The organism is Proteus sp. TJ1640 (assembly GCF_003144445.1).
GTDB lineage: Bacteria > Pseudomonadota > Gammaproteobacteria > Enterobacterales > Enterobacteriaceae > Proteus > Proteus penneri.
The window spans coordinates 173,014-230,684 of the sequence record NZ_PENY01000006.1 but is presented as its reverse complement, the minus strand read 5'-3'; the positions used below and the strand labels follow the sequence as shown (position 1 = coordinate 230,684).

Annotated in this window: 49 protein-coding genes (2 of these 49 only partly in view); 24 read left to right on the top strand and 25 right to left on the bottom strand. The window is 39.2% G+C overall.

Features of this window, described 5'->3' with window-relative positions:
• The 9 genes from DK861_RS02610 to DK861_RS02570 all read left to right on the top strand — a co-directional run.
• Positions 1 to 412 carry the 3' portion of an N-acetylneuraminate epimerase gene (locus DK861_RS02610; protein WP_109399174.1) on the top strand. Its footprint begins 746 nt before the window's first position, so the window shows 412 of its 1,158 coding nt (coding positions 747-1,158); its start codon lies off the left edge, out of view; it ends in the stop codon at positions 410 to 412.
• 81 nt (positions 413 to 493) lie between these two features.
• On the top strand, positions 494 to 1,189 hold the full coding sequence (locus tag DK861_RS02605) for an oligogalacturonate-specific porin KdgM family protein (protein ID WP_006534451.1): 696 nt from the start codon (positions 494 to 496) through the stop codon (positions 1,187 to 1,189).
• A gap of 200 nt (positions 1,190 to 1,389) precedes the next feature.
• Positions 1,390 to 2,088: an N-acetylmannosamine-6-phosphate 2-epimerase gene (locus DK861_RS02600; protein ID WP_072064997.1), complete on the top strand. Its 699-nt coding sequence runs from the start codon at positions 1,390 to 1,392 to the stop codon at positions 2,086 to 2,088.
• Positions 2,085 to 2,954, top strand: coding sequence for an N-acetylmannosamine kinase (locus tag DK861_RS02595; RefSeq protein ID WP_109399173.1), 870 nt, complete (start codon positions 2,085 to 2,087; stop codon positions 2,952 to 2,954). The genes DK861_RS02600 and DK861_RS02595 overlap by 4 nt, the downstream gene beginning before the upstream one ends.
• A gap of 51 nt (positions 2,955 to 3,005) precedes the next feature.
• The gene (locus tag DK861_RS02590) at positions 3,006 to 4,496 is read left to right on the top strand and encodes a sodium:solute symporter (RefSeq protein ID WP_006534456.1); all 1,491 of its coding nucleotides are present in this window, start codon (positions 3,006 to 3,008) and stop codon (positions 4,494 to 4,496) included.
• A gap of 13 nt (positions 4,497 to 4,509) precedes the next feature.
• The gene (gene nanQ / locus DK861_RS02585; RefSeq protein WP_109399172.1) at positions 4,510 to 4,983 is read left to right on the top strand and encodes an N-acetylneuraminate anomerase; all 474 of its coding nucleotides are present in this window, start codon (positions 4,510 to 4,512) and stop codon (positions 4,981 to 4,983) included.
• Positions 4,984 to 5,173: 190 nt separating this feature from the next.
• Positions 5,174 to 6,061, top strand: a complete 888-nt coding sequence (locus DK861_RS02580) for a MurR/RpiR family transcriptional regulator (protein ID WP_006534458.1) — start codon at positions 5,174 to 5,176, stop codon at positions 6,059 to 6,061.
• A 175-nt stretch (positions 6,062 to 6,236) separates the two neighbouring features.
• The gene (locus tag DK861_RS02575) at positions 6,237 to 7,127 is read left to right on the top strand and encodes a dihydrodipicolinate synthase family protein (RefSeq protein ID WP_109399171.1); all 891 of its coding nucleotides are present in this window, start codon (positions 6,237 to 6,239) and stop codon (positions 7,125 to 7,127) included.
• 179 nt (positions 7,128 to 7,306) lie between these two features.
• Positions 7,307 to 8,023: a hypothetical protein gene (locus tag DK861_RS02570; RefSeq protein ID WP_109399170.1), complete on the top strand. Its 717-nt coding sequence runs from the start codon at positions 7,307 to 7,309 to the stop codon at positions 8,021 to 8,023.
• 48 nt (positions 8,024 to 8,071) lie between these two features.
• On the opposite strand, the gene DK861_RS18140 is transcribed toward DK861_RS02570, so the two are convergent.
• Positions 8,072 to 8,284 (bottom strand): hypothetical protein, encoded by a 213-nt coding sequence (locus DK861_RS18140; RefSeq protein ID WP_162556750.1) that lies wholly within the window; start codon positions 8,282 to 8,284, stop codon positions 8,072 to 8,074.
• Positions 8,285 to 8,426: 142 nt separating this feature from the next.
• Between DK861_RS18140 and DK861_RS18385 the strand changes: the two genes are divergently transcribed.
• Positions 8,427 to 8,714, top strand: coding sequence for a hypothetical protein (locus DK861_RS18385; RefSeq protein WP_239452123.1), 288 nt, complete (start codon positions 8,427 to 8,429; stop codon positions 8,712 to 8,714).
• 48 nt (positions 8,715 to 8,762) lie between these two features.
• Here the strand turns inward: DK861_RS18385 and ytfE are convergent, their stop codons facing one another.
• From ytfE to norV, 3 genes are read right to left on the bottom strand one after another with little or no spacing between them, the layout of a single operon-like run.
• On the bottom strand, positions 8,763 to 9,425 hold the full coding sequence (gene ytfE / locus DK861_RS02560; RefSeq protein WP_109399169.1) for an iron-sulfur cluster repair protein YtfE: 663 nt from the start codon (positions 9,423 to 9,425) through the stop codon (positions 8,763 to 8,765).
• 25 nt (positions 9,426 to 9,450) lie between these two features.
• Positions 9,451 to 10,605 carry an NADH:flavorubredoxin reductase NorW gene (gene norW / locus DK861_RS02555; protein ID WP_109399168.1) on the bottom strand — a complete coding sequence of 385 codons (1,155 nt, stop codon included), beginning with the start codon at positions 10,603 to 10,605 and terminating at the stop codon, positions 9,451 to 9,453.
• A complete protein-coding gene (norV, locus tag DK861_RS02550) occupies positions 10,602 to 12,050 on the bottom strand; it encodes an anaerobic nitric oxide reductase flavorubredoxin (RefSeq protein ID WP_109399167.1) in 1,449 nt (482 codons plus the stop codon). The genes norW and norV overlap by 4 nt, the downstream gene beginning before the upstream one ends.
• A gap of 190 nt (positions 12,051 to 12,240) precedes the next feature.
• Between norV and norR the strand changes: the two genes are divergently transcribed.
• Positions 12,241 to 13,752, top strand: a complete 1,512-nt coding sequence (gene norR / locus DK861_RS02545) for a nitric oxide reductase transcriptional regulator NorR (RefSeq protein ID WP_109399166.1) — start codon at positions 12,241 to 12,243, stop codon at positions 13,750 to 13,752.
• Positions 13,753 to 13,881: 129 nt separating this feature from the next.
• On the opposite strand, the gene DK861_RS02540 is transcribed toward norR, so the two are convergent.
• Genes DK861_RS02540 through DK861_RS02530 form a run of 3 tightly spaced genes read right to left on the bottom strand, consistent with a single transcriptional unit; the run spans position 13,882 to position 17,836 of the window.
• Positions 13,882 to 14,781: a DmsC/YnfH family molybdoenzyme membrane anchor subunit gene (locus DK861_RS02540; RefSeq protein WP_109399165.1), complete on the bottom strand. Its 900-nt coding sequence runs from the start codon at positions 14,779 to 14,781 to the stop codon at positions 13,882 to 13,884.
• Positions 14,778 to 15,419, bottom strand: a complete 642-nt coding sequence (locus tag DK861_RS02535; RefSeq protein WP_109399164.1) for a DMSO/selenate family reductase complex B subunit — start codon at positions 15,417 to 15,419, stop codon at positions 14,778 to 14,780. The genes DK861_RS02540 and DK861_RS02535 overlap by 4 nt, the downstream gene beginning before the upstream one ends.
• Complete coding sequence (locus DK861_RS02530) at positions 15,416 to 17,836, bottom strand: DMSO/selenate family reductase complex A subunit (protein WP_109399163.1); 2,421 nt, start codon at positions 17,834 to 17,836, stop codon at positions 15,416 to 15,418. The genes DK861_RS02535 and DK861_RS02530 overlap by 4 nt, the downstream gene beginning before the upstream one ends.
• Before the next feature lie 446 nt (positions 17,837 to 18,282).
• Here DK861_RS02530 and DK861_RS02525 point away from each other — a divergent pair, with 446 nt between their 5' ends.
• The 4 genes from DK861_RS02525 to DK861_RS02510 all read left to right on the top strand — a co-directional run bounded on the left by DK861_RS02525 (position 18,283) and on the right by DK861_RS02510 (position 25,088).
• Complete coding sequence (locus tag DK861_RS02525; RefSeq protein WP_109399162.1) at positions 18,283 to 19,068, top strand: helix-turn-helix transcriptional regulator; 786 nt, start codon at positions 18,283 to 18,285, stop codon at positions 19,066 to 19,068.
• Positions 19,069 to 19,570: 502 nt separating this feature from the next.
• On the top strand, positions 19,571 to 21,031 hold the full coding sequence (locus DK861_RS02520) for a basic amino acid/polyamine antiporter (RefSeq protein ID WP_109399161.1): 1,461 nt from the start codon (positions 19,571 to 19,573) through the stop codon (positions 21,029 to 21,031).
• Between the two features lie 89 nt (positions 21,032 to 21,120).
• Positions 21,121 to 23,493, top strand: a complete 2,373-nt coding sequence (locus DK861_RS02515; protein ID WP_109399160.1) for an Orn/Lys/Arg decarboxylase N-terminal domain-containing protein — start codon at positions 21,121 to 21,123, stop codon at positions 23,491 to 23,493.
• 83 nt (positions 23,494 to 23,576) lie between these two features.
• Positions 23,577 to 25,088, top strand: a complete 1,512-nt coding sequence (locus DK861_RS02510; RefSeq protein ID WP_109399159.1) for a basic amino acid/polyamine antiporter — start codon at positions 23,577 to 23,579, stop codon at positions 25,086 to 25,088.
• Between the two features lie 61 nt (positions 25,089 to 25,149).
• Here DK861_RS02510 and DK861_RS02505 read toward each other — a convergent pair whose 3' ends face one another.
• Positions 25,150 to 26,673, bottom strand: coding sequence for an MFS transporter (locus tag DK861_RS02505; RefSeq protein ID WP_109399158.1), 1,524 nt, complete (start codon positions 26,671 to 26,673; stop codon positions 25,150 to 25,152).
• A gap of 86 nt (positions 26,674 to 26,759) precedes the next feature.
• On the opposite strand from DK861_RS02505, the gene DK861_RS02500 reads away from it, so the two are divergent.
• Positions 26,760 to 27,314 carry a TetR/AcrR family transcriptional regulator gene (locus DK861_RS02500; RefSeq protein WP_109399157.1) on the top strand — a complete coding sequence of 185 codons (555 nt, stop codon included), beginning with the start codon at positions 26,760 to 26,762 and terminating at the stop codon, positions 27,312 to 27,314.
• Positions 27,315 to 27,378: 64 nt separating this feature from the next.
• Here DK861_RS02500 and DK861_RS02495 read toward each other — a convergent pair whose 3' ends face one another.
• Genes DK861_RS02495 through DK861_RS02480 form a run of 4 tightly spaced genes read right to left on the bottom strand, consistent with a single transcriptional unit; the run spans position 27,379 to position 31,060 of the window.
• Complete coding sequence (locus DK861_RS02495; protein ID WP_109399156.1) at positions 27,379 to 28,134, bottom strand: ATP-binding cassette domain-containing protein; 756 nt, start codon at positions 28,132 to 28,134, stop codon at positions 27,379 to 27,381.
• Between the two features lies 1 nt (position 28,135).
• The gene (locus tag DK861_RS02490) at positions 28,136 to 29,143 is read right to left on the bottom strand and encodes an iron chelate uptake ABC transporter family permease subunit (RefSeq protein ID WP_006534487.1); all 1,008 of its coding nucleotides are present in this window, start codon (positions 29,141 to 29,143) and stop codon (positions 28,136 to 28,138) included.
• The gene (locus tag DK861_RS02485; RefSeq protein WP_109399155.1) at positions 29,130 to 30,092 is read right to left on the bottom strand and encodes an iron chelate uptake ABC transporter family permease subunit; all 963 of its coding nucleotides are present in this window, start codon (positions 30,090 to 30,092) and stop codon (positions 29,130 to 29,132) included. The genes DK861_RS02490 and DK861_RS02485 overlap by 14 nt, the downstream gene beginning before the upstream one ends.
• Positions 30,089 to 31,060: a siderophore ABC transporter substrate-binding protein gene (locus tag DK861_RS02480; protein ID WP_109399154.1), complete on the bottom strand. Its 972-nt coding sequence runs from the start codon at positions 31,058 to 31,060 to the stop codon at positions 30,089 to 30,091. Before DK861_RS02480 ends, DK861_RS02485 begins: the two co-directional genes overlap by 4 nt.
• Positions 31,061 to 31,512: 452 nt before the next feature.
• Between DK861_RS02480 and DK861_RS02475 the strand changes: the two genes are divergently transcribed.
• The 6 genes from DK861_RS02475 to chbG all read left to right on the top strand — a co-directional run bounded on the left by DK861_RS02475 (position 31,513) and on the right by chbG (position 36,877).
• Positions 31,513 to 31,839 carry a PTS sugar transporter subunit IIB gene (locus DK861_RS02475; RefSeq protein WP_006534491.1) on the top strand — a complete coding sequence of 109 codons (327 nt, stop codon included), beginning with the start codon at positions 31,513 to 31,515 and terminating at the stop codon, positions 31,837 to 31,839.
• A gap of 93 nt (positions 31,840 to 31,932) precedes the next feature.
• Positions 31,933 to 33,291, top strand: a complete 1,359-nt coding sequence (gene chbC, locus DK861_RS02470) for a PTS N,N'-diacetylchitobiose transporter subunit IIC (protein WP_006534492.1) — start codon at positions 31,933 to 31,935, stop codon at positions 33,289 to 33,291.
• Positions 33,292 to 33,352: 61 nt separating this feature from the next.
• Positions 33,353 to 33,700: a PTS N,N'-diacetylchitobiose transporter subunit IIA gene (gene chbA, locus DK861_RS02465; protein ID WP_072065055.1), complete on the top strand. Its 348-nt coding sequence runs from the start codon at positions 33,353 to 33,355 to the stop codon at positions 33,698 to 33,700.
• Between the two features lies 1 nt (position 33,701).
• Positions 33,702 to 34,559: a transcriptional regulator ChbR gene (gene chbR / locus DK861_RS02460; RefSeq protein ID WP_109399153.1), complete on the top strand. Its 858-nt coding sequence runs from the start codon at positions 33,702 to 33,704 to the stop codon at positions 34,557 to 34,559.
• 161 nt (positions 34,560 to 34,720) lie between these two features.
• A complete protein-coding gene (locus DK861_RS02455; RefSeq protein ID WP_006534496.1) occupies positions 34,721 to 36,076 on the top strand; it encodes a 6-phospho-beta-glucosidase in 1,356 nt (451 codons plus the stop codon).
• Between the two features lie 36 nt (positions 36,077 to 36,112).
• Positions 36,113 to 36,877 (top strand): chitin disaccharide deacetylase, encoded by a 765-nt coding sequence (gene chbG / locus DK861_RS02450; RefSeq protein WP_109399152.1) that lies wholly within the window; start codon positions 36,113 to 36,115, stop codon positions 36,875 to 36,877.
• 118 nt (positions 36,878 to 36,995) lie between these two features.
• On the opposite strand, the gene DK861_RS02445 is transcribed toward chbG, so the two are convergent.
• The 13 genes from DK861_RS02445 to DK861_RS18135 all read right to left on the bottom strand — a co-directional run bounded on the left by DK861_RS02445 (position 36,996) and on the right by DK861_RS18135 (position 55,076).
• Positions 36,996 to 37,505 (bottom strand): outer membrane beta-barrel protein, encoded by a 510-nt coding sequence (locus DK861_RS02445; RefSeq protein ID WP_162556752.1) that lies wholly within the window; start codon positions 37,503 to 37,505, stop codon positions 36,996 to 36,998.
• A 76-nt stretch (positions 37,506 to 37,581) separates the two neighbouring features.
• Positions 37,582 to 38,142 (bottom strand): Ail/Lom family outer membrane beta-barrel protein, encoded by a 561-nt coding sequence (locus tag DK861_RS02440; RefSeq protein ID WP_109399150.1) that lies wholly within the window; start codon positions 38,140 to 38,142, stop codon positions 37,582 to 37,584.
• A 245-nt stretch (positions 38,143 to 38,387) separates the two neighbouring features.
• Positions 38,388 to 38,876, bottom strand: coding sequence for a hypothetical protein (locus tag DK861_RS02435; RefSeq protein WP_229096460.1), 489 nt, complete (start codon positions 38,874 to 38,876; stop codon positions 38,388 to 38,390).
• Positions 38,877 to 38,893: 17 nt separating this feature from the next.
• Positions 38,894 to 39,577, bottom strand: a complete 684-nt coding sequence (locus DK861_RS02430; protein ID WP_109399149.1) for a hypothetical protein — start codon at positions 39,575 to 39,577, stop codon at positions 38,894 to 38,896.
• 24 nt (positions 39,578 to 39,601) lie between these two features.
• Entirely contained in the window at positions 39,602 to 41,158 is a 1,557-nt protein-coding gene (locus DK861_RS02425) for an SUMF1/EgtB/PvdO family nonheme iron enzyme (protein ID WP_109399148.1), read from the bottom strand.
• Positions 41,148 to 42,383, bottom strand: coding sequence for an FtsX-like permease family protein (locus DK861_RS02420; protein WP_109399147.1), 1,236 nt, complete (start codon positions 42,381 to 42,383; stop codon positions 41,148 to 41,150). The genes DK861_RS02425 and DK861_RS02420 overlap by 11 nt, the downstream gene beginning before the upstream one ends.
• Positions 42,364 to 43,056 (bottom strand): ABC transporter ATP-binding protein, encoded by a 693-nt coding sequence (locus tag DK861_RS02415; RefSeq protein ID WP_109399146.1) that lies wholly within the window; start codon positions 43,054 to 43,056, stop codon positions 42,364 to 42,366. The genes DK861_RS02420 and DK861_RS02415 overlap by 20 nt, the downstream gene beginning before the upstream one ends.
• On the bottom strand, positions 43,056 to 45,059 hold the full coding sequence (locus DK861_RS02410) for a vWA domain-containing protein (RefSeq protein ID WP_109399145.1): 2,004 nt from the start codon (positions 45,057 to 45,059) through the stop codon (positions 43,056 to 43,058). The genes DK861_RS02415 and DK861_RS02410 overlap by 1 nt, the downstream gene beginning before the upstream one ends.
• A gap of 9 nt (positions 45,060 to 45,068) precedes the next feature.
• Positions 45,069 to 46,070 (bottom strand): hypothetical protein, encoded by a 1,002-nt coding sequence (locus DK861_RS02405; RefSeq protein WP_109399144.1) that lies wholly within the window; start codon positions 46,068 to 46,070, stop codon positions 45,069 to 45,071.
• Positions 46,071 to 46,073: 3 nt separating this feature from the next.
• Positions 46,074 to 48,785 (bottom strand): virulence factor SrfC family protein, encoded by a 2,712-nt coding sequence (locus tag DK861_RS02400; RefSeq protein ID WP_006534513.1) that lies wholly within the window; start codon positions 48,783 to 48,785, stop codon positions 46,074 to 46,076.
• Entirely contained in the window at positions 48,782 to 51,766 is a 2,985-nt protein-coding gene (locus DK861_RS02395) for a virulence factor SrfB (RefSeq protein ID WP_109399143.1), read from the bottom strand. The genes DK861_RS02400 and DK861_RS02395 overlap by 4 nt, the downstream gene beginning before the upstream one ends.
• Before the next feature lie 3 nt (positions 51,767 to 51,769).
• Positions 51,770 to 53,254, bottom strand: coding sequence for an SrfA family protein (locus tag DK861_RS02390; RefSeq protein WP_202609106.1), 1,485 nt, complete (start codon positions 53,252 to 53,254; stop codon positions 51,770 to 51,772).
• A 310-nt stretch (positions 53,255 to 53,564) separates the two neighbouring features.
• Positions 53,565 to 55,076: a VWA domain-containing protein gene (locus tag DK861_RS18135; protein WP_162556751.1), complete on the bottom strand. Its 1,512-nt coding sequence runs from the start codon at positions 55,074 to 55,076 to the stop codon at positions 53,565 to 53,567.
• Positions 55,077 to 55,487: 411 nt separating this feature from the next.
• Here DK861_RS18135 and DK861_RS02370 point away from each other — a divergent pair, with 411 nt between their 5' ends.
• Positions 55,488 to 56,273 (top strand): class I SAM-dependent methyltransferase, encoded by a 786-nt coding sequence (locus DK861_RS02370; protein WP_109399141.1) that lies wholly within the window; start codon positions 55,488 to 55,490, stop codon positions 56,271 to 56,273.
• 11 nt (positions 56,274 to 56,284) lie between these two features.
• Positions 56,285 to 57,671: the 5' portion of a nickel ABC transporter substrate-binding protein gene (gene nikA, locus DK861_RS02365; protein WP_109399140.1), read on the top strand. 188 nt of this gene lie beyond the right edge of the window; 1,387 of the gene's 1,575 nt are visible here — the first part of the coding sequence; its start codon is at positions 56,285 to 56,287; its stop codon lies beyond the right edge, outside the window.

Here is a 57,671-nt window from a genome sequence, read left to right as displayed (position 1 = left end):
ACAAACTGCCACATTAAAAAATAATCAGTTACAGTGGAATTCTGTTGCTCAGAAACTACCCGCCCCTATATCTAATCAACGGCAAGATGGCTTAGCTGGTGCGTTTACAGGTTATAGTATGCATACGTTACTTGTTGCTGGTGGGGCTAATTTTCCGGGCGCACAGGAAAAATATGCACAGCAACATTATTTTTCGCATCAAGGATTAGAAAAGACATGGCATAAAGAAATTTATGGTTTTATTAATAATCAATGGAAAGTCATTGGTGAATTACCTCTTCCTCTTGGTTCTGGCGTTACTATTTCACATAATAATTCACTTTATTTAATTGGAGGTGAAACAAATAAAGGTGAAGCTGTTAATTCAGTTATTACTTTAATGATGAAAGATAAAAAATTAATTATTGAATAATCTCTTCCTACATATAAATTAAAATAAATTATAAAGATCTCCTTGGTTAATTCAGGGGATCTCACCTTTTGGATAAATATTATGCTAAATAAAAAGAAAAAACTTTTATTGTCATGCTGTACTTTATTAATATCATCTCAATTATATGCGACTACGTTGGACTTTCGTCATGAATATGCAGACTCTACTCGAATTAATAAAGATAGAGTTGCATTTATTCACTCTTTTTCAAATGGCGTTGGTTTTTATATTGATGCTAGCGTTAAATCGGGTGGTGTGGATGGTGAAAAAGATAAACTATTTAGTGATGTTGTTAATAATGCGATTGAAATGGGATTAAGTTATAACTATAAACTAAATAACCATATTACATTGCAGCCTGGTCTTATTTTTGAAACTGTAACAGATACTTCTATATATAAACCCTATTTAAAAGCACAATATAACTTTGATAATGGTTTATATATTGCAGGACGTTATCGTTTTGATTATGCCCGTAAAACAAAACAAGGTGTTGATGATGAAAAAACAAATCGCCTTGATGGTTTTATCGGTTATAAATATAACAAATTTAAAGTGGAATATGATTATACTCAAATGTATAGCGACGCTATAAAATATGATAATAAAAAACGCAATTATGAGCATAACGTCGCTCTCTCTTATCAAATCAACAGTACTTTCACACCTTATATTGAAGTTGGCAATATGGCTGTAAGCCCTCTCAGCGATGATCGTCAGACTCGTTATCGAGTTGGGTTGCAATTCCATTTTTAATTTAAGTAAAACGGAATAAAAAAGCAGAGTGGTGTAAACATCATTCTGTTTTTTATTCTATTTATTTATCAGTGAGTTGTGTGATTTTGGTTATTGTTTGATCTTCTTCACAATTTACTGTTTTTTTGATTGAGAAATTAAACTCCGTAAAATACTATAATTTGGAGTTACATTTCAAAAAAGAGAACAGTGAGTTCAAAATGGCGCTAATTGAAAAGATGACTAAAGATATTCAACAAAAAGGTGGACTAATTGTGTCTTGCCAGCCTGTTGATAATAGCCCAATGGATAAGCCAGAAATTGTTGCTGCAATGGCTCAAGCAGCGGTAAATGCAGGAGCAATTGCTGTGCGTATTGAGGGAATTGATAATTTAAGAGCAACTCGTCCTCTTATTGATGTGCCGATTATTGGCATTGTGAAGCGAGATTTACCTGATAGCCCTGTGAGGATCACTCCGTGGCTTAGTGATGTTGATGACTTGGCTAAAGCGGGTGCCGATATTATTGCTTTTGATGGTACTGATCGTGTACGTCCTGTGCCAGTGAAAACGCTATTAGCCCATATTCATCGCCTAGGAAAATTAGCGATGGCAGATTGTGCCACTTTTGATGAAGGCATGTATTGCCAAGAGTTAGGCACTGAATTTATTGGTTCAACGATGTCGGGTTATACCGGTGGCGAAATACCGAAATTACCTGATTTGCAGCTGGTTACCGCATTGGCTGAAAAAGGATGTCGAGTGATTGCTGAAGGGCGTTATAACACACCAATGATAGCCGCTAGAGGAATGCAAGCTGGTGCTTGGGCTGTCACAGTAGGTTCTGCATTAACGCGTCTTGAGCATGTCTGTGATTGGTTTACTCAGGCATTAAAGTGGCAGCAGGAGTTAGATAAATGAATACATTAGCCATTGATATTGGAGGAACAAAAATCTCGGCAGCACTAATTAGTCGAGATAACGAATTGACACAACATACTCAGATAGCCACACCGGCAAGTGCATCACCAACGCAACTTTATGAAGCCTTAGTTGCTATTACTACACCACTAAAAAGCTATGCAGATAGTGTTGCTGTTGCATCAACAGGAATTATTTGTAATGGCATTTTGACCGCATTAAATCCTGATAATTTAGGTGGGCTAAAAGATTTTCCTTTAAAAGAAACACTCTTTGCACTCACAGGATTGCCTTGTTGGCTACTCAACGATGCTCAAGCAGCTACATGGGCTGAATATGATCATCGTCGTGAAACTATTTCTGATATGGCATTTATCACTGTATCCACAGGTGTGGGTGGTGGCGTAATTCAACAAGGACAACTCTTTACAGGAAAAAGAGGTATTGCAGGCCATTTAGGTCACACGCTTGCTGATCCTCATGGTCCACTTTGTGGTTGTGGTCGCTATGGTTGTGTTGAAGCAATCGCTTCTGGCCGTGCAATTGCGTCGCAAGCGACAGATGAACTTGCTGGAAAAGATGCAAAAGCGATTTTTGCTGCCTTTCATCAGGGAAATTCACAAGCAAAATCAATTATTGAACGTTCAGCAAACACCATTGCAAATTTGGTGACCGATATTAAAGCAACAACGGATGCTGATTGTGTTGTTCTTGGGGGAAGTGTCGGGCTAGCTAAGGGATATATCGAACTCGTTCAAGCTGCCCAGATAAAGCAACCAGTTGCATTACAAGTGCCGATATTATCGGCTCACTATCATCATGATGCCGGGCTCTGGGGCGCTGTCCTTTGGGCTAGAGAGCAATAAAAAAACTGTCGTAAAACTTACCTTTTACCCTACATATGGCAGGACTAAAAAATGCAATTACATGATTTTGGTTTTATTAACTATGCAGTGCTGTTTGGTTATTTGGCAGCAATGTTACTCGTGGGTGTTTATTTCTCTAAACGCCAAAAAACAGCGGATGATTATTTTCGTGGAGGAGGTCGCGTTCCAGGTTGGGCGGCAGGAGTTTCTGTCTTTGCGACGACTTTAAGTTCCATTACTTTTATGTCGATCCCGGCAAAAGCCTATACCTCTGATTGGACTTTTATTATCGGGCAATACTTGGCTATCGCTATTTTGCCTTTAGTTTTTTATTTTTATATTCCTTTCTTTAGAAAATTAAAAATTACTTCGGCTTATGAATATTTAGAAGCACGTTTTGATGTACGCAGTCGTTTATTTGCCAGCCTTTCATTTATGTTATTCCATATTGGTCGGATTGCCATTATTACTTATTTAACTGTACTTGCTTTACGTCCTTTTATGGGTATCGATCCTGTTGTCTTAATTGTACTGATTAGCTTGCTTTGTATTATTTATACATGGATGGGCGGAATTGAAGGGGTTATTTGGACAGACGTTATTCAAGGGTTATTACTTTCAGGTGGTGCAGTTCTTATTTTTATTATGATCTGCTTTAAAGTTGATGGCGGAATTAGTGAAATTTTCACTGCAACATCACAAGCCGATAAATTTTTTCCTACGACTCAATTTCGTTGGAGTTGGACTGATAGCACCATCCCTGTTTTGATGATCGGTTTTTTATTCGCTAATATTCAACAGTTTACTGCAAGTCAGGATGTGGTGCAGCGTTATATTGTGACAGATTCCATTGAAGAAACAAAACGTACACTGATAACGAATGCGAAATTAGTTGCCATTATTCCTATCTTCTTCTTTGCTATTGGATCTGCCTTGTTTGTGTATTACAAACAGAATCCTAATTTCTTACCTGAAGGCTTTAATACGGGAGGGATTTTGCCTCTGTTTATTGTGACTGAAATGCCCGTTGGTATTGCAGGATTAATTATTGCCGCTATTTTTGCTGCGGCTCAATCCAGTATTTCGAGTAGCTTAAACAGTATTTCAAGTTGTTTTAACTCTGATATTTACACTCGTTTAAGTAAATCTGAGCGCAGTGCCGAACAAAAAATGAAAGTCGCAAGGTTAGTCATTATTGTTGCTGGCGTCTTCAGTAGCTTGGCAGCAATCTGGTTAGTTTTATCTGATGAATCTGAAATTTGGGATGCCTTTAATAGTCTGATTGGTTTGATGGGTGGCCCAATGACGGGTTTGTTTATGCTGGGTATTTTTGTTAAACGCGCGAATGCAGGTAGTGCCATTGTTGGGATCATTGTCAGTATTATTGCAGTATTAGCCGCGCGTTATGGCAGTGATCTCAATTTCTTCTTCTATGGAGTGATTGGTGCAATGTCTGTTGTTATTGCAGGCACAGTTACAGCACCGCTTTTCGCATCAGCAAAACAAATTTCATTAGATGAGAACGAAACATCAGGAAACTAATAGGGAATAATCTATGATATTTGGACACATATCAGATTTGGCTACAATGCCAGAAATGAATCCCGCGTTACGTCACGCGATGGAAAAAGCATTAGCACTAGATCCCGCTTCACTTGCTCCGGGTAGTTATAAAATTGATGACGAAACGCTGTTTATGAATGTGATGACGTTTGAAACTCAGCCTCGTGAACAGAAGCGAGCTGAGTTGCATCAGCGTTATATTGATATTCAAATATTGCTTAGTGGCGAAGAGATCATTGATTTTGGTATACAGGGTTCAGCTCAAGATGTGACACCTTATAATGAGACTGATGATTATCAACTCACTGATACAATAATAGGTCAACAAACTTTAACGCTTACACCAAACATGTTTGCTGTTTTTATGCCTTATGAACCACATAAACCGGGAATTTCGGCTGAAAAGAGTGTAAATGTACTGAAGAAAGTGGTTGTTAAGCTAGATGTCACCACATTAACTGACTAGCAATTACGGTCTTTATTAAGCGCTTTATTTCTGATGTATCAGTAAGTTGTATTCTGAAGATATTAAGGAATAAAGCGTTTTTTATTATCACATTATTGTATGGGCAAGGCTTTTTTTAACCTGTTGGAATTGGTACTCTTGTTGGCAGAATTTTTTTCCCGTGTATCTTCTGCAACCAAGGATAATCTCCATGACAGAACAGGCAACGACCCGATTAAAGCCGGGTAAAATACTTGATACGCTAGGCGCAATGAAAAATAGTCTAACGCGAGTATCACAGCGTATTGCAGACTATATCCTGTTCCATCCTACAGAAGTCACTCAGCTCTCTATTGCTCAACTTTCACAAGCGACAAAAGCAGGTGAAGCGACTGTTGTGCGCTTTTGTCGTACATTGGGTTATAAAGGTTTTCAAGATTTTAAAATGGATTTGGCGATTGAAATGGCGACCTCTGATAATGACGAGTCACCTATTCTTGATGCAGAAGTAACCCATCAAGACGATATCCATACTATTGGTTTAAAACTTCAAGCAACGATTAATAACGTACTATCAGAGACATTGAATCTGCTCGATATGAAGCAAGTTCAAGGTGCTGTAAATGCTTTATTATCTGCAAACTATATTTTTATTTGTGGTGTTGGCTCTTCAGGAATTACCGCAGAAGATTTAAAAAATAAACTGATGCGAATTGGTTATCGTGTTGATGCTGTGACAAATAATCACTTTATGTATATGCAAGCTTCATTATTAAAACCCGGTGATGTGGCGATTGGAATTAGCCACTCAGGCAATTCTCCAGAGACTGTTCATGCACTTAAATTGGCTAAAGAAGCAGGAGCCAGCACGATTGCATTGACGCATAATTTAGGCTCACAAATTATGGAGTATGCTGATCACCATTTAATTAATGGTAACCGACAAGGGAAACTGCAAGGTGACTCTATTGGTACAAAAACAGCACAACTCTTTGTATTAGATCTTCTTTATACACTATTAGTCCAAGCTCAACCTGATATGGTTAAAGAGCAAAAATTACGAACATTGAATGCACTAAAACAGACTCATTCCGCATAAGTTTATCTCTACATTATTGTGTGGTTTTTAGTGAAAATTGGCTAAAGATCACACTTTCATTTTTCTCTTCCTTTAATGCTCATTTCGTTATTGCGTTCTGAAGTATTGCTCCCTAATATAGAGTTAAGCTCCATAAGATTAATATAAAAGAAATTAACCTCCAAAGGAAGTTATCATGAACAAACTCTCTGGACTGATTGCCGCACCTCATACGCCTTTTGCAACAGATGGTAGCGTTAATTATCCTGTCATTGATGAGATAGCAAAACACCTGATTACAAGTGATGTGACAGGTGCTTACGTATTAGGAACAACAGGCGAAGGTATTCATTGTTCTGTTGAGGAACGTAAGAAAGTGGCTGAACGCTGGGTTAAGGCAAGTCAGGGCAAGCTTGATCTTATTATTCATACCGGTGCATTAAGTATTGCTGATACGCTAGAACTTGCCCGCCATGCCGAAACTTTAGATATTAAAGCAACATCCGTTATTGGCCCTTGTTTCTTTAAACCCGGCAATGTTGATGATCTTGTTGAGTATTGTCGTTTGGCTGCTGCTAGCGCGCCATCTAAAGGTTTTTACTATTATCACTCCACCATGTCAGGCTTAAGTATTGATATGGAAAAATTCTTACAAGTAGCGGGTAAAGTAATACCTAATTTATCTGGTATGAAATTTAATTCTCCTGATATGTATGAATTCCAGCGTTGCTTACGCGTAGATGGCGGAAAGTACGATGTTCCATTTGGTGTTGATGAATTTATTCCTGCAGGATTAGCTTGTGGTGCATTAAGCGCTGTCGGCAGTACATATAATTATGCTGCGCCATTATATCTTGAAATTATTGAAAAATTTAAAACTGGTGATCATGAAGGTGTTACTGCTTGCATGGATAAAGTGATTGCGATTATTCGTGTATTAGTCGAATACGGTGGTGTTGCAGCAGGAAAAGTGGCAATGCAATTGCATGGCATTGATGTGGGTGATCCCCGTCGTCCGTTACGCCCAATGACAGCAGAACAAAAAGCTGATGCACTCGCGAAGTTTAAAGCGGCTAATTTTCTGTAATCGATTTGACTTTGATTGAGTTCTTTGTAGATAGACCCATCTTTCAACATCTCCCCCTTTGATGTGACTGTGGCTTTCAGAAGAAAGCCACTTTTTTATTCTTCTTTCTAAAGCTTGATTTTAAATGTCACTCAAACCAAAGTATGAGTTATTATTTTATTCTTAATTAAGGTGTGCGGATGGCATACGAATTCCTGACACAAGCAACACTCAAAAAATTGGCAACAGGTGACGCTTGGCAACGACAAGTTAATGATGAAGATATTATTGATGTCAGCTTAAATGCGGGGCAATTAATGATTCGTCAGCCTGAAATTGAAGAAAGCTTTATTCCCTTTAGCCAGAAGCTAATGGCTTATTGTGAACAGATTAAGCTTAAATTTCCATTTATTGAATTTGCTCAGCCACAAGAATTTCATTCCACGTTATTAACGATTTTTAATCAAAAAAATGAACAGTTTAAACTGCAACGACCTGTATTACTGGCATGGTGTCATGAGATTGCAAAAATCTTTAATCAAATAAAAAGTATCAAAATTTTATTTAAAAACGTTATCCTAACATCCAATGGTAGCTTGATATTAACGGGTATCTCTGAGGAATTAACACGCTTCAGGCAGCAGATTTATCAGCAGCTCCCTATTGATAACACTCTTCATAAAAATATTATTCATATTACGCTTGGGCGATTAAGTGAGAATACGTCATCAGCAGAAATGAAGAAGCTTTATGATGAATTAGAGCAAAACCGATCATCATTAATACATAATGCGATTAATACTCCTATTGTTATTCGACACCCTAAATTTGTGGTGAGCAAGGGTTCACTTTCATCTGAAGTGCAGATGGGTTTAACGATGGAATTTAATCAGTTGTGGCCATTTAGGTGTTATTAAAATTAAATAGTTATTCATCTTTTCTTGCCTTTTTTACTTTTAAATATATTAATGCTCCAACGAAACAGAATGAACATATTCAAGCTGTTTTAATGAACAATAAAATTCAGGTAAAGTAATTTTTTGTCTCACTAACAGTTTCAAATTCACTTCAACACGCTCTTTTTTAATGTCGCGAATAGTGAGATTTTCAATCACGTCTTTGTGGCTTTTTAAATACTCAATTAGAAGAGGGACACCACTTTCATAAGTAAATAACATACGTACTTTTATTCTACCTAAAACAGGTTTTGCACCTGTACCCGGTAGTATTCCACAATTAGGCGGTGGCGTATTAGGGGTTTCACGTTATAGCCAAAAATCACAATATGCAGAGCAATTTTATCGTTGGCTTTATTCCCCAATGGTAATGGATCACCTAATTTTATTAGGTGGAAATAGTAATCATAAAAATTTTAGCCATAATCAAGAAATTAGCCATCGTTATCCATGGATGACGTTGGCTTATCAAGAAATTAATAAAGGAATACGAGAATCTTCGGTGCCTAATGGTAAGTTATTTAATTTACGCCAAGCCGAAGTTATTATTGGGCAAGGTATTACTAATGTCGTTAATAATATTATGACGATAGACGAGACTATCGAGTATATAAATCAGCGTTTGTTGATTGATACACAAGGTGAACGGTAAGGTTTACTGATATAGCAGGGGATGATGATATCCCCTGTGCATACATTATTACTCGCCCGCTAATGCTCTTGGAAATAATAAGTTGTTTTCTAAACTAATATGATTCATTAGGTCGTCGATAAACTCATTAATACCATTATAGAGCACTCGCCATGTGGTGCAGGCTTCAGGTGGTGGTGTGACGTTTTTGGTAATAAATTTAATCACTTCAACAATTTCACCTGCATCATCATGTTCGTGTTCCATAACACTAATAGGGGCTCCAGCTTGGCTTCCTAAGCCATTTTTTATCATGGGAAAAAGAATACGTTCTTCTTTCATCATATGACTGGTTAGCTCATCTAATAAAAGTGTTAATTGACGAGTTAATCCTTTCGGGACAGTCGGTTTCGCTTCATGAACATGTTCTACTTTTTCTGCTTGTAAAATAAGCTCTGGTAATTGTGCTCTGTGTTTGTCGTGGTAGCGAACAATAATAAAATCAATAATTTCGCTTAATGGCGCTTGTCGCCAATCTTTTTCTAATGGTTGTTCTGACAGAGCAATTAATTTACTTTCAATTTTATCAATGTCGAGCCCAGCTTTTTCTGCAGATTTGCTTAATGTTCTTTTTCCGCCACAACAAAAGTCGAGGTTATATTGGCGGAATATGGCACTGGCACCAGAAATAGATAGGGCTAGTTGGCCAAGCGTTTTATCACGTAAATTCATATCGGCATCTCGTATGTTATTAAAATTAAGCGGACAGTGCTCTTAATAAAGCAAAAGCTTCTTTTACTTGTTCTTCTGTTACGACAAAGGCACGTAATACGTCATTCTCATCAAAACCTTTAGCGATAACACCCGATTGTGTTGTATTAATATTCCAAGTTAAGTCATTACGTGCGGTTTCACCGGCAAGATGTAGAGGCATTAGTGGTGTTTTCACCCGAATAATCATTGGCGGTAAATTCAGTGGTGTATTATTTTCACTTACAAGTGATTTGGCTAAATGCATCGCACTTAATTGTATTGGCTGTAAAAAGGGTAATAAATTACCGTTGATTTGTGCGCAATCCCCTAAAGCATAAATATCACTATGACTACTTTGCAGATATTCATTTACCATAATTCCTCGATCGGTATGTAAACCCGCGAGGTGAGCTAATTCCATATTGGGTGCGAGCCCTGTGGCGGCAATAACGCAATCAACCGTTAATTGATGATGTTGATTAAATGTCGCTAAAATACCGTTATCGGTTTGTGTTAATGATTGTAATGGTGATTTCAGCATTAAACGTACACCAATTTCAGTCAGGCTTGATTGTAAGCGACCACTGAGATCGGAGGGGATCAGAGAAGATAATAATTGCCCTGAAATATCAGCAAGGATCACTTCTTTGCCTGCTCGACTAAAATCCATAGCTAATTCAGTGCCAATTAATCCTGCCCCTAAAATTAATATACGTTTAGCTTGGCGAATTTGTGTTTCATAAGCTCGGTACTCTTGTTGACTATTAAGTGTAAACATTAGCTTATGGCCTGAAATAGCAGGACAATAAGTTTTGGCTCCTGTAGCTAATACTAATTTATCGTAATGCCATTGTTCACCTTTGGTACTTTTAATACGTTTTTCATCCGTATTAATATCAACAATTCGCGTATAAGGATGGATCGCGAGTTGATACAGTTGTGCAAACTCTTGGGCTGTTTGTTTGGTTAAATCATTTGCACATTGAGCCTGGCTAATAACATGGCTTAAATCCGGCTTGTTATATTCATCAATACTATCTGATGCAATTAAGGTAATGGGAACATCTGCATTAAATTTGCGAATATTTTTAACTAATTGGCGCGCAGCGAAGCCTGCACCAATAATGACAATCCCACTACTGAGGAGATCTGTACTCATTTTGCCTCCTTTGCAAGTGCATCAAAAACATCTTTTCCTAGTGAGCATTCAGGGCATAAGAAGCTATCAGGGACTTCACTCCATGGCGTATTAGGTTGAACGTTTTGTATTGGTTCACCTACAGCCGGATCGTAAATCCATTGGCATACACTGCATTGCATTCGTGGGCCTAAGTCGATGGCTTCAACTTCTGTGATAGCTTCAGGTTGTGATGAGGTTGTACAACAAGATTGAGTTGTAGGAAGTGGTGCTAAAGCCCATTGGCGTGCAAGTTCGCGTCCATATTCACGACAAATTTCTTGTGCTTGCATATCTGGGCGCCATTTGGTTTTTAGTGCTAGTGCGGTTTCAAATCCAGCGTCCATTAAACGAGTTTGAATGCGGTCAACCGCGCTACCATTCCAACCATAACTCCCGAAAGCAGCCGCTTTTTTATTACGAAAACGTAAGCCTGTCATTTCTTCAAGCATGGCGGCGATTTTTGGCATCATGACATTATTCATCGTTGATGAACCAACAAGCACGCCCTTAGAACGAAACGCACTGGTGATAATGTCATTTTTATCACTTTTGGCGACGTTATAGCTTTTTACAAACACATTAGCGTCAACTTCATTGATACCTTGTGCAATGGCATCTGCCATCATACGGGTATTATTAGACATAGTGTCATAGAAAATAGTGATACGATCTTCTTGATAATCGGCAGCCCATTTTAGATATAATTCAACAATTTGTGTTGGATTATCACGCCATACCACACCGTGAGACGTGGCAATCATATCGACAGGTAAATTAAAGCTCAAAATTTCATTAATTTTCGGTGTTACAAGGCGGCTAAATGGTGTCAAGATATTGGCGTAATAACGTTGGCATTGTTCAAATAATTCTGTTTGATCAACTTCATCATTAAACAACCGTTCATCACAATAGTGCTGACCAAAGGCATCATTACTAAATAAAATCGCATCACCCGTTAAATAGGTCATCATGCTGTCAGGCCAATGTAGCATTGGCGTTTCAACAAAAATCAGTTGTTTGCCATTGCCAATATCTAGGCTATCGCCTGTTTTAACGATATTAAAATTCCATTCAGGGTGATGATGATGCCCATTGATTGAGTCAATGGCGTTTGCTGTGCAATAAATCGGGGTATTAGGAATAAAAGACATCAGCTCAGTGAGTGCACCAGCGTGATCTTCTTCTGCATGATTAATAATAATGTAATCAATCTGTTCCAGATTAATTTGTGTTCGTAAATTTTGTACAAATTCACGACTGAATTTATGGTCAACGGTATCAATAAGCACATTCTTTTCTTCACGTATTAGGTAGCTGTTATAGCTACTACCTAATAATGTTTTGTATTCAGTGCCATGAAAATCACGAACTTCCCAGTCACGTTGTCCAACCCAATTAACATTATTTTTAACATGAATAGCCATTTTGTGTTGTTCCTTCTCATTAATCTTTTCATAGGGATATGCATTGATATAATCAAGAAGCGTGCCAGTTTTTATCTTATTGTTTTAAAATAATTTTTGTTTTTATAGTCATTTATATATTGTCAATATGACTATCTTTATCATGTCAAAATGACCATAATAGCGGTCATAATGACTATGAGGTGTTTTTATGGGTTTTTCTGTTGATGTGTTGGCTAAAATTGCCATTGAATTACAAAAAGATGTTGGTCACCAAGATAGATTTCAGCGGCTGGTGACCACACTTCGGCAAGTGCTAAATTGCGATGCCGCCGCGTTGCTTCGCTACGAGCCTCATCAGTTTATCCCATTAGCCATAGATGGCCTTGTGCCTGATGTATTAGGGCGTCGTTTTTTACTAGAAGGGCATCCTCGTCTCGAAACGATAGCGCGAGCAGGGGATGTGGTGCGTTTTCCTGCAGACAGTGATTTGCCTGATCCTTATGATGGCCTTATTCCAGATAGAGAGCATTTAAAAGTGCATGCTTGTGTGGGGTTACCGTTATTTGCAGGACAAGATTTAATTGGCACTTTAACACTTGATGGAATGGACCCTCATCAGTTTGATGCTTTCAGTGATGAAGAGCTTCGTTTAATTGCGGCCTTAACTTCTGGTGCATTAAATAATGCGTTATTGATTGAGCAACTCGAAAATCAAAATATGTTATTTACGCCAACTAATACGTTTAAGCCCACAGTAAAAACAGAAATTATTGGTTTATCACCTTCGATGATGCAACTGAAAAAAGAGATAGAAATTGTTGCACCCGCAGATATGAATATTTTAGTGAGTGGCGAAACAGGAACCGGTAAAGAGCTGGTGGTAAAAGCCATTCATGAAATGTCTAATCGTGCAGATAATCCGTTAGTCTATTTAAATTGTGCCGCACTTCCTGAGAGTGTGGCAGAAAGTGAATTATTTGGGCATGTAAAAGGGGCTTTTACCGGAGCAATTAGCCATCGTAGTGGTAAATTTGAAATGGCAGATAATGGCACTTTATTTCTTGATGAAATTGGGGAGCTATCATTATCACTCCAAGCAAAATTACTGCGTGTTTTACAATATGGCGATATTCAACGTATTGGTGATGATCGTAACTTACGTGTTAATGTGCGTGTAATAGCAGCAACAAATCGTGATTTATGGGAAGAAGTCTTGGCGGGAAATTTCCGTGCCGATCTTTTCCATCGTTTAAGTATCTTTCCTTTGCATGTTCCACCATTACGAGAAAGAGAGGAAGATATTTTGCTATTAGTGGGTTATTTCTGCGAGCAATATCGTCAGCGTTTTAATCTTATGCAAGTGATTATTAGTCCTGAATTACGCCTTTATTTATTGCATTATTCTTGGCCGGGTAATGTGCGTGAATTAGAACATACTATTCATCGAGCGATCGTATTAGCGAGGGCAGGGAATAAGACAGACAGTCTTATTTTACAAGTTAGTCATTTTGCTTTAGGCACAGAAAATCTTACTCATCCAATATCACAATCATTACCATCAGCGGACAAAAATTTAAAAGAAGCTACGGATGAGTTTCAACGAGATTTAATTAAACAGGCATTACTACGTAATAACCAAAATTGGGCGGCAACTGCACGAGAATTATCGCTTGATCCGGCTAACTTACGTCGTTTGACAAAACGTTTAGGGCTAAAATAATAATTTTAAAAAGAAATGCTCTAAACGAAAAAAGGTAATCTGGGTGCGTGATCCAAATTACCTTAAATAATTAAGAAAGTCTGCTCATAATTTTTGATACTTTCTTAAAATAACCATACTCAATTGCAATTAGTGAATTGAGTAGAAAACATAGCGCAACATAAAGTCAGCGATAATTGCGATAACACAGCCAAGTGCAAAAATAGACTCAGTTGATTGACCTTGATTTTTAGGGGTTAGGAATTTCACTAAACTATAGCCACAAGCTAATACTGCAAAGGTGGCTAAGATCCAACAGGCAGTCCGTAGCGAACCAATAGAGTAATACACTTGAATAGGCGATAATGGGAATGTCACCGATTTTTGGCTATAGAGTGTGCGAGTTAAATATTGCTCATAAAAAGGTTGATACAGTAATCGGCCAATTAAGCTAAATGCCATTATTCCCCATAATTGCCATTTCCAGCGTATTGGGAATGAGTCTTGTGGTATTTCAATACCTAACTTACTGCCTACGTGTTGTAATACTTTGATCAGCAAAAAGAAAATAGCGGCACCAAGTGTTAACATCGCGCCGAAGAACATGATGTAAGTGTTAGGGTCCATCCATGTCAAAATAGAGGTATGGCGATAAATCGATGCCATACAATAAATATCAAATAACCCAATCAGAATACTGCTACTTAATAACAGCATTGAGAGTTTGCGAGTGCGCCAGAGCCATAAAAAGGTTAATCCTAGGCAACCGACAAAAATAGCAGTGACGGCGACTTCACGACTTAACCAAGCAGAAAAAACATTTCTAATGGCATTAGGGGCATTTAATGGCACACCTAAGTGAGTTATTGAAGCGATAGAGCCTAAACCTGCCAATCCACAAATAACAAATAAGGCCAACAGCATAAAGCGATAGTAGCTTTCTGCATTGAGATAATGAGAAAGGCGACGAGCAAAAAGCCCTGTTGTTAGTGCAAGACCAATGGTCGCATTCATCATAAATGTGAAGATTAATAATGACCATTCATTCATTTTCTTTCTCCCTTATTATTAATTCCGTCATTGTTTGCACCCTGATGTGGGTTAATAACAAGGTTGGGATGTGTTATTTCAGGGGAAGGTAAACCCGTGACATAATCTAAATCGCCATAGCGTTCACGCAGTTCATCAATAGGGCCAAATTGGATTGCACCTAGCGGACAAGTGGCGACACAAACCGGTTGTTCACCTTTTTGCTGTAAATCGATACAAAAATCGCATTTTGACATCTGTTTGGTTTCTGGGTTCATCTGTGGCGCGCCATAAGGGCAAGACCACGCACAAGCACCACAACCGACACATTTGTCGGTATCTACCATGACAATGCCATCACCTTCACGCTTATGCATTGCTGTTGTTGGGCAGTTTTTAACACAAATCGGATCGTCACAATGGTTACAAGAGATAGATAAGGTGTAAGCAAAGACATTATTGACCAGCGCACCTTTCGAATTACGGGTATACCCCCCGCCAGTGATTTCATAGACACGGCGAAATTTGCGTCCGACATCAAGGTTGTTTTTATCTTTACAAGCAACCTGACACGCTTTGCAACCTGAACAGCGAGCGCTGTCGATATAAAATCCTAACTGTTTACTGCTCACAGCGGGATAAACGATAAATTGACTCATGCTTTTGCTACCTCGACCAATAATGTTTGGTGAGCATTGCCGTGTGCCATTGCGGTGCTACGGGATGATGTTAATACATTGGCACATCCACCTTGATCTATGCCTTTTGCATCAGGTTGCCACCAAGCTCCTGCTTGCAAGGCCACGACGCCAGGCATAATTCGTTGTGTTAATTTGACGGGCACCATCGTTACTCCACGATCGTTATACACTTTGACTTTCTCGCCCTCTTTGATGTTTCTATCTTGGGCATCTAACGGGTTTAACCAGAGTTCTTGGCGTTGTACTTCTTGTAACCAAGGGTTGGCAAACTGCGTTGAGTTTGCGCGATTACGCCCTTTCCATGTGATAAGTTGTAACGGGAATTTATCCGTTAGCGTATCTTCTGGGCCTTCAATAGCGGGTACGTAATGAGAGAGCGCCGGAATATCGACATTATTCATGTCATATAAGCGTTTAGAGAAAATCTCAATTTTGCCTGATGGTGTTGGGAATGGGTTGTTCTCGATATCTTGGATATTTTTCTCAAATGCCACATTTTGAGTATGTGGACGATGTTTTAATAGATGACGGCGTTTAACCAATAGCTCTTTAAAGGTTGGAATGCCGTCTTCAGGACGTTTAACACTGGCGTCATCGACTAAATATTCAATCCAATCGCGATCAGTCTCTTTGCCTTCGCTAAATTGTTCACCAACGCCTAATTTATCTGCAACTTCACGTAACCAATCGTAGTCAGTACGACGTTCAAATTCAGGTTCAATCACTTTTTCAGAAAGAATAATGTAGTCGCCATAACTCCATGTACCACCGATGTTCCAGCGTTCTAAGAAGCTGGTTTCAGGCAGTAAAATATCGGCATATTTTGCACTTGGTGTCAGATACAGATCGCTACAGACGATAAATTCTACCTTTGATTCATCTTCAAGGACTTTAGCAGCATGAAGAATATCGGTATTTTGGTTCGTCATGTAGTTACCCGCCATTGAGAAAATCATCTTGATTTCAGTATCAAGTTTATCGGCGTTCAGTAACCCATTTTGTGGTGTGACTAAATTTTTGTCTTCACACGCTTGCACCCAGTTGGTGATATTAATTTTCGCTTTTACTGGGTTGGTTAATAGGCTTGGCCCTGCGATGGTTTTACGCAATTCAGAGTTTAAAGCCATACCATAGCCGGCAGCCCAACCACCTCGAACCCCCACATTACCGGTGATCGTTGCAAGTAATGTTGCACCACGTGCCGTCCGTTCACCACAAATATGGCGCTGAGGCCCCCAACCTTGCATCAATGCTGCCGGTTTTGTCGATGCATATTCACGGGCTAATTGGCGGATAGTATCAGCAGGCACTTTAGTGATAGGTTCTGCCCATTCAGGTGTTTTCTTAATGCCATCTTTTTTACCCATCAAATAGGCAACTAAAGATTCATTTTTACCTACACCTTCTGGCATTTGGTGTTCATCAAAGCCAATAGTGTATTTATCGATAAATGCTTGATCGTGAAGGTTCTCACTGACGATGACATACATCATCGCATCCATCATGGCGTTATCCGTTGTTGGTAATAATGGGATCCATTGATCAGCTAAAGAAGAGGCGGTATCAGAATAACGAGGATCAACAACAATAAACTTAGTGCCATTTTTCTTCATTTTTTGGAAGAAATGGTTTGAGTGACCAAAAATCGTTTCGTTAGGGTTATGGCCCCATAAAATCACAAGAGGGGTGTTTTCTAATGTATCAAGTGTGCTACCACTAGCAGCTGTACCGTAAGTATAAGGGGTGACTGCAAGGGTATTTCCATTACTAACGGAGTGATAGTTTTCTAGAAAACCCCCTGTGATATTAAACAGGCGACGTAACATATTCGCACCCGAGAAAATACCGCCAGTCACACCTGTACTTAAGCTGACAAAGCGTGATGCGGGGCCATATTGCTGGTTAATACGCTGCATATTTTGCGCAATAAGAGTGGTCGCTTCTTCCCAAGTGATCCGTTCAAATTTGCCTTCGCCACGTTTGCCAACGCGTTTCATTGGGTATTTTAAACGGTCTGGATGATAGACAAATTTTCGATAACCGCGGCCTCGAACGCAGGCACGCATAATAGGCATCTCTTCATCTAGATCAGCATCGGGACGTGTGCTAATACGGGTGACTTTGCCATCCTTTACGTGGGCTCGAATATCACATTTACCGCCACAGTCAAAGCTACTGCAAGTTGAAACAACCCGTTCACCCTCTTCGGTCGTTATTGATTTTACTGGGATAGCGTTATCGGTTGTCGCAGCAAAGGAGTTTGATGCGAGAAAAGGAAGGGTGACTAATGCTGAGCTCGCTTGAATAAAGTGACGGCGGCTAACATCGTTGAGAATGCTCTTTGTATCACGATCGTGATCGGACTGATTGCTCATAATGAACTCTACCTTAAACATAATAGGCGGATCCCGATATACCCGATACTTGATATAAAGAATGTGCGTGATTTTTCTAGGCTATGAATAAAGGGAATGTCTGGTATCCGCTGCATTATTATTGAATGCATAGATAATTGCAGAGTGCTTGAATTAACATCTGCGAGAGGGATAGTAGTTGATTAATCTTTTGCCAACATTCTAAAACCAGACAATGACATTTGAATTTCAGCCTATTTACTAAGGGTGTTAAAAGCGCGTTTTTTGATTGTTAACAAAGTTTATTAAATAGATATCAAGAAGGTTGAAATTTCACATAAAATATCTTCATTATTTATTAATGTATATAGCGGTTTTAATTATATAACTCATTATTTGCCAGTGTGTAGAGTGCGTGAGAACTGTTATATTAAAAAGGACGAAAATAAAAAAAGGTAACCTAGACTGTGAGAAATGTACCGTTAAAAAGCGTTGATTCACTTGACCGAGATGTTATTGCGCTGGGTACAGACTATTTGCCCAATACGCTGTTAGAAACACATCAACATCGTCGAGCGCAATTTTTATACCCTGCTACGGGTTTAATTGAAGTGAGTACAGATGATGGTGAGTGGATTATTCCACCGTCTTGTGGTGTGTGGATCCCACCAGAAACTGGGCATGAAACTCGTATGTTAGATGTGAGCACTCGAAGCTTGTATATCGAGCCTTCCGCAGCACCTCGTCGTAGCAAACAATGTGAAGTTGTCAGTGTTTCTCCTCTTTTTCGCCAGTTACTGCTCGAAGCTGTAGATGTGCCCGCAGAATATGATAAAAAAGGGCGAGATGGTCTTTTAATGCAGTTAATCTTATGTGAGTTAGCAAAAGCAAAACCGTTACCGTTTTTTGCGCCTATTCCACAAGACAGTAAATTAGCTAAATTATGTCGTGATTTTATTCGTAACCCAAAAATAGATTCTTTACCGCAACAGTGGGCAGATAAATTACATAAAAGTGAGCGCTCTTTTAGCCGTTTTTTCCGCAAACAAACAGGAATGTCATTTTCACAATGGCGACAACAAGTCTGTTTATTGAATTCATTAACACAAATTTTATCTGGGCGCGGTATTACTGAAGTTGCCTTTGATTTAGGTTATAACAGCGCGGGCTCATTCTCGACAATGTTTAAAAAACAGATGGGACAATCGCCTTCTCATTTTAGTGCGGATGGGCTGAAATTGGATCGTTTTTAATATTTAATTTCAATTACTATTCCTTTTAAGATTCTTTACAATATTTTAAATAAAGAATAATTCTTTTTAAGATTTACCTTATATGTGAATTACGTATTTATTACTATCTTAATAAAAGTAAAGTATACTAAATTTATATTTAACTAGTTGATTGATATATATAAAATAACAAATACTTTTAATGTTAGTTTTATATGAATATAATTATTATCTGATGATGAAAAATATATCTTTTTACTTTTCAGGAAGATGATTGTTATATGTATAAAATTTTAAACACTTAATTTTTGATTCTTATCTATTGAAATGGATCTGTTGTTATTTATTTTCTTTAGGTGATTAAATATTAAAACCCATTAATATTTAAGTCATGTTTTTTTCATTTAGACATAATAAATTACAATTATCGTAATAGTTTAGAGTGTATGATTTTTATATTCTACTATACTCATTCATTAGCTCATCATGTTAATACAGAAGTCGTTACAATAGGGTTAAGAATATGTCAAAAGGCAATTCAAATAATAATACAGGCCAGAAGATAGGATTACTTGCGTTGATTGCCATCGTAATCAGCTCAATGATAGGTAGTGGTGTTGATGGATTACCGCAAAATATGGCGGCAACATCTGAAATTGGTCCAGTCATTATTGCTTGGCTAATTTGCGGTTTTGGTATGTATTTTATTGCCCGGATTTTTATGGTGCTTTCAGATATTCGACCTGATCTTCAATCAGGTATTTATATGTATGCTCGTGAAGGATTTGGTGCTTTTGTTGCTTTTATTGTTGCTTGGGGTTATTGGTTAATGACCATTTTTAGCAATGTTGCTTTTGCTATTATGGTGATGGATACCTTAAATTATTTCTTACCGGGTGATTTTAAAGGCGGAAATAATATTCCCTCTATTATCGGTGCTTCTATTCTTATTTGGGGATTTAATTACCTTGTTTTATCCGGCACGAAATTGGCGGGTGCGATTAATATTATTGGTACGTTTGCGAAGTTAATTCCTTTAAGTATTTTCGTGTTTATACTGGTTTACTTCTTGAATTATGAAGAGCTAACTAATAATTTTTGGGGAAATTCAGCACCTATTTCAGCTGATAATTTAGGGCCTATTCCTGCACAAATTTTAGCACCTTTAGATGTTGCTCTGTGGTGTTTTATCGGTGTCGAAGGTGCGGTTGCGCTATCTGGTCGAGCGCGCAATAAAAAAGATGTGGGCAAAGCAACATTGATAGGGTTTATTGTCTCACTGATTATTTGTATTTTTATTTCAGTATTACCTTTTGGTGTTTTACCGCAAAAAGCATTAAGCATAATACCAACACCATCAACAGCTGGAATATTAAAAACTGTTGTTGGCGATTGGGGTGAGTGGTTAATTAATATCGGCGTATTAGTGTCCGTATTAACCAGTTGGCTAGCTTGGACGATGATTTGTGCTGAAATACCTATGGTTGCGGCTCAAAATGGTACCTTTCCTAAAGCATTTTCAGTAAAAAATAAAAATGGCGCTGCCTCTACCTCTCTATGGGTGAGTAGCCTATTTATGCAATTGGTTGTCTTTGTTGTTTATTTTTCTAATGATGCTTGGCTAACAATGTTAGCTATTTCTGCATTAATGGTTCTACCTGCTTATTTGGCGACATCAGCTTATTTATTACAGCTTTGTTTGTCGGGTGACTTTTCAAAATATGCCAATAAAGGTAAGGCGTCTGCTTTAATTAGTGGATTTATTGGATTAATGTTCTGCTTGTTTATGTTTTATGCTTGTGAAATTAAATATTTAGCGATGGTGCCTATTTTACTGACATTAGGTATTCCCCTTTTTATTTGGTCGAGATATCAAGAGCAGAAGACGCTATTTAATCCAACAGAGCGTATTTTATTTGTTTTTATTATCTTACTGGACGTATTGACGATTTTTCTATATCTCAATAATTATATTGAATTTTAATTATTGCATAATTATTAATTGAAATTTTTTCAATGAAATGAATCAGATAATGGCAATATCAATCAATATTGATACCTATGGAGGTGTCTATGAAGTTTAATCATCATGTATTATTTGTCTCATCTGCGGGGCTAAAAGAAGATAGCCCTGCAAAACAAGCATTAGGATCATTAAAACATGCAATTACTGAGCGTGGTTTTATCGCTCAAATTGCAGATAATATTGATCATGGGATTAAATATATAAAAGAGAGCCCTAAATACAGTGCGGTAGGTATTTTCTGGGATAAAAACAATCCAAAAATGAATATAGAGAGTGAAGCCTTTATTTCATTATTTAGAAAAAGAAATCCAACGACACCTATTATTCTACTGTCTGAAGAGAATATTACCGATAATGTTTCTATTAATATTCTTAAAGAAGTAAGTGAATATATCTATCTCTATTCAGAAACCGCAACATTTACAGCTAATCGTATTTATACTTTAATTCATCGCTATGCAGAGAGCCTTTTACCTCCATATTTTAAAACATTAAAAGATTTCACTGAGGATGGTGATTACTATTGGGATTGCCCAGGACATATGGGCGGTATGGCTTATTTGAAACATCCTATTGGTATTGAGTTCATCAATTTCTTTGGTGAAAATATGATGCGTGCTGATATTGGTGTCGCAACGGCTGAAATGGGGGATTACCTTATTCATGCGGGACCTTCAAAAACATCAGAAGAAATAGCAGCAGAACTATTTGGCGCTGATTGGACATTTTATGGTGTTTCAGGTTCATCCGGCTCCAATCGTATTGTGGCACAAGGCGCTATTGGGGCAGACGAGATTGTTGTTGTGGATAGAAACTGCCATAAATCATTGAATCATGGCTTAACACTTTCACAAGGACGTCCAGTTTATTTAAAACCTACACGAAATGGCTACGGTTTAATTGGTCCGATCCCAACCAAACGCTTAACACAAGCCAGTATTAGCAAACTGATAAAAGAGAGTCCGCTAGCCGAAGGTGCTATCAGTCCTGAACCGACTTATGCTGTTGTGACAAACTGTACTTATGATGGTTTTTGTTACAACGTAAATGATGTGGTGAAAAATTTAGCAACCAGCGTACCTCGAATTCATTTTGACGAAGCTTGGTACGCTTATGCGCGTTTCCATCCTTTATATAAAAATCGTTTTGCGATGGATGTATCTGAAGATATTCCTAATCGTCCTACCCTTTTTGCCGTGCAATCAACACATAAAATGTTGCCATCACTCTCTATGGCATCAATGATCCACGTGAAAAAAAGCGAACGTGCGCCGTTAAATTTTGATGACTTTAATGACTCATTTATGATGCATGGCACCACTTCACCTTATTATCCTATTATTGCTTCCATTGATGTTGCAGTCGGAATGATGAAAGGGGAATCTGGTTATTCTTTAGTACAAGAATCGATAGAAGAAGCCATTGCATTTCGTAAGGCCGTCGTTTCTGTCAAACGCCAATTAAAAGAGCAAAATGGTGATTCTGATTGGTTCTTCGATGTATTACAGCCAACTCAAGTACGTGATCCGAAAACTGGCGAAAATCACAGCTTTGAGCAAGCACCTCTCGATTTGTTAAGCCAAGAGTCTGATTGTTGGACATTAAAAATCGGTGATAAATGGCATGGTTTTTCTGATGAAGATATTGCTGATACCGACAGTATGTTAGACCCTGTTAAAGTAACAATTACCTGCCCTGGTATTACTGCCGATGGTCAATATCAAAAGATGGGTATCCCAGGTTATGTCATTACTAAATTCTTGGACGATCGGCGTATTGAAATTGCAAGAACGGGGGACTATACCGTTTTAATCCTCTTTTCTGTAGGGGTAACTAAAGGTAAATGGGGAACGTTATTAGAAAGTTTACTGACCTTTAAAAAGCTCTATGATTCCGATGCGTTAGCGATAGATGCTATTCCCTCACTAAAAGAAATCTCTCCTCAATATGCAAAAATGACATTAAAACAACTCTGCCAATCTATGCATGAAAAGATGGATGAGCTTGATTTAATGAAACATATTAATGATGCAGTAAATAGTGATCCAGAACCAGTCATGTCACCAGCGGAAGCTTATCAAAAAGTCGTTCGCTATAAAGCAGAACATATCCCTTTAGATGATTTTTCAGGGCGTATTTCGGCGAGTATGTTAGTTCCTTATCCACCGGGAATTCCTGTTCTTATGCCGGGTGAACGCTTACCTAAAGGAGATCAAGGTATTATTGGTTACCTAAAAGCCTTACAAATTTTTGATAAGGCATTTCCAGGGTTTGAGCATGAAATACAAGGGATCAATGTCGATGAAAAGGGTGATTTTTGGGTAAGAGCGATTGTTGAAGATGAACGCATTGCGAAAGAATTACCTTCACATGTGAAATTCAAACGCCGTGTGTCAGCAATTAAAAAAGGCCGTCAGTAATTAATGACAACATTATGATGCGATGAAAATATCTGGCGTGGGATTAGGCGCCAGATATTATTATCTTAAGGTAAGAGGTTTTTATGGCAAACAAATCAGAAACCACATCGTCAAAGAATACGCCCCCCGCGGCGAGTGATAATGGTGCAAAGTTGGGTTTATTTGCCCTGATTGCAATTGTTGTGGGCTCTATGTTAGGCGGTGGTGTGTTTAGCTTGCCACAAAATACGGCGGCAAGTTCAGCGATAGGGCCGGTTTTGATCGCATGGATTATTGCGGGTATTGGTATTTACTTTATTGCTAATGCGTTTCGCTTATTATCTGATTTACGACCAGATCTTCAAGCTGGTGTCTATATGTACGCACAAGAAGGTTTTGGGTCTTTTATTGGATTTAATGTTGCATGGGGATATTGGTTAATGACCGCATTTGGTAATGTGGCTTTCGCTGTTATCTTGATGGATGCATTCGATCAGTTTTTCCCCGGTGTATTTACCGATGGCAATAATTTAAATTCCATTATTTGTGGTTCCATTTTAATTTGGGGCTATAACTTTTTAGTGTTATCAGGAACGAAAGTTGCGGGCTTTGTTAATACACTCGGAACCATTGCTAAATTAGTGCCATTGGTCTTATTTGTTATTATTCTGGGTGTGCTGAATGATTATTACCAATTATTTAGTAACTTCTGGGGTACATCACCACAAATTATGAGTACGGTGGATAATAAGGCAGAGCCAGTGTCATTAATGTCCCAAATACTGGCACCGATGACAGTAACCCTATGGGCATTTATTGGTGTTGAAGGCGCTGTCGTTTTATCTGGTAGAGCAAAAAATAAAAAAGATGTTGGTAAAGCAACCTTATTAGGCTTTTTATTAGCATTAATTATTTATATTTTATTATCCATCTTACCTTTTGGCATTATGCCACAACCACAACTGTCTCAATTAAGTAATCCATCAACTGCGGGTGTATTAGCCAAAGTTGTTGGTAATTGGGGGGACTGGTTAATGAATGTCGGGCTGATTATTTCGGTTTTAGCGGGATGGTTAGCATGGACAATGTTATGTGCAGAAATTCCGATGGTCGCAGGGCAAAAAGGTGCATTTCCTAAAGCCTTTGCACGCACCAATAAAAACCAAGCCGCAAATACATCTCTATGGGTGAGCAGTATTGTGATGCAAGCCGCGATGTTATTGGTTTATTTCTCAAATAATGCATGGAATACCATGTATAACATTAGCGCATTAATGGTTGTTCCCGCTTACATTACTACAACGTTATATATCACTAAGATTTGTATTAACCGCCAATATGATCAATATGCAAAAACAGGAAGAGGATTAGCCTTATTAAGTGGTGTATTAGGTGTTATTTTTTGCCTCTTTATTTTGTATGCAAGCCAAATTCAATATGTTGCATTAGTCCCAATTTTATTGACATGTGGACTGCCTGTTTTTATTTGGTCACGTAAAGAGAAACACGATAATAAACCTATTTTTCAGAAAAAAGAGACGCTTTATCTCGTTATTTTATTACTACTTGATGTGGTAGTTATCGGTTTACTGATGAAAGGAATTATCACGCTTTAATATTCTCTCATATTGCAATCAATAACCTCACGTGCCATGGTGATGCGTGAGGTTATTTATACTATTGATCTAATAGTGAATTATGGTTAATTGTTTTTTTTCTTACAGTATGACGTAAACAATAAGGCAAAAAGATTAAACTTAATGCAGTCATAATAGCCGTGGCAATTAATACAACAAAAAAGGCATTTTCAAAGGCTAAATTTGCTTGAGATATCACAAGAGAAGCCACATCATTTGGTAATTTTTCTGCCACAATAAGAGCCTCATCTAAACTGTCATAGGCTGCATCATTGATAGCTAATGAGTCAGGTAGTACGAGTTTTAAGGTGTACACTGTACTCATCAAACTGCCCATAAATGTCACTCCAATCACGCTCCCTAGCTCATAAGCCACATCTTCAATGGAGGCCGCCATTCCTGCTTGTTTATCAGCAACACTTAACATAATGGATGTCGATGCGGTGGTAAAAATAATACCTAAACCAAAGCCGATTAAAAATAAGCTACCAATTAACACCATGGGTGATGTTGTTTGATAAACAGCAATTAACCACAGATTTCCTATCAAAGTAAGCATAAATCCGGCAATAATTAAGCGAATTTCTCCTAGTCGTGTTAAAAAATAGCCCGCTAAAGGGGATGCCAACACAGAGCCGATTGGAATAGGTAAGATCACTAATGCTGCATTTAAAGGGGTAAAACCCGCAACAAGCTGTAAACGCTGGCTAAGTAGTAATTCAATGCCCACAATGATCACCATAGAAAGCACCGCCATTAAAATCCCGATACTAAAAAAGCGGTTTTTAAATAACCCAAAATCAATCATCGGGTGAGTTTGTTTACGTTGGCGCAAGGTAAATAGTGTGAGAAAAATTACTGCAATTACACCTGTAATAGTGACTTCATTCCATTGTGTATAAGGTTTTCCTAGTTCTTTTAAAGAATAAATAGTGCTGATTAAACCTACTAGGATCAGTATTGAGCTTAAATAATCAATTTTATAGTTACCATGTCCAGCAAACTTAGGAATAAGCCAAATCGAAAATGGTAATACCAAAAGCACAATAGGGACGTTAATTAAGAAGACAGAGCCCCACCAAAAATGTTCAAGCAACATCCCACCAATTAAAGGCCCTAAAGCCGCACCGCCAGAAGCAACCGCAGACCAAATGCCAATCGCAATAGCGCGTTCTTGCGAGTCGCTAAAGACTTGGCGCACTATTGACAGAGTAGCTGGCATACTCATTGCGGCTCCAACTGCTAAAAAACCACGAGAGGCAATTAAGGTCGTTGCGGTGGGTGAAAATGCGGCACACAAAGAAGCGAGAGCGAATAGCGGTAACCCACAAATAAAGAGTGTTTTATGGCCGATCCTGTCTGTGAGCATACCCGCTGCAGGTAGTAATCCAGCAACAATTAACGGGTAAGCATTCATTATCCATAATTTTTCTGATGCACTGGCGTTTAAATCATGAGTTAAACGTGGCAATGCGGTATAAAGCACTGTGACATCAACAACAATGAGAAACAGCATACTCGATACCAAAAGTAGTACTATCCAACGTTTATAATCTTTTATCATAGAAATCTCAGTTATTTTTATGTGTATTATTTTTACTAACGGCTACAATATAAATCCATACGGTCGTATTGAAAAGAGGTTTTTTTATGGGACGGCAAAGAACGATTGATAGAGAAAAATTATTAGAAGCGATCTTCGATATCGTTATGGAACAAGGTGCTGCCGCACTGACGATTGATACTGTTGCAAAAAAAATGGGGATCTCTAAAGGGGGTGTTCAATACTGTTTTAGCAGTAAAGAGGCGATGATTGATGCCATGTTTGAACACTGGGAAGGTCACTATGAAGCGCAGTTTAAAAAGGGTGTTGAAAACGATAACTCGCCAGAAAATCGTGTTGCTGCACATATTCATGCGACCCATAATCATGACAAAGTCGCTTTTGCCAAAGGTGCGAGTTTGATGGCGGCATTGTTGCAGACGCCTGAGTATTTACAAAGTACCAAAGAGTGGTATCAACAGCGATTGGCGGGATTAGATACAACAACGGAGGTTGGAAAACGTGCACGATTGGCATTTTTAGCGACAGAAGGCACCTTTTTATTGCGTTATTTTGGACTAATGGATATTGATGATAACGAATGGCAATCTATCTTTGAAGATATTGATTCAGAGTTGCTTGAACAAGAGAAAAAACAATAAAAAAGCATGTTGCTAATAATAAAAACAACATGCTTTTTATTGAAGATAATATGACTAAATGGAATTAGTAATACATAGCAATAAGTTTATTATCGAGCTCTTTAACGTCAACGGGGGTATCGAAAATATCCTCGATAATATCGGCTTTCATGATCTCTTTTGGTGAGCCATGATAATACAGCTGTCCATTACGCATGGCTAAAATATAGTCTGAATAGACTGAAGCAAAATTAATATCATGAATAACGATAATAATGGTTTTTCCTAATTCATCTGCAGCTTTTCGCAGAAGTTTCATCATTATTACCGCATGTTTCATATCAAGATTATTCAGTGGCTCATCAAGCATGACATATTCTGTATCTTGGCATAGCACCATCGCAACATAGGTACGTTGACGTTGTCCGCCTGATAACTCATCTAGATAGCGATGACGAAATTCAGTTAGATTTAAAAAAGCTAATGACTCATCAATGACTTTTTTATCATCGAGTGTTAACCGCCCTTTGCTGTAAGGATAACGCCCAAAGCCAACTAATTCTTCTACGGTTAAACGGCTGACGAACTGGTTTTCTTGGCGCAGTATTGAGAGGTTTTTTGCCAGCACATCACTATCTGTTGCCGCAACATCCATACCATTAACACTGACCATGCCGCTTTCAGGAAGCAATAAACGCCCAATAACAGAAAGTAGTGTGGATTTACCCGCGCCATTAGGACCAATGATCGAAGTAATACCGCCACGTTGAATGGTTGTTGTAATATTATCGAGAACGGTTATATCTTGATAATGCTTTGATATCTTATTGATTTCAATCATATTAAAGTCTTCTTAACACCAAATAGATAAAGAACATCCCACCAACGAACTCAATCACAACAGAAAGTGTTCCTGTCATTTTTAAGCCATATTCTAAAACCAGTTGCCCACCGATTAAGGCAATAGTACCTAGTAGGAAGGCAACAGGCATTAAGAAACGGTGTTGGCTACTGCCACTGATATGGTAAGCAAGGTTAGCGACAATTAAACCTAAGAAGGTTAACGGGCCGACTAAAGCGGTCGAAACAGCCACTAAGACAGAAATGAGTAACAGAATATAAGTGGTCTGTTTGCGGTAATTAATGCCAAGGTTAATCGCATTTGCTTGGCCTAATGCCATTACATCAAAGCTATAACGCATACGCCAAAGTAAAACACCGACGACAACGATAATGGCTAAAGCGCAAAAGATAAGATCAGGGGTTGCACGGGTGAAGGTGGCAAACATGCGACCTTGTAAAATGGAGAACTCATTAGGATCCATCAAACGTTGTAATAGTGTGGCTGAACTACGAAATAACGTACCTAAGATAATCCCAATCATCAGGACTAAATTGATGTTAAAACGTACCGAGCTAAACAACCAACGATAAAGTACAACCGAAAATAGCACCAACAATGTTGATTCTAAAAAGAATTTTGATAAGTTCAACATCCATGACGCAGGCATATCGCCTTCAAAAAAGACAAACACGGTTTGTAGCAATACAAACAGAGCTTCTAACCCCATAAGTGATGGTGTCAAAATACGGTTATTGGCAATAGTTTGGAACAATATTGTTGAAACACCCGCGGCAAAAGCCACCACAATCATGGTGAGAATAATGTAAGCACGATGAGTCAAAATATAAGAGATATTACCGTTTAGGTTTATCGTCATAAATAACACAATAGATAATAACGATACCCCTAATAATAACCAGATACGTGACATGGGCGAAAGGCGCGTTTTCTTATGTTCGGCAGCGCCAGTACATTTGCTAATTATGGATGAATTAACTTTTTGCATAACGTTGCTGCTTTAGTAGTAAAAAAAGGAAAATAACGGCACCCACAGCACCTAAAATAACACTGGCAGGAATTTCAAATGGGTAGCGAATAAGTCGGCCAATGACATCACATAATAAAACAATCGCACCACCACTTAAGCAAACCCAAGGGATGGTTTTGCGGATATTATCCCCCATCACTAAGCTCACCAGATTGGGCACAATTAAACCAAGGAAAGGCAATGCACCAACAACAGACACCACAACACCACTAATCAGTGCAATAATCGATAATCCTATTATCATCACTTTGCGGTAATTCAGCCCCACGTTAATGGAGAACTCTCGTCCCATTCCGGCAACAGTAAAACTATCTGCAACCCAACACGCCATGATTGCTAGAGCCCCAACAAGCCATAACAGCTCATAACGGCCTTGTAGCACACTTGAGAAATCACCACTTGTCCATGCATCTAATGATTGCAGTAAATCGAAATACACCGCTAAGAAGATGGTGAGTGCACCAATAACCGCACTAAGCATAATGCCAACCAAAGGCACTATCAGTGTTGTTTTTAAGGTGATCTTTTGCAGCAGCAACATAAACAACAATGTACCAAGAAGGGCAAAAACAGTTGCGACCATCATTTTGGTGAAGATGCCTGCCGCTGGAAAGAGCAGCATGACGACTAATAATCCAAGACTTGCAGATTGCGTTGTTCCAGCAAGAGACGGTTCGACAAAGCGGTTTTGGGTGAGTAGTTGCATAATCAATCCTGCAACACTAATGGCACCACCGGCGAGTAATAATGATAGCGTTCTTGGAACACGGCTGATAAAGAAGATATCGCGCATATCGGGATCAGTAAAAAGCGAAGCAGGAGTAATATCTCCTGCGCCGATGAATAGACTGATCATTGAGAGGATAGCGATACCCCCTATCCCCAATGATAAATGGAACGTTTTCATTCAGTTACTTTATTTTTTTGATCCAAGGCCTGATTAATTGTATCCATTAAACGAGAGTAAGTTTGGATCCCGCCAGAGATATAAATGGAACTTGCATCAAGATAGATAACTTGGTCTTTGTTCCAAGCATTTACTTTTCTAACTAGTGCATTATCAAGAACTTGTTGAGCTGGTTGTGAATCTTCACGACCAATGGCTGCATCACGGTCAATGACAAACAGCCAATCTGGGTTAAGTTTTAACAGTAATTCAGAGTTGACGATGTTGCCGTGTGAACCTGGGCTATCAAAAACATAAGCGGGTTCAAAACCTAATACGTCATAGATAAAGCCAAAGCGAGAGCTTGGGCCATAAGCCGAAATTTTACCGCCACTGACTAAAACCACCATTGCTTTACCTGCGTCTGGTGTTTTGGCTTTTACGGTATCAATTTTGCTATTGAAATCAGCCAGTAATTTTTTAGCTTGTTCTTCTTTGCCAAAAATTTGACCTAATGTTGTGGTGCGTTCAGCAAGGCTTTCAACGAAACGCTTCGGATCGATATCCATTGAAATCACAGGTGCAATTTCACTTAATTTTGCATATGCATCACGAGCACGGCTACCACTTAAAATTAAATCAGGCGCTGTTGTGCTGAGCTTTTCATAGTTTGGCTCGAATAAAGCACCTTCATTGATATAGTCATTCGGATTGGTGTATTTCTCTAAGAATTTTGGTAAATGAACATTCGTTTGTGGAAGACCAACAATAGAAACACCTAATGCATCAATAATATCAAGGGTTTCCATATTCATCACAACCACTTTTTGCGGGTGTGCAGGGATTTCAGTTGTCCCTTGGAAATGTTCAATCGTGAGAGTTTGTTTCTCCGCTGATTGTGCTGTTGATGCGTCTTGAGCGTTATCACAACCTGCGATAACAAGTGAAGAAAGCAGTAAAAACAGTGGGCTTAATGACTTTTTAAACATTCTCTTTCCCATATTGTTGCAACACGAAATAACACGGATCTTTACAGCAGTGGCTTAAATGTCGATCCACAAAGAAGGCGATAATACCATCAAAAACATAAAGAGTAATGATACTAATTCACATTCTCATAATAATAAAGGATTAACTTGACTAAAATGGCGAAATTTTGTGAGAGATCATTAAAGGAAAATAAAGAACAAATTTTGTGACGTGAAAGAACTCTTAAGATTATTTGCTCAATTTGTGAAGAGCGTCAAAAGAGTAGGTCAAGGAGAGACAATTCCGAACCACTAAGAAATATCGTTAGCCAGTATCATTGCGTATACTTCATTCAAGCAGAAACAATCCTTATTTTAATCTTACTTCGGTTTCTGTACTGACACAGTAATGAATGCACAAGAGAAAGCCTTGTTATCTCTAGGGTAAATCGTTGCCAACTCAAGAGGGTTTTATGCAAAAGAAATATATTTACTTATTTTGTTCTGCTGGCATGTCAACATCTCTTCTCGTGACCAAAATGCGAGCACAAGCAGAAAAATATCAAGTGCCTGTGGTTATTGAAGCATTTCCTGAAACCTTAGCGGCACAAAAAGGACAGGATGCGGATCTAATTTTACTTGGTCCACAAATTAGTTGGATGTTGCCTGATATCCAAAAATTACTCCCGAATAAACCGGTCGAAGTGATCGACTCTCTGTTATATGGAAAAGTAGATGGCTTAGGCGTGTTAAAAGCCGCTGTCGCCTCTATTAAAAAAGCATCTGCAACAACAAATTAATTTTATTTTTTTATTATTTAATTTTTTATTCCAGTCAAAGAGCGAATTTTTCAGCAAGCCGAGTAATTAGCGGCATTTTAAGGGTATTTTTCTATGAGTAAGTTCATTGGTTCACTTGAAAAGGTACTCCTTCCTTTTGCGGTTAAAATTGGAAAGCAACCTCACGTTAATGCGATTAAAAATGGTTTTATTCGTTTAATGCCGTTAACCCTTGCAGGGGCAATGTTTGTACTTATCAATAACGTCTTTCTTAGTTTTGGTGAGGGCTCCTTTTTTTATTCTTTAGGTATCCGCCTTGATGCATCAACAATAGAAACACTCAATAGTTTTAAAGCCATTGGGGGGAATGTCTATAACGGAACATTGGGTATCATGTCATTAATGACACCCTTTTTTATCGGTATGGGATTAGCCGAAGAGCGAAAGGTCGATCCTATCGCCGCGGGGTTACTCTCTATCGCTGCGTTTATGACTGTCACACCTTATAATGCTGGGGGAGCGTATGCTGTTGGCGCCAACTGGTTAGGGGGCGCAAATGTTATTTCAGGTATTATTATCGGTCTTGTTGTGGCTGAAATGTTTACCTTTATTGTGCGTCGTAATTGGGTGATCCGCTTACCTGATAGCGTACCAGTTTCTGTTTCACGTTCATTCTCGGCCTTAATCCCTGGTTTTATTATCTTATCTGTTATGGGAATTGTTTCGTGGGGATTAGGACATTATGAGACACATTTCCACCAAGTTATTTTGGACTCTATCTCAACGCCTTTAGCCTCGTTAGGCTCTGTAGTGGGTTGGGCGTATGTTATCTTCACATCATTGTTATGGTTCTTTGGTATTCATGGTTCACTAGCGCTGACAGCGCTTGATAGTGGCATTATGACACCATGGGCATTAGAGAATATTGCGATTTATACAGAGTACGGTTCTGTTGAAGCCGCATTAGCGGCAGGTAAGACATTCCATCTCTGGGCCAAACCGATGTTAGACTCCTTTATCTTCTTAGGGGGTACGGGGGCAACGCTGGGGCTGATTCTGGCTATCTTTATCGCATCTCGTCGCGCCGATCATCGCCAAGTGGCAAAACTGGCATTACCAGCAGGTTTATTCCAAATTAATGAACCGATTATTTTTGGTTTGCCTATTATCATGAACCCAGTGATGTTTATTCCCTTTATTCTTATTCAGCCTATTCTTGCCGCAATTACTGTGACGGCTTATTACTTAGGGATAATCCCACCGGTAACAAATATAGCGCCATGGACGATGCCAACAGGATTAGGTGCATTCTTTAACACTAACGGCAGTATTGCAGCACTGTTATTAGCGCTGTTTAACTTGGGTGTAGCAACACTGATTTATCTTCCTTTCGTGATTATTTCAAATAAAGCTCAAACTGAAATTGAAAAAGAAGAAAGTGAAGAAGATATTGCTAATGCGTTGAAATTTTAAGTGATAGAAAACACAAGTGCAGAGGTTTCTCTGCACTTGCCAGTGTCAAAGAGGAAATATGATGTTAGATATTGAAAATGTCGTTGATAGCAGTGCAACCGATGATGAATTTGAAGAGATCATTATGGGGCTTATCATTAACTCAGGCCAAGCTCGTAGTGTGGCTTATGGCGCATTAAAAAAAGCCAAAGAAGGCGATTTTGAAGGCGCTAGAAAGTTAATGGAACAATCTCGCGAAGCATTAAATGAAGCACATAAAATACAGACTCGTTTAATTGGTGATGATCAAGGTGTAGGAAAAACGAAAGTCAGTTTAGTATTAGTTCACGCGCAAGATCATTTAATGACATCAATGTTAGCCAGAGAATTAGTAACAGAATTAATCGAGTTACATGAGAAGATAAAATAAGATGAATATTGTGGTGGAGTCATTGAGAGCACCAAGCGAAATACGCATGGTCTATGAAGATCAGCTATTTAATGGCAAAAACTTTCATGTCTTTATTTATAATAAAACAGAAAGTGTCAGTGGACTGCATCAACATGATTATTATGAATTCACCATTGTTTTAACAGGGCGTTATTATCAAGAGATTAATGGTAAGAAGGTGTTATTAGAGCGGGGAGATTTTGTTTTTATCCCTATAGGCTCTCATCATCAAAGTTTCTATGATTTTGGTGCAACACGTATTTTAAATGTGGGAATTAGTAAGGCCTTTTTTGATAAACATTACTTCTCGTTATTGCCTGCTTATTTTATCGCTTCACAAGTTTATGAATTAAAAAATGAGTTTCTCTCCTATATTGAATCTGTTATTGGCTCTTTGAATTTTCGCCATACGGAATTTAATGAATTTATTGAAATTGTCACCTTTAATGTGGTGAACAGATTACGACACCATCGAGATAATCGTATTGAAGATGATATTCCTTTATGGCTAAGAGATACCGTAAGCGAGATGCATGACAAACAAAAATTTGGTGAAAATGCATTGGTTAATATGGTGAGGTTATCAGGGAAATCACAAGAATATTTAACCCGAGCAACTCGGCGTTATTACGATAAAACACCAATGCAAATTATTCATGATATTCGAATTAATTTTGCGAAAAAGCAATTGGAAATTACAAACTATTCGATAACAGATATTGCCTTTGATGCGGGTTACAGTAGTCCTAGTTTATTTATTAAGACATTTAAGAAAATAACTTCGCTAACCCCAAATAGTTATCGAAAAAATTTATGTAGTATTAAAGAAACAAACTAATTCATTATTGGGCGTAATAAGTTAATCAACAATAAAGATTAAATTTATTAAAAATAAAAGAGAAAGAAGAAAATAAGCTTATTTTCTTTATGGCTCTTTACGCCTTAATTTTGCCATTAATACACAAATAACAGCATGATTACGCTGTATGGGAGTGTTTTATGAGTCATAAATTAAAAGTTGTTACCATTGGTGGCGGAAGCAGTTATACACCTGAATTATTAGAAGGTTTTATTAAACGTTATCATGAACTGCCGATCACTGAATTATGGTTGGTGGACGTAGAAGAAGGAAAAGAGAAGCTCGAGATTATTTTTGAGCTTTGCCAACGCATGGTAAAAAAGGCGGGTATTCCTTTAACCATTTATAAAACCCTTAATCGTCGTGAAGCGTTAAAAGATGCTGATTTTGTCACAACACAATTGCGTGTTGGTCAATTGAAAGCAAGAGAACTTGATGAATCTATTCCGTTAAGTCACGGCTATTTAGGACAAGAAACCAATGGTGCGGGCGGGTTATTTAAAGGGCTACGCACGATCCCTGTTATTTTCGATATTATTAAAGATGTTGAAGAAATTTGCCCTAATGCGTGGATCATCAACTTTACCAATCCAGCAGGCATGGTAACAGAAGCGGTTTATCGTCATACCAACTTTAAGAAATTTATTGGGGTTTGTAATATCCCAATTGGTATGAAGATGTTTATTACAGATGTTCTTAAGTTAACAGATAAAGATGAACTCTCCATTGATTTATTTGGCTTAAATCACATGGTGTTTATTAAAGACGTTATTGTAAATGGCCAGTCTCGTTTCCCTGAATTATTAGACGGTGTTGCTTCAGGCACATTAACTGCTGGCTCTGTGAAGAACATTTTTGACCTACCCTTTAGTGAGGGATTGATCCGCTCTCTTAATCTGTTGCCATGCTCTTATTTGCTGTATTACTTCAAGCAAAAAGAGATGTTAGCTATTGAAATGGGCGAATACTATAAAGGTGGTGCTCGCGCTAAAGTAGTACAAAAAGTCGAAAAGCAACTGTTTGAATTGTATAAAAATCCTGATTTAAATATCAAACCGAAAGAGTTGGAATTACGTGGAGGGGCTTATTATTCGGATGCGGCCTGTGAAGTGATTAATGCTATTTATAATGATAAACAAGCTGAGCATTATGTGAATATTCCTCATCATGGTCATGTCGATAATATTCCAGCAGATTGGTCAATTGAAGTGACCGCGATTTTAGGGCGTGATGGTGCTAAACCTCATCCACGTTTAACACATTTTGATGAAAAAGTGATGGGATTAATTCATACCATTAAAGCCTTTGAAATCGCGGCCAGCAAAGCGGCTATTAGTGGTGAATTAAATGATGCTTTATTAGCGATGAATTTAACGCCATTAGTACTTTCAGATAAAGATTCAGAAGTGCTTACGCGCGAAATGTTATTAGCACATAAAGCGCATCTACCTAATTTTGCTAAAACAATTGCTGAGTTAGAAAAAGCCGCTCATTAATTGTCGGTAGATAAAAATAAGTAATAAGGAGACAGAATGGCTGGTTTATTAATTGTGAATGCAGATGATTTCGGACTGAGTAAAGGCCAAAACTACGGCATTGTAGAGTGTTTTCGTCATGGAGTGGTTAGTTCAACAACGGCACTTGTCAATGCTGAAGGAATTAAACATGCAGCACAATTGTGCCATGAGTTACCTGGTCTGGGTGTAGGGCTTCACTTTACCTTGACGATGGGTAAGCCGCTGTCTCCTTTACCTTCTTTAACGCGTGAAGGTGTACTAGGGAAATGGGTATGGCAAATGGCAGAAGAGGGCAATTTACCGCTGGATGAAATTCGAGTTGAACTTAACGCACAATATCAGCGTTTTATTGAGATTTTTGGTCGTGAGCCTGACCATATTGATAGCCACCATCATGTACATATGTTTAAGCAAGTTTTTCCCATCGTGGCGGAGTTTGCCAAAGAAAAATCGCTACCGATACGAGTTGATAGACCGTTAGCGCAAAAAGAAGGGATTGATACACAAGGTGTGATAAGTAGTGATGGTTTTGATAGTCAATTTTATGGAGATGAAATCACTCAAGCTTTATTTTTAAAGGTGCTTGATGAGTCGAAAGCGCGTCATGAGCACTCTATTGAAGTGATGACACATCCAGCTTTTGTGGATAATCCATTACGTGCGAGTGGTTATTGTTTTCAGCGCTTAATGGAACTTGAAGTGTTAACAGATATGACGTTAAAACAAGCGATTATTGGACGAGGTTATCAATTGGGAACGTATCAAGATTTAATGAAATGATTTGGAATGTGATTTGGATGATTGATGTCTGTGTTATTCCCTAGTGTGGGTCTTTTTGAGTTATTTTGCCTCTGTTTGTTATAACGCAGAGGCGTTTTTGTTTTTACCACTGTAGAAATCAAAACCGATAACCAATATTGCCGATAAGTGCATAACTTGGATAACTTTTCCCTGCCATTTTAAAGTAACTGCCTTCATAGCCTAAAGTAAGTGTAATATTTTGTGGTGATGTAAATGTGATACCGGTTCCCCAACTGACAGATTTAGATGAATTATCTTTATTTATATTTTCTTTGGTTTGATAACTTATTCCACTGGCACCAATTGTGGCATAGAGATCAATAAAAGATGTTAGAGCATAAGCAGGCCCTAAAGCGATAGAAACATAACGTAACTTGCCATTATCTGATAATGATTGATTCGATAAAGTTCCTGCAAGTTGTATCGAGATTTTTTTATTAGCGACAGGTAATGCTTGAATTCTCATATTAATCCCATTTGCTGTGGGTAAATCTTTCACTTTAATATAAGCATAACCAATAGAATATAAAGGACGATCACTTTTAGCATAAGTGAAAGAAGTAAAAAGTAATGTAGAAGAGAATAGTGATAATAATATTTTTTTCATAAGAATAATGAATTTAATAATAGTCAAAATAAGAAAAAAGCACATATTATAAAAATAATATGTGCTTTTTTTATTATTAGAATCGATAACCGATATTAGCGATAAATCCATCCATGACAATTTTACTATCGCTCAACTTGTCAAGTTTATAGCGGCTATTTTCATAGCCCAGTGAAATAGAAACCATTTCAGCAGGATTAATGATCAAGCCAGCTCCCCAGCTAAATGCATTTTTCTTGATTGTATCGTTGAGATCCACACCTTTAATATTCTTCATCTGAATTTGGCTAATACCAGCGGCACCATAAACACTTAGGTAATCATTTAAGCGTAGAGTAGGGCCTGCCATAACAGAATAATAGCGAGTATCTACATCTTTTAAGAACTGTTTAACAGGTTTGTTTAAATCGTAATCTTTTTGAGCGTATGAACCTGTGATAAGAACACCGAGTTGTTGATTAAGTTCTTGGCGTAATGAAATTGTGCCACCATGCATCGGGTTTTGGCCTTCCATTTTGAGTTGTGCGTAACCCGCTGAAAGTGTTGTTTTGCCAAAATTAAGATCTTCTTGAGCATAAACAGAAGATGCAGCTAATAAACTAGAAATAAATAAAGTTGATAGTAATTTTGTTTTCATTAGTTATATCCCATAATTAAAATAATAAGAACGCATTATTAAGCGATCAAATTATAATAACGAGTCCATTTATAATGGAATAAAAAATAGCACGAGGATTTAAATATGGTTGTTTTATTAAAGTGGCTTATTAATTATTGTCAATATTATATAAATAATAATATATATACGATATAAATCATCATGGAAATAAATAAGAATTAAAATAAAGGCTCTCTAAATAATAATAGACAGCCTTTTTAGGTTTATTTAAGTCCTAGATCACTTTGTAGACTAATGACTTGATTTTGTAAGTTTTCTAATTCAAGCTGTTTTTCCATCACTGATTTTGATGGGTTGTTTTGTGCTGCTTTCATTTGCTTATCAATTTCATTGATCTGCTTTTGAATATCATTTTGCCCTTTGGTTTTTTGGCGAATTTGATTTAACAGATTATTCATTGATTGACTTAATGCACGTTGACTAGCTTGTTTACTTTTTAGGTCTGCATTGGTCTGTTGTTTTTCTTTCTCAATGGCAGCAAGAACGGCTTTAAACTCGGTGTTTAATGCTTGTTCATTACCTAGAATCGCTTTTTTTTGTTCAATACGGTTGTCATAAGTCCCTGAATAATTACAGTTAAATTTGGTAATTATACTGACATCACCCGTTGTCGGATCACAATCCGCGGGATTGGTGACACATCCACTTAAAAGTAAGCTCATGCCAACAAGGGAAAGAGGTAAAAATTTCATTATCATCCTTTTTAACGTTAACTAAGTCTTATTGCTGTGCGTTGAGTATAAAGACTATCAAGCTCTTCTTGTAAAGAGGCAACTTGCTGCTTCATCCCATCGATTTGTTTATCAAGCTGTGCGGTTTTTAAGCCATCTTGACGACTTTGAGCAGCGATATCACGCCATTCACCTTCACGTTTTTTCATATCCGCTAAGCGCGAACGAAGTGCTGCAATATTGGCATCAATACCTTTGAGTTGTTTCTCTGCGGCGTCTTTATTTAAACGTTGTTGTTTCATCTCTTGCTGAATTTTAGCGATGGCTTTTTTATCATCAGCAATAACGGCTTTCGCCGTGTTAGAAGCGCTTTGTAAGCGCTGATTTTCATTTTGAATATCAGCAATCATGGAATTAAGCATCTCTTCTTTTGTCGCGTAATTTTGGCGTTTATTGTCTAAATAGGCATTGGCACCAATACCAACACCACAACCCGCGACAGCAGCAATGAGCATACATGCGCCTTTATTGCTGGAATTTGAAACTAAGCAGCCTAATGCACCAATAGCGGCACCCCCCGCACAGGCTGTAATACCTGATTTGCTGAAAAACTCCATATCACTGTTGTTTTTCAAACGAGGATCAGTACCGTTATTACTTTGGCACCCTGATAAGGCAAGTAAAGCACTAATGCTAAGTACCGCCATAAGTTGTTTATTCATACCACATCTATCCCAAAGTCTCTGTTATTGTTTTTTACACGCTTCAAGCCATTCATTCCGTGAAACTTTACCGTTAGCCCAATATCCTTGAAGTCCTTGCATATACGTTGAAAGGTACGTATTTAAATTTGATTTACCTCTGGCCTCCATCAATTGGCGTACAACGTCAATTTGCGGTTTTACTAAAGAGGCGTCGTATGTTGTTGCCATATCCACTAACGTGTCAGCGTAATAGCTCACAACAAAGTCGAGGGTTTTCTTATGTTCGTTGACTTGTTCTTGACGTCGTTCACAAGTGGCATCTTTAGTGCCAGCAGGGCAGTTTTTTTCATGTAATGCGATTAATCGGTCGTAGAACTCGCCATCATCTTTTAATTTGGTACATAAAAAAGCACCTAATTGCAGTGAAGTACGGATAGCTTGATCACGTTGCTCATCACGCAGTTGTGCATTAGCCCGTAATGTATTTTTTAATTCAGCTAACTGTTTTTTCAATGCTTCATCTTGCACTTGGGTTGAGAGCGTATTCAGGCTATTAATGGAATTATCGCTATTGGATTTCGATTTATTATTTGCTGGCTTCTCATTACCTAATTGCTGCCACTCTTTTTCTATCTCTTTGATTTTGTCGCGTGATGTTAATGCTGGGGCAACAATGGCTAAACGAAAGCCGGTGTATTTGTTTTTATTTGCACCAGTGTCAGTGTAATAAGGCTCTTCTTGACGCCATGAACTGCGCATATCACTCTCCGGCGTGAGATAACTACCGCCACGTACAATAAATCCACCTGCTTGCCCATGTAAGCGGTCGAGTTTATTTAATCTAAAAGGCTCAAACATCATTTCAGCGACATTACCCAACATATCATGTAAGCCTAATGGATTGGGTGATAACAAACCGGTGAGTTGCAATGAGCCATTAGCGGATTGGCTGCCTGCTGACCAAATATAATTTTTGGTACCTTCTGGCATTGGAAAACGCACATCACGAAACTCGGAGGCTGAGACTTTTAGGCCACCACGCGCTGCGAACTCCCATTCTGTTTCTGTCGGTAATCGTGCAAAACCTTTTGCGCCATCTTCAACGGGTAATGTTTCTGGATGTTTGCTTCTTAACCATTGGTTATATTGGTCTGCAAATTGCATCGCTTCGTACCAACTAATATTCACTTTTGGTAAACGTAATTTATTTGAAGCGACAGGGCACTCTTTATTGTTAATCACGCTCTGCATGGCGTTATATTGCAGATCGGTAACGGGGTATTTTGCCATAAGGTAGTAACGGCCTTTTTCTTTGCCTTTTAGTGGAAAGCTACCCGCGATATGTTCAGCTCGTGATTGTTCTAAATACCCCCATTCATCACCTTCTTGCCCTAACGTCACGCTGTAGTCTTGTAAAGGCTGACTGAGAGGGATAGTCACTTGGCGAAATACCATTGAACCTTCACAAGGGAAAGGCAAGATCACATCATCAGGCAACGCTTTTGGGTTAACGAATTTATCGTCCCATTTGGCAGATACGGTAAAACTGCTAGATAACAGCGCAAATGATAAAGTTAAAAGCGATAAATTAAATTTCACGTAAGCTCTCCGCTGGTTCAATCGAAACGGCACGTAATGCGCCAATACTTGCCACTACTAAGGCCACAAGTAAGGCGCTACACATGGCGATCAATAAATCCCAAAACGTTAACTGACAAACAAAGGCTTGTTCAGGTAAATGGGTGCCTAATAATGTGGTAAATAAGGTGCTACCAATGCCATAAAGCCCAAGGGCTAAAATAAAGGCAATGCTCGTTAATAGCAGCGCTTGCAATACAATATATAAAGAAACAGCAAATTGACGAAAACCTAATAGGCGAAGGACTGCCATATCTTTGCGTTTACGATCAATATTGGCAAGAAAGGCGCCAATTAATGAGGCAATACAACCTAATAGTGAGACCCAAGCAATAACAGAGAAAATAACGTTAAGGACATAACTGATCGCTTTTACAGACTCTATTTGGCTTTTTTGTGTTATTACATCAATGTGTTGTTGCCTAAACCAATTATCTAACGGTGCGATGGCATCTAAATTTGTGGCGTAAAGGCGAGCTTTAGCAAACTGGGTTCTTGGTTTTGACTCAACTCCTTGTGTAATACCAAAAAGAGGCGCCTGATAACCATCTCGGTAATCTTCCATTGCCACTAAAACATCAAGAGAAACAAAGGCCGCCGCTCTTGAAAATTTGCTATCACTGATAATGGCGCCGACAGTAAAGGTGCGTTTGGCTCGTTCATTAACGCCATTAAGCTTACGGCTGATAAATAAGCGCACTCTATCGCCTACATTCGCCTGTAGCTTTTGTGCCGCATTGGCAGAGAGCACTAAAGTGTCTGCATTTTGGGGAATAGCGACACCTTCTAATAAAGGATCGTTGTCTGCCGTCGGGATAACTTCAGCGTTATCAATAAAATGCTGTCCATCAATTACAATATCGGCTTGTGTGTTTAAACTACGTGTTAATGGGATAACAAAACGGACTTCTTCTTTTTGCGCAATTTCATCAAACCAGCTTTGTGGATAATTACCATTGCCCAACATCCGTATTTCAAGGTTACGAGGATCATTTAGCAGTTGATTATGAAGCTGCGTTACAATGCCATTCTTTAATCCAAACAGCAGTAGCAGTGGTGCAATAACCGAGACCAAAGAGAACACAATACATAATGCGACTTTGCGATCGTAAATTAAGTCGCGCCAAGCGAGTGAGCTGAGTAACCCTAGGCGATTAGGATTGGCACTATTGTTTGATAAAGACACTACCGCCTCCTTCGAGTTGTGCGTGATAGTGGCTAAATCCAAAACGCTCGACTAAAGACCAATCGTGGCTAACAACCAGCGCAGAAATTTCCAGTTGCTTTACCATCTCTACAATGAGTGCGTACAGCGCTTGTGCATTATGGGGATCAAGGGCTGCTGTAGGTTCATCAGCAAGTAATAAAGCGGGTTCATGAGCGATTGCGCGAATAAATGCTGCCCGTTGGCGCTCACCAATGGAGAGTTGTCGAGGAAGACGATTAAGTAAAGGGCGTAATTGCAGATGGTCAATGGCGTGATCAAGCCAAGCGGAGTGTGGCGGTAATCCCAGCATTTTGCGAGGTAATTGAATATTTTGCATAACGGTTAAAAAGGGAAGCAATCCGCCACTTTGGAGCATAAAACCCAATTTTTCGGCACGCAATGATGCGAGTTGTGCCTGCTCATTACTCAACACCGCTTGTGTGATAATGACATCATCACCGAGTTGGAAATGAGTTAATTCATCAGGACGTAAGATTAACCCGATCATTTCTAGTAAGGTGCTTTTACCACAACCACTTAATCCTGTTAGCGCGCCAATTTCCCCTTTTTCAAGGGTCAATGAAGGAAGCGCAACACGAAAACCGTGTTGCGCATCACCACGCGTAATTGCCATGTCTTCAATCTGGATCATTAAGGCAGGTTTTCCAGTGGGACAGGATAAACGTGATCGCGCGGATCGCTTTGTGGTGCGAGGGATATCCAACGATCAACATCTTCGTTATAGCGTTGATAATATTGCAACTTGGTATTGAGTCGACGGATAAACTTCTCTTGCTCAAGGCCATCCCAGCTTTTCCATGTCTCTTCATCTAAGCCTAAAACTTCACTTAAATAAGGGAGATTTTCGATATATTCACCGAGTAAGCCCATTTCACCTAATTTGGTTGCCGAACCCTGTTTGATTTGATTAGGATCGTTACCCATTGTGGCAGCAATCGAACGTAAATCTGCAAACATATTGTCAGGTGAGATCAATCCTTCATTAGCCGCATTAACGATTTTTTTCATCACGTCACTTAAATCGCTAAGCTCACTTTTGGTCAGTAACACTTGTACTTCTGTGGTTGGGATATTTTGCTGTAATAAGTCACGATCACTTATCCATGCTTTAAAGACTGGGGGCGCTTTTGTACCTTGTTTTTCACCTAAATACGCTAAGCGCATGGCATAGCCTAAATCGTGTGCATCACTAAGTAAGGTGTCAGTTTCTTTATCTTTGCCATAAGTAGGGTCCGCATTTAATGCACTTCCCACAGTAGCTTCACCACGATAAGCGGTTTGAATTTGCGTGGTGACAGCAGTTGCTAAACTGTCGACCATACGACCAAAACTATTTACATCTCCTGAGTTGATAGGGTAGTAAAGCGATTTGTGTAAGAACGGATTCAGCGTTAATGCTTCATATTGCGTTTGTGCTGAAGCATGATTTTTTGCACCTGACGGGGTTTTTAAATGCAGAGTATAAAGTGCAACACCACGATAAGCGGCTTCTTGACGAATTTGTTCAGCATCGAGCTTAGTGGATGACAGAGGATCATCGCCCGTTAATGCGCCCGCGTCGGTGATTAAAATAACGTAACGCGCACCAAAACGAGTCCAATCAACATCATCAAGGGCTTGCATAACACCAGCATATGCATCTTCATCAAAACGACTACTTGAGACTTTTGCTTGACGCAATTCTTTTACTTTATTCAGGAAATCAGGGCCATCTTTTACGTCATTGGGGTTTACAAACATTTTGCTATCGTATTCCAATGCGGGAACGGCTTTGATATTAGAGCGAAACGCCACTAAACCAAATTTTACCTTATCCAACATATTGTCTTTTTCGATTTGAGTATAAACTTTCTGAATCGCTTCTTTGGTTCTATCAATGTAAGGGTCCATTGATATTGTTGAGTCGATAACAAACACGACAGCCGCAGAAAAACCTTGCATCATATTGTCAGCATCTTTGCTATCTGGCGTTGCTGGTTTTGTATTGTTTGCGGTTGCATTTGTATTCTGTGCGTCTTTGCTGTCTTTGGTTTGTGAAGAGACCGATGCCACATTAAGCACCCGCACTTTATAGCCCGCGTCAGTAAAGACTTCATCTGAGCCTAGTACAGGTAACAGATAAAAATTACTTTTCTGATCAATCATATAATCGGGCTCTTTAGCTAAAATAGCCGGATTGACTTTTTGATTTTTGATATCAGCTAAAAAAGGTTGATACTGTTTTTCTGGTGTTGGGCTTTCAAGTAAGCCTTCAACCGTTTGCTTATCTTTGAAAAACAGCATTGGGTTACGACCCGCAGGGTTAGTAAATGCGAGTGTTAACTGCATTTTCCATTCAGATGTGCAGCTTGCATTCATCCAACCGCTAATATGTCCCAAGCTATCAGGACCGACTTGTAACCACTCATTGGCGCCTTGTTTTTGACGTTGATAAACATAAAAACGGCTAAATGCGGGTTGTTCTTTACCTGCTGCACCAATTGTGTCTGCCACTTGGCAACCTGGGTAGGTTAATACACGCTGATAAAGCGTCTTTTTCCCCTCTTGTAATAGCGGTTTTTTCTCTTCAGCACTGGCAGGTGATGTTAGAATTAAACCGCTGAGAATAAGCGTCAGCCAATGCGCCTTTTTCATGTGACTTTCCTATTTTTTCAAAGCTTCAAGACGCGCTTTTGCGTCACTGTTTTGTGGATCATGATTTAAAACCGCTTCGTACCAATAAATAGCGGTCTCTTTGTCTGCACTAAAGCAACCTTGTGCTGATGCGGTTTCTGGATCGTATTCACGAGCATAATTTAGTGCGATTTCAACATCACCTGATTGCGCTTTATATGCATATAAACGCTGAGCAACATCACATTGATTGTTCTGTTTTGCGAGTGAGATCGTTGCGAGGATAGTTTTGCTATCGGGTTGGCTCTGTATGCAACTTTGTACAAAAGCGAGCGCCGTACCTGATTTCATATTTTCAACACTACACACACTTGGTGTTGATGGCTCTGATATCGGTTGTGGTGCTGGTTCACCTGCTGGATTGCCTCTTAGTAAGAAGAACCACGTTAAGATACCCGCTAAAATTAAGATCAGGATAATTGCTAAAATTAAACCAATTTTAGATTTTTTCGGTGCAGGTGGTGTCGGTCGTTGTGGCGGTTCATCTAGCTTAATTTCAGGAATAATCGGCTCAGGCTCTTTGATTGCTTCAGGCTTCGGCTCTGGTGGTGTTTCGACAATCGGCGCCGGTGGAACGGCTTGAGTATCTAATGTTGCCGTTGATTTTAATGCTTCACTTTGACCTTGTGCTTGAGAAGCTAATACACCATCACGAATACGTAATCGACCGATATCTTGTGTTTCATTATCGTCTTTTAACGTAAATTGATACGCCATTTGTAAGTTGCTAACGAGGGGATCAACTAACGTTTTATCAAGAACGATTTGATAACCGTCATCAGCATCTTCAAGAGACAGCTGGTGGAAAAAGGCATTACCTACCCACTCCCCTTTATCATTTAAGAAATAGCGATCTTGGTTGCGCTGAATGCTTAAATAAACAGGGGAAGCGTCACCTTCCCAATTACGAATACTTAATACCGCAAAGCCAGGACGAGCAGGTTGTACGGGTTTTAATTCTGGATTAAACACGAATTATGACTCCACGACGGATGATTTCATGGTTTGAATGATTTGGCCTAACTGTGCGTTTTGTTCAGCACTGATTTCTCTTCCTGCTGAATGACCTGCATTCTCAGTAATAACCGCCGATAAAGCGATAAGCCAATCAATCACAAATAAAAGGGTATAGTTAACTGGGTTGGTAGGTAAGCGGACTAAGCGCTCATCATCACCCCATTGCACGCTAGTGTTATCGGGTCTTTCAAAGATTTTATGGCCTACATTGATTTTGCTATCTGGCTTCTCAACACCGTTATCTTTGAAATTAAACCAAGTAATAAAATCACCCAATACATTATAAACACGAGATGATTGCTGTTCCGCTAAGTCATCACGGCGGGCAATGGCTTCAGTCCCTGCCAGAGTTTTCAACATGCGTTGTTCAACACCAAGACGATTAATAGCAGTGATAAGTTCATCAACTAACAGCACCATTATTTCTTGGTCGATGCCGAGATAGGTTAACAATGTATTGTTATCAGGTAGGCTACGCAGATGGTTTATCCATAATGCCATCACTTTTTTAGGGTAGGTAACCTCATTGCCGTGGCCTTTAGGGGCTTCATCTTCTTCTGGCACCAAAGAGATTGGCGCATCGCTAAAGAGATCAAAAGTCGGTTGTTCCATAGCAGCAAAGGCAGAAACTGGGGCTTGTGTTGCTTTTTTGTTGTCTGAAAGGGTATCGACAACCTCTTTTTCCTGCATATACAGGTCGTAGAGAGATTTACGAGACGGCAACAGGTAATCTAGTAAAGCACCTTGTAAATAAGGGCGGCTTTGCATAAAACGCAAAATAGTCGCGGCATTACGACGTTTTACCTGTAATTCCTCTTCACCACCTGATTGATACCATTTCTCAAGATGATGACCGATTAAATCACGTTGAATTTCTTGCAGTTGCTCACTGATACGTTCAAGTTTTAGTGATTTTAAGGCAACGGTTTCAAGATAATCAGCAAGGCGTTGCATACCACCATCGTTAAGCGACAACATGGCATCCCATGCTTGGTCTGGTTCACGAATATAACGTTGGACAGTTTCATCTTCAGCAAAGGTTTTTTTCATCAGATGTAATTGTGAAACGCTGTCCTCATTGAGCACACTCTCTTTGCCATTACTGATTTGAATAAACGGGGTAGGCATACTCGGTTTACGCACCAAGAAGGTGTTATTAAAGGCATTTCCATTCATCCAATCTGACATCCAAGGGTATTGACCAAAGCGTTCTAACATCGCCATTTTGATCATGCCCCCTTTACCCCATGATTGGCGTAATAACGCTTCATTCATGGTTAAGGAGTTGGTAATACGCATATCAAACATGGTCATCGCCCAAATCAAGCCAGAAGGGCGTTTAGCACGAGTTTGTGCATCTTTACCTTGCGTGTTATTGATCCATTCTGTGAGGACAGCCCCCACTTCTTTTACATCGGATTGTTTGTTTGATGCGGTACATACCACCAGCACATTCATCTCTTGGTTATCGGTATAACGCTCAAACAGATAGGCGACTTTACCCCGAAGAATAAGCTGAGCGAGTGGATTTGCGCTATCATCATTAACCTGACGGCGCACATCCGCCATGGTTTCAACCCCTAAACGCCCGCGATAACCCGGAAAATCCAGTAGCTCAACCTGCTCAAACAGCGTTTTACTTGGTGCATCTAATAACGGGACGACTAATTCAACCGTGAGTGCAGTTAACTCTGCTAATGAAAGGGTTACAGGGGCATCAATACGATCACCATGAACAGGACAAATGCTGATCTGACTATCATTGGCAGTATTGAGACGCTCTAACATATCTACGTTCATAATACTGTCGTTTTGTACTAACACACCGTCTTGTTCTTTGACTAAAGAAGAAAGCGGAGCCAAAACTAAAGGTGCATTGCCTAAAGAGGCAAGTGTGGTACTAAAACGCTGATAAGCAGATGTCAGTTCTGCAATGTCGCCCCATAACACTGAAAATAACTTAGCACGTTGGGCTATGCTGAGATAAGGCGCTAATTCAATCGCTTTAGGCCAATAGGTTGTTGCTAATTTCTTCTGACTTTTTTCCGCGTGGCGTTGCAGGTAATCCCATAATGAAACAACATCATCATGAGTAATACCAGCAACAGGTGTCGCACTGCGTTGTGTGCTTAATGAATTGATTAAACGAGAGATTTTTTCTTCATCTAATTCAAAATCAATTTTTTCCTGATTAAAGTCATACAGGTAAGCATTAGCGAGAATTTTAACGATCTCAATTTCGCTAAAAAGATGTAGCTCGACAGGAAACGCTTGTGTACCTTTTGTGGCGTTGCGACTAAAGCGAGTGACTAAGCCAGTGGCTTCTTTACCGCTACCCGGTGGGTTGATATGGTCGATAAAATCAAGTGTTTTACCTGACATGCTGGTTCTTAAACGACCTTCTTGTCCTGCGGCAAGGGCTGAGATCAGATACGATTTTCCTGCCTGAGACAGACCAAAAAAGCCCACTGACATTGGGCGTTGGGTCGCTAAGCTGAGATTTTTTGCCATATTACGGCTACGGCGCAGGCGATAGATAAGGCTATCGGCTTCGGTATTTAAACGAGGTGCATTACCTCTTACAGCACTTACCCAATCAATGGCTTTGCCTGCACCTTGATAAATGGCATCCCATTTGGCTGTTAACTGTTTTTCATCCATCATATTCATTTACCTAATACACTCCCGCTATCCAGCCAATAGGATGTTTCACCAATACCACTATCTGCTAACGTATTGAGTTTGAAGCTTAAACCGTTTTTATTAACGCCACCTTTGCCATTAATAAGCTCCATTTCTTCAATCCGTAATTTTTCAGATTTATTGTCATTATTATGGCTAGAGGCTCCGCGCTCTTCTCCTAGCTTAATATGCAATACGCTGTCTTCTTGGCTTAATTGTTGTGCCAATTTCGGATTTTTAATGCGTAAGGTATAAAGTGGCGAGGCAGGCCAACGGGCGTTATCTAATTGACGAAAACCTAAACGTATTCCGCCTCTGACTTCAAAATAGGTATCTGGATCAGGTTCAAATTTATCCTGAATATCTCGGTAATAAACGTCATTATCGGAAATCGTGTTGTTATTATCTAACATCCCTAAATAACGCACTGTTGAGTAAGTTTTAAAATTACCTGTCGAGAAGTAGAAGTTGAGTAAACGTGCATTCTCAGCCATTAAACACAACATTGCACCAACCGCGGCGGTTGATTTTGGATCGTCAATGCGGCCTTTTTTGTTGAATGGATACCAACCCCCCGTTTTGTAACCATGTAATGGCAATATACGAGAAGGTGGTACAGGCTGTAATACTTTTAACAGTGCTTGAATACCCGGTAAGCGAGAAGGGCGGCCTGTGAGTAGTAAAACATCACAGGAGTAGTAATAAAGTACCTCACACAATGCTTTTAAACTACGGGTGATGTTAATACGTTCACCTGAAATAAATTCAGCGTGTAGTTGTGTAAAGTTAATTTGCACTGGCACATTCAAGATAGAGAAGCTATCTCCGCCACCTAACTCTTTATTGGCGGCATCGTCAATATAACGTCGCACATGCTCTGTTGGTTGGACATCTAGCAATTCGCCAAAGGTGCTGTTAATACCTTCATGAGGCACTAATGGATCGAAGTTTTCGTATTGGCTTAAAATACGTAATCCGATTGGATTGAAGATTTGTAAGGTAAGCTGTTGACGCAATACTTGCTGACCCGCATCTAAACCTTCACTACCAAAAAGAGAAGACATCAGGGCATCGGCATCAGAAATACCCGCATCTGTTAATGCTGTGCGTAATGCAGGCAAAACACAGATCTGGATGATATCTAATAAAATATCATCACCCGCGATTTTGAATCCTTCGCGGAATAGTTGTGTTGGAATAATTTTGACGTTGCTACCGATACCCGTATCCAGTTTATAGCGCGTGATAACGAGATCGGTTGTTCCGCCACCAATATCAATTGAGGCAATCTTTAACGTGCTATCACCGGTTAATGCGCGGTTATCTTCCCGCACTTGGCTGGCAAAAAAGGCTTCAGTACGCTCGCCAAATTTAATTTGTGTTTCGTTGTAGAGGTAAACTAATTGACCACAAGTGGCCTCATCCCATTTCACATGGATGTTTGGCATTGGTATACGACATTGTTCATCTTTACCATCAAAACGCAGTTTTTCGTCAGTCGGGTCCCAATTCATCGCTTTCCAAATGAGGCCTAATGCGTTTTCCATGCACGTTTCAAAAATCGCGCGCTCTGGTTTTGGCATCGCAGGTGGGATTGTTAAAATGATATTACGCAATTGACGAGGTGCACTTGCGTGACTCATTTTAAGGCGTTGAGCTGGGCTGTTCATTTGCGTTAATGCCTGTGCTAACACCTCGGTTAACATCATGGTCATTAATGAACTACGTGTGTAGTTTGGCGTAAAGACAGGCATACGCTCATCAGGCTCTAAACGGAATAACGGTTCACCATGATCGTTTAGAAGGTATGTCATAGGTACAGCGGTTGCCAGTGGCTCTCTGTCTGTTTGGCCAAAAGAGCGGCTAAAGCGCCAACCTGGAGAATAGGGTGAGTCATCCCATAAATAACGTTTAGGGCTTGAAATACCTGTTGAGCCTTCGGTTCCTAAGCGTTGTGCTGCCATGCGGTTAGCTTCAGGGCCAACGCGACCAATAGTTGGCCACATAAAGGCATTATTTCGACCGCTATTCACTGAAAAATCTTGTTTACCGAATTCCGCTTGCGCAAATTCAACACGGCTTTCAAATGGCTCGTTGTAGATTTGATAGGGGTGGCTTAAATCACGCAATGTCATTTCATAAAGTTGAGTTAACCCTTTATTATCATTGATATGATCTTCAATTAAGATCCCACATGTACGTGAGTTACCCACATCAAGGATAAGGTCAACTTCAATGGCAGGCTCTTGCGGTTTGGATTCATTAATTTTGATCTCCGGTAAGTGGAGTTTCTCACCTAAGATATTGAGCAAATTGAGATAATGTGCCTGATGTTGAAACTCTTTCAGCGCCTCATCCAGTTCATCATGGTACATTTTGGTTACAGCCAGCGCTCTTTCACTAAAGACTTCCTTTAACCAACCATCAATCCAAGGTGTTTCAAGGAAATTTTCCACCTCATAACCTAGATAGGCGAGAGCAAAAGCAACACCAGAACGAACATCTTCTTCGTTTGGTGCGAGATAAGCCGTATTAGTGCGATTGGGTTCAATGCGAGTATCAAAAGCCACTACAATGCGATGTGTATGCCCATCTTCATCTGGCTCTGGCAGTTGGTGAAACATCATTCTCACCCAGTTATCAGGGCCTTGAGAGAATGAGCGTGGCGGATTAAAGCGAAAAAACGGCACTGGCAACCAAGTGTCATTGAGTAAATTTAATGACTCTTCAAGAGAGAAGCTAAATTCTGCTTCTCTCGGTGTTTGTGGTTGATTTTTCGGCGCTGGATAAAGATAGTTATCGTCTCGCTCATTATAGATGAGTCGCATTAACGGGCCGTTTTCGCCTTTTTTAACAAACTCACCATATTCTTTGCGCTGTGGTAGCGTAAAACCAAAATCCAGAAACTGAATATTGCTGTCACGGATAAGGGTGATTTTATCTTTATAATCGGTCAGTGGCGCTAACATGAATTAATTATTCTCCCGCTTCATTGATAATGGGAATGGCTGACTGTTCTCATATTTCCCTTGGCAATCAGCAATATTTTGGCTTCCAGGTTGGCAAATAATATTTGGCATCAAATAGTTTGAGCCATCACTACACAGAGCCTGACCTTGGTTATTTATATTCAGCCCACCGTGATTGACGGCTGCGTTAACAGGGGCTTTACAGGTCACGCCATCACTGCGTGTCATGACGACTTGCCCTTTACCATTATCTAATTGATAGTTCAGGCTCAGTGGTTTACCTGTTTTTTGATCTTGAATACCTGCACCTGCTTTCCATTGGCCATTAAGGAATTGGGTTGAGCCATTAGCTAACGCATTTGCAGGAATAGTCAGTGGTGTTGTGTTATCAGCCGTGGCTGGTGGTGTGACATCGGGTGGTGCATTAGGATCAACCGGAGGGTTGGCGGTATTGTTCTCATTCCCTGCATTTTGAGGAGTATCTGTTTTCGGTTGCTCATTTTGTGTTGTGGGATCAACAGGAGGCACATTCGATTGTTGCGCATCGTTGGGCGCGGCTCCTTCAGGTAAAGCACCTTGGTTATTATCTATTTGAGGATCAACCACAGGTAACCCCGTATTAGGATCAACTACTGCACTGTTCCCATCAGTGCTATTAATCACATTTCCATTTGCATCTACGGTGCCTAATGTTCCTGTGTGAACGGTACCTGTTGGTATACCAACGGTATGACCATTAGTCACCACAGTGGGAACGTTTGGCTTTTCAAGCGTAGGATCGGGTAGTTGAGGCGCTTCAATATTGGGTGTTTTAATATCAACCGTAGGTAACGTTGGCGCTGAGAAACAGCCTCTTAAGAAGAAAATAGCCAGTAGAAGTAATAATAAAGGTAACAGCCACCATAAGAAACGCCACCAAGGGCGCTTAGTCTCAGTGATAATGACTTTTTCTTGCGCTGGTGGGATCGTTGTTGATGTTGGTGCGATTGTCGCAACAACGGGTTTTAAGCAAGCAACAGGATCAACTCTTAGTTGTTGATTGGCGCTGACAAATCCCCAAAAGGTAATAATCGGTTGGCCATCAACAATAAAAATATGGTTTTCGTCAGGAAATTGGATGGTTTTACTGAGGAGTGCGCCAAAAAGCTGACTTTCTTTATTTCCAGCCTTTTGCCTCTCTTGTTCACTAAAAGCGATTAAATCATCTTGATTTTTTTTCAGCACAGCATAAGCAGCTGTACGCTCTTCTTCGGAAGCTGCAGACCAAGGAATAACCGAGCCGTCAATCGGTGAATACCAGTCAATGCGCTCGCCAGTTTCATTCGGCTGAGGAATGGCAAGGCATTGAGAAATATGTGCCTTTCCTTTCAAACGCAGAGTTTCACGTAGCTGCAGTGCAGAGATATAAACAGCCTGTCCATTTTCTCCCATCGGGAGGTAACTTTCTAATTTACCACTTCGTAAGAATGCTTTATTCACGACGATCATTCCGCTAGGCAAGATTATCTATGGGTAAGTTGGCTTATCCGTAAATAGGCTTTAAGGCTAAAAATAAAGATATAAAATTGATATACATTTTATATTATCAGAAATTAGGTATCTATCTAGCGGATTATTTAGGGTTAATTAACTGCTTATTATTAAAGACTTTTTTATTTCTCTTGCGTGAAAGCGGGAATATTGAGATAGCGATTGCTAACTTCAATATAATAATAAAATACACGCGATACGTGAAAAAGTTCACCCTCAATGTGAAACCAAAGAGGGTGAATTAAATATTAGAAATAGTAATTAATCATTATTTACAGTTCTTCGGAATATAATCTTCAATCGCTTTGCGAGTCATTAAACTGACTTCATTCGCATTACGTGCAGTGAAGACTTTACCGCCCGTTGCATTCGCCACACAGTTACCTGCACCCGTTCCTAAGATATCGACAACATTAATAACCGCGCGAGGATGAGCACGTTTTAATGTTCTGGCTGCTGAACATGGATCTTGATCGCAAGACTCTAAACCGTCAGATAACAACACAATAATGGTGTCACGATTATTGTCTTTAATTAGATTACTTGCACGTTTAATCGACTCGGCTAATGGTGTGCCACTATCTGGCTCAATACGCTTAATGTAGTTAAGCAATTTTGACCGCTCATTACCCCCATAAGCAGGGCTTGATTTCACAACACCACAGTCAGATGCTACAACGGTAGTGATTTTCATATCTGACGGAATGTTATTAATAATTTTTATTGCGGCGTTTCTTGCTGTCGTGATCCGTCGGGGCTCGGCATCATAACCTGGGAAAATTTGTCCAGTTGAAGCGATATAATCTAAATCACTTTCTGTTAAATTCATGCTCAGTGCCATCGAGCCAGAAGCATCAAAAATAAGAATGACCTGTGGTGCTAATTCTGGTGGACGTTCGGCTGGACACATTTGCTTAATTTTATTTGCCAAGCGATTTTCACAAATTGCATTTGCCGTTTTCTCTGTCACACCGGTTTTTTTCAATTCATCTTGTACACAAGCTTCTAGTGGTGTGAGTTTTTTCACAGGCATGGGCTTGGGCACAGGTGCAAGGACTGGTTCTGGCTCTGGTTCAGGAATAGGCTCCGGTACAGGTTCAGGAGTGGGTTCAGGGGCAGGCTCTGGCTCAGGGGCAGGCTCTGTTTTTGGCGGTATAACAACAGCCGGTTTTTCTTCCACAACAGGAGGAACGGTCTTGGGATCAAAACACCCTTTTAGCCAAGATGCCAATAAAATTAAAAACAGCAAGAATAAGAAGAGTAATAGCCAACGTAACCAGCGATTGCGTGTTTTGGCTGACACATCAGCGAGTGCAGCACCCGCCGCCGCGGCACTTGCACCCGCAGTAACTTGAGCAATAGGTGGTGGTAATGGGGTTGTGCGCGGCCACCATGTAATAACAGGTTGCCCATTAATTACATAGACACTTTCGCTATCAGGCAGCGTTGATGCGGTATCTAAAAGGTGGCGCTCTTCATCCGTAATTCTATTTTGTGAAGCCAATAACGCTGTTTGCGTTTTAATATCGTTAAGGCGTTCATCTAAAATGCGTCTTATTTCTTGTTGTTCTTGGTCTTGTAACGAGGTTAAAGCGACAGGGTTGCCAGAAACAGGAGAATACCATTCAATCACGTCATCCGATTTTTTCTCTGGAGTAGCAAATAGAGAATGATACTTAGTCGGAAAGTGTTGGGTCAGCAATTGAAGTAATTGCTGTTGATGCGTGAAGGCAAAATCGGCGCGGGTAATATCAGCCGTTAATCGTGAGATTCGATTCATATTTTAGAGAGCCTTATGTGACGGCTTTATTCGTTTAAAGAAAGAAATTTAAGATAACAATATTATTGACTATAACGGTTTTATAAAAAAGGTGAAATTAAAGCGCCCACTTTTTTAATACAAGACAAATTTTATTTTTATTTCTAAATTCGCTCAATTTATTTCTCTATTTTAACAGGAGAAATAATCCATTTGCTTATTTATCTTCACCCCTATTAGGATGCGTATTTATGTTAAAGAGGAAGATCGCAAATTGGCTGATCTTCCTGATTAAGTACTGGTGAATATTGATATAGCACATAGAGCATCTTGGGGTTACAAGGTATGTTACCCACACTAAAAAATAGCCAAATCATTCGCTTTTAGAGGAATTTATTCCTCTTTTTATGTGGATATAACAGCAGGTTTCTGATGACAAATAAAATAAATAATAACCAATTACTTAATGATGTAACTCGCTACTGGAATATCAGAGCTGAAAGTTATAGTGAGTCTAATCAACAGGAATTGCTGAGCGAGAAACAACAGAAATGGCGTCACCTGTTATTGGGGCATATCAAAGAAGGCGAAACCTTAAAGGTGCTTGATATTGGGACAGGCCCTGGTTTTTTTGCCATTTTATTAGCGTTATCGGGTCATGATGTCACGGCAATTGATGCAACTGAGGGCATGTTGCAGGAAGCTAAACAAAATGCACAAACACATCAGGTAAATATTCAATTTATTCGAGGCGATGTACATCAACTGCCTTTTACCAATGAGCAGTTTGATCTTGTTGTCAGCCGTAATGTCACTTGGAATTTAAAAGCGCCGCAAAAAGCGTATTCGGAGTGGTTTCGTGTATTAAAACCGGGAGGCAGTTTAATTAATTTTGATGCTAATTGGTATTTACATCTCTTTGATGAGAATTATTGGCAAGGTTTTGTGGCAGATAGAGAGCGTTCAATTGAAAAGCAAGTTGAAGATCATTACGTCAATACAGATACCAAAGAGATGGAACGAATTGCCCGCCAACTTCCATTGAGTCAAATAAAGCGTCCTCAATGGGATATTAATACTTTGTTAGAAGTCGGTTTTAGTCGATATATGATAGATACTCGCATTGGTGATTTTGTATGGAACGAAGAAGAAAAAATTAATTATGGTTCAACACCAATGTTTATGATCCACGCTCAAAAACAAAGAATAAATGATTAAAGGAGAATAACGTGAAGCCCTTATTTTCAGTGTTCTCAACACTATTATTAACATTTACATGTGCTTTTCCTGCGTTAGCAGATAAAAGTAATAATATGTTGGATTATGCTAGCACAAAAGATATTCGTGATATTAACCCGCATCTCTACTCAGGTGAGATGGCGGCTCAAAATATGGTATTTGAATCCCTTGTATTAAATACCGAAAAAGGTGTTGCACCTTATTTAGCGGAACGTTGGGATATTTCCCCAGACGGCAAAAGTTATACCTTTTATTTACGTCATGATGTGACCTTTAGTGATGGCGAACCGTTTAATGCCAATGCGGTAAAATTAAACATTGAAGCTGTGCTAGACAACTATGAACGACATGCATGGTTAGAATTAGTGCGTCAGATTGATAACGTTGAAATTGTCGATGAATTTACCGTTAAATTAAATTTAAAACATCCTTACTACCCAACATTAACTGAATTAGGTTTAACTCGCCCATTCCGCTTTATTTCGCCAAATTCATTTATTAATGGCAAAACAAAAACAGGTGTTGCGAACTATATTGGTACGGGGCCTTGGGTATTAACTGAACATAAAAAAGACCAATATGCAGAGTTTAAAGTTAACCCAAATTATTGGGGAGAAAAACCTGTATTAAATGGGGTAATGTGGCGAGTGATCCCCGATAGACAAACCATGTTACTTTCTCTACAAAAAGGGGATATTCAGCTTATTTTTGGTGCAGATGGCGACATGTTAGATATGGATTCATTTGAAGCTCTTATGGCATCAGATAAATTCAATACTGAAATGAGTGCACCGATCGCGTCTCGCGCGATTGTGCTCAATAGTAGTCGTGCAATAACATCCAGCCAAAAAGTTCGTCAAGCATTACAATATGCCGTCGATAAAGAGGGGATAGCACAAGGTATTTTAGCGGGCAGTGAAAAAGTCGCTGATACTTTAATGGCGCGTAGCGTGCCTTACTGTGATTTTACTTCTCCAACTTATGTTTATCGACCGACAAAAGCGATTGAGCTATTAGAAGCCGAAGGCTGGGTATTACCAAAAGATCAGGCTATCCGTGAGAAACAAGGTCAGAAATTACAGCTGTTGCTCTCTTATAATGTGAACAATGCGGTTGAGAAAGAGATAGCTGAACTTATTCAAGATGATTTTAAAAAGATTGGTGTCGGTTTAACGATTTTAGGTGAAGAGAAACAAGCCTATTTAGATAGACAAAAAAATGGTGATTTCGATTTACAATATTCACTCTCATGGGGAACACCTTACGATCCGGCTTCTTTTGTTTCATCATTTAGAATACCGGCTCATGCGGATTATCAAGGGCAAAAAGGGTTGGCCAATAAAGCCGAATTGGATGCCATGATTGGTGAGCTATTAA

Coding starts and splice junctions, on each gene's coding strand:
- DK861_RS02605 (WP_006534451.1), top strand. CDS start 494: ATGCTAAATAAAAAGAAAAAACTTTTATTGTCATGCTGTACTTTATTA.
- DK861_RS02600 (WP_072064997.1), top strand. CDS start 1,390: ATGGCGCTAATTGAAAAGATGACTAAAGATATTCAACAAAAAGGTGGA.
- DK861_RS02595 (WP_109399173.1), top strand. CDS start 2,085: ATGAATACATTAGCCATTGATATTGGAGGAACAAAAATCTCGGCAGCA.
- DK861_RS02590 (WP_006534456.1), top strand. CDS start 3,006: ATGCAATTACATGATTTTGGTTTTATTAACTATGCAGTGCTGTTTGGT.
- nanQ (WP_109399172.1), top strand. CDS start 4,510: ATGATATTTGGACACATATCAGATTTGGCTACAATGCCAGAAATGAAT.
- DK861_RS02580 (WP_006534458.1), top strand. CDS start 5,174: ATGACAGAACAGGCAACGACCCGATTAAAGCCGGGTAAAATACTTGAT.
- DK861_RS02575 (WP_109399171.1), top strand. CDS start 6,237: ATGAACAAACTCTCTGGACTGATTGCCGCACCTCATACGCCTTTTGCA.
- DK861_RS02570 (WP_109399170.1), top strand. CDS start 7,307: ATGGCATACGAATTCCTGACACAAGCAACACTCAAAAAATTGGCAACA.
- DK861_RS18140 (WP_162556750.1), bottom strand. CDS start 8,284: ATGTTATTTACTTATGAAAGTGGTGTCCCTCTTCTAATTGAGTATTTA.
- DK861_RS18385 (WP_239452123.1), top strand. CDS start 8,427: ATGGTAATGGATCACCTAATTTTATTAGGTGGAAATAGTAATCATAAA.
- ytfE (WP_109399169.1), bottom strand. CDS start 9,425: ATGAATTTACGTGATAAAACGCTTGGCCAACTAGCCCTATCTATTTCT.
- norW (WP_109399168.1), bottom strand. CDS start 10,605: ATGAGTACAGATCTCCTCAGTAGTGGGATTGTCATTATTGGTGCAGGC.
- norV (WP_109399167.1), bottom strand. CDS start 12,050: ATGGCTATTCATGTTAAAAATAATGTTAATTGGGTTGGACAACGTGAC.
- norR (WP_109399166.1), top strand. CDS start 12,241: ATGGGTTTTTCTGTTGATGTGTTGGCTAAAATTGCCATTGAATTACAA.
- DK861_RS02540 (WP_109399165.1), bottom strand. CDS start 14,781: ATGAATGAATGGTCATTATTAATCTTCACATTTATGATGAATGCGACC.
- DK861_RS02535 (WP_109399164.1), bottom strand. CDS start 15,419: ATGAGTCAATTTATCGTTTATCCCGCTGTGAGCAGTAAACAGTTAGGA.
- DK861_RS02530 (WP_109399163.1), bottom strand. CDS start 17,836: ATGAGCAATCAGTCCGATCACGATCGTGATACAAAGAGCATTCTCAAC.
- DK861_RS02520 (WP_109399161.1), top strand. CDS start 19,571: ATGTCAAAAGGCAATTCAAATAATAATACAGGCCAGAAGATAGGATTA.
- DK861_RS02515 (WP_109399160.1), top strand. CDS start 21,121: ATGAAGTTTAATCATCATGTATTATTTGTCTCATCTGCGGGGCTAAAA.
- DK861_RS02510 (WP_109399159.1), top strand. CDS start 23,577: ATGGCAAACAAATCAGAAACCACATCGTCAAAGAATACGCCCCCCGCG.
- DK861_RS02505 (WP_109399158.1), bottom strand. CDS start 26,673: ATGATAAAAGATTATAAACGTTGGATAGTACTACTTTTGGTATCGAGT.
- DK861_RS02500 (WP_109399157.1), top strand. CDS start 26,760: ATGGGACGGCAAAGAACGATTGATAGAGAAAAATTATTAGAAGCGATC.
- DK861_RS02495 (WP_109399156.1), bottom strand. CDS start 28,134: ATGATTGAAATCAATAAGATATCAAAGCATTATCAAGATATAACCGTT.
- DK861_RS02490 (WP_006534487.1), bottom strand. CDS start 29,143: ATGCAAAAAGTTAATTCATCCATAATTAGCAAATGTACTGGCGCTGCC.
- DK861_RS02485 (WP_109399155.1), bottom strand. CDS start 30,092: ATGAAAACGTTCCATTTATCATTGGGGATAGGGGGTATCGCTATCCTC.
- DK861_RS02480 (WP_109399154.1), bottom strand. CDS start 31,060: ATGTTTAAAAAGTCATTAAGCCCACTGTTTTTACTGCTTTCTTCACTT.
- DK861_RS02475 (WP_006534491.1), top strand. CDS start 31,513: ATGCAAAAGAAATATATTTACTTATTTTGTTCTGCTGGCATGTCAACA.
- chbC (WP_006534492.1), top strand. CDS start 31,933: ATGAGTAAGTTCATTGGTTCACTTGAAAAGGTACTCCTTCCTTTTGCG.
- chbA (WP_072065055.1), top strand. CDS start 33,353: ATGTTAGATATTGAAAATGTCGTTGATAGCAGTGCAACCGATGATGAA.
- chbR (WP_109399153.1), top strand. CDS start 33,702: ATGAATATTGTGGTGGAGTCATTGAGAGCACCAAGCGAAATACGCATG.
- DK861_RS02455 (WP_006534496.1), top strand. CDS start 34,721: ATGAGTCATAAATTAAAAGTTGTTACCATTGGTGGCGGAAGCAGTTAT.
- chbG (WP_109399152.1), top strand. CDS start 36,113: ATGGCTGGTTTATTAATTGTGAATGCAGATGATTTCGGACTGAGTAAA.
- DK861_RS02445 (WP_162556752.1), bottom strand. CDS start 37,505: ATGAAAAAAATATTATTATCACTATTCTCTTCTACATTACTTTTTACT.
- DK861_RS02440 (WP_109399150.1), bottom strand. CDS start 38,142: ATGAAAACAAAATTACTATCAACTTTATTTATTTCTAGTTTATTAGCT.
- DK861_RS02435 (WP_229096460.1), bottom strand. CDS start 38,876: ATGAAATTTTTACCTCTTTCCCTTGTTGGCATGAGCTTACTTTTAAGT.
- DK861_RS02430 (WP_109399149.1), bottom strand. CDS start 39,577: ATGAATAAACAACTTATGGCGGTACTTAGCATTAGTGCTTTACTTGCC.
- DK861_RS02415 (WP_109399146.1), bottom strand. CDS start 43,056: ATGATCCAGATTGAAGACATGGCAATTACGCGTGGTGATGCGCAACAC.
- DK861_RS02410 (WP_109399145.1), bottom strand. CDS start 45,059: ATGAAAAAGGCGCATTGGCTGACGCTTATTCTCAGCGGTTTAATTCTA.
- DK861_RS02400 (WP_006534513.1), bottom strand. CDS start 48,785: ATGAATATGATGGATGAAAAACAGTTAACAGCCAAATGGGATGCCATT.
- DK861_RS02395 (WP_109399143.1), bottom strand. CDS start 51,766: ATGTTAGCGCCACTGACCGATTATAAAGATAAAATCACCCTTATCCGT.
- DK861_RS02390 (WP_202609106.1), bottom strand. CDS start 53,254: ATGATCGTCGTGAATAAAGCATTCTTACGAAGTGGTAAATTAGAAAGT.
- DK861_RS18135 (WP_162556751.1), bottom strand. CDS start 55,076: ATGAATCGAATCTCACGATTAACGGCTGATATTACCCGCGCCGATTTT.
- DK861_RS02370 (WP_109399141.1), top strand. CDS start 55,488: ATGACAAATAAAATAAATAATAACCAATTACTTAATGATGTAACTCGC.